The organism is Williamsia sp. 1135 (assembly GCF_002095395.1).
In the GTDB taxonomy this organism is placed as follows: domain Bacteria; phylum Actinomycetota; class Actinomycetes; order Mycobacteriales; family Mycobacteriaceae; genus Williamsia.
In genome coordinates, this window is the sequence record NZ_MJEI01000104.1 from 56133 (window position 1) to 113803 (window position 57671).

General features: G+C 65.5%; 47 protein-coding genes, 1 tRNA gene and 2 pseudogenes (2 of these 50 cut by a window edge). 29 read left to right on the forward strand and 21 right to left on the reverse strand.

Going from position 1 to position 57671, the window contains the following annotated elements; all coding sequences use genetic code 11:
• Positions 1-802, forward strand: the 3' portion of a protein-coding gene (locus BFL43_RS22525) for a DNA polymerase III subunit delta' (protein WP_084894966.1). Its footprint begins 443 nt before the window's first position; 802 of the gene's 1245 nt are visible here — the last part of the coding sequence; the start codon falls outside the window, past its left edge; it ends in the stop codon at positions 800-802.
• A 71-nt stretch (positions 803-873) separates the two neighbouring features.
• On the opposite strand, the gene BFL43_RS22530 is transcribed toward BFL43_RS22525, so the two are convergent.
• Both BFL43_RS22530 and BFL43_RS22535 read right to left on the reverse strand, forming a co-directional pair.
• Entirely contained in the window at positions 874-1764 is an 891-nt protein-coding gene (locus BFL43_RS22530; protein ID WP_084894968.1) for a hypothetical protein, read from the reverse strand.
• Between the two features lie 20 nt (positions 1765-1784).
• Positions 1785-2213: a MarR family winged helix-turn-helix transcriptional regulator gene (locus BFL43_RS22535; protein ID WP_084894970.1), complete on the reverse strand. Its 429-nt coding sequence runs from the start codon at positions 2211-2213 to the stop codon at positions 1785-1787.
• 57 nt (positions 2214-2270) lie between these two features.
• On the opposite strand from BFL43_RS22535, the gene BFL43_RS22540 reads away from it, so the two are divergent.
• On the forward strand, positions 2271-3350 hold the full coding sequence (locus BFL43_RS22540; protein WP_084894972.1) for a phosphotransferase: 1080 nt from the start codon (positions 2271-2273) through the stop codon (positions 3348-3350).
• A gap of 60 nt (positions 3351-3410) precedes the next feature.
• Positions 3411-3486: transfer RNA gene (locus BFL43_RS22545), tRNA-Thr, on the forward strand.
• Positions 3487-3597: 111 nt separating this feature from the next.
• Here the strand turns inward: BFL43_RS22545 and BFL43_RS22550 are convergent.
• Positions 3598-4107 carry a helix-turn-helix domain-containing protein gene (locus tag BFL43_RS22550; RefSeq protein WP_084894974.1) on the reverse strand — a complete coding sequence of 170 codons (510 nt, stop codon included), beginning with the start codon at positions 4105-4107 and terminating at the stop codon, positions 3598-3600.
• 89 nt (positions 4108-4196) lie between these two features.
• Here BFL43_RS22550 and BFL43_RS22555 point away from each other — a divergent pair, with 89 nt between their 5' ends.
• Genes BFL43_RS22555 through BFL43_RS22565 form a run of 3 tightly spaced genes read left to right on the forward strand, consistent with a single transcriptional unit; the run spans position 4197 to position 7993 of the window.
• A complete protein-coding gene (locus BFL43_RS22555) occupies positions 4197-5627 on the forward strand; it encodes an MFS transporter (protein WP_084894976.1) in 1431 nt (476 codons plus the stop codon).
• 54 nt (positions 5628-5681) lie between these two features.
• Positions 5682-6455: a PIG-L family deacetylase gene (locus BFL43_RS22560; protein WP_084895236.1), complete on the forward strand. Its 774-nt coding sequence runs from the start codon at positions 5682-5684 to the stop codon at positions 6453-6455.
• Positions 6456-6514: 59 nt separating this feature from the next.
• Positions 6515-7993, forward strand: a complete 1479-nt coding sequence (locus BFL43_RS22565; RefSeq protein ID WP_084894978.1) for an MFS transporter — start codon at positions 6515-6517, stop codon at positions 7991-7993.
• 10 nt (positions 7994-8003) lie between these two features.
• Here BFL43_RS22565 and BFL43_RS22570 read toward each other — a convergent pair whose 3' ends face one another.
• Positions 8004-8549: a GNAT family N-acetyltransferase gene (locus BFL43_RS22570; protein ID WP_084894981.1), complete on the reverse strand. Its 546-nt coding sequence runs from the start codon at positions 8547-8549 to the stop codon at positions 8004-8006.
• Positions 8550-8621: 72 nt separating this feature from the next.
• Between BFL43_RS22570 and BFL43_RS22575 the strand changes: the two genes are divergently transcribed.
• Positions 8622-10649: a DUF6541 family protein gene (locus tag BFL43_RS22575; protein WP_084894982.1), complete on the forward strand. Its 2028-nt coding sequence runs from the start codon at positions 8622-8624 to the stop codon at positions 10647-10649.
• Entirely contained in the window at positions 10649-11581 is a 933-nt protein-coding gene (locus BFL43_RS22580) for an NAD-dependent epimerase/dehydratase family protein (RefSeq protein WP_084894983.1), read from the forward strand. Before BFL43_RS22575 ends, BFL43_RS22580 begins: the two co-directional genes overlap by 1 nt.
• A 163-nt stretch (positions 11582-11744) precedes the next feature.
• On the opposite strand, the gene rfbB is transcribed toward BFL43_RS22580, so the two are convergent.
• Positions 11745-12749: a dTDP-glucose 4,6-dehydratase gene (rfbB, locus tag BFL43_RS22585; protein ID WP_084895238.1), complete on the reverse strand. Its 1005-nt coding sequence runs from the start codon at positions 12747-12749 to the stop codon at positions 11745-11747.
• Between the two features lie 85 nt (positions 12750-12834).
• Here rfbB and rfbA point away from each other — a divergent pair, with 85 nt between their 5' ends.
• Together rfbA and rfbC are read left to right on the forward strand one after the other, a co-directional pair.
• Positions 12835-13710, forward strand: coding sequence for a glucose-1-phosphate thymidylyltransferase RfbA (gene rfbA, locus BFL43_RS22590; RefSeq protein ID WP_084894984.1), 876 nt, complete (start codon positions 12835-12837; stop codon positions 13708-13710).
• Between the two features lie 5 nt (positions 13711-13715).
• Positions 13716-14336, forward strand: a complete 621-nt coding sequence (rfbC, locus tag BFL43_RS22595) for a dTDP-4-dehydrorhamnose 3,5-epimerase (RefSeq protein ID WP_084894987.1) — start codon at positions 13716-13718, stop codon at positions 14334-14336.
• A gap of 11 nt (positions 14337-14347) precedes the next feature.
• Here the strand turns inward: rfbC and BFL43_RS22600 are convergent, their stop codons facing one another.
• From BFL43_RS22600 to BFL43_RS22620, 5 genes are read right to left on the reverse strand one after another with little or no spacing between them, the layout of a single operon-like run.
• A complete protein-coding gene (locus BFL43_RS22600) occupies positions 14348-14947 on the reverse strand; it encodes an ATP-binding cassette domain-containing protein (protein WP_084894988.1) in 600 nt (199 codons plus the stop codon).
• Positions 14944-15705 carry an ATP-binding cassette domain-containing protein gene (locus BFL43_RS22605; RefSeq protein ID WP_240498428.1) on the reverse strand — a complete coding sequence of 254 codons (762 nt, stop codon included), beginning with the start codon at positions 15703-15705 and terminating at the stop codon, positions 14944-14946. The genes BFL43_RS22600 and BFL43_RS22605 overlap by 4 nt, the downstream gene beginning before the upstream one ends.
• Positions 15702-16526 (reverse strand): ABC transporter permease, encoded by an 825-nt coding sequence (locus BFL43_RS22610; protein ID WP_084894992.1) that lies wholly within the window; start codon positions 16524-16526, stop codon positions 15702-15704. The genes BFL43_RS22605 and BFL43_RS22610 overlap by 4 nt, the downstream gene beginning before the upstream one ends.
• Positions 16523-17527, reverse strand: a complete 1005-nt coding sequence (locus BFL43_RS22615) for an ABC transporter permease (protein WP_240498429.1) — start codon at positions 17525-17527, stop codon at positions 16523-16525. Before BFL43_RS22615 ends, BFL43_RS22610 begins: the two co-directional genes overlap by 4 nt.
• Complete coding sequence (locus BFL43_RS22620; RefSeq protein ID WP_084895242.1) at positions 17500-19050, reverse strand: ABC transporter substrate-binding protein; 1551 nt, start codon at positions 19048-19050, stop codon at positions 17500-17502. Before BFL43_RS22620 ends, BFL43_RS22615 begins: the two co-directional genes overlap by 28 nt.
• Before the next feature lie 141 nt (positions 19051-19191).
• On the opposite strand from BFL43_RS22620, the gene BFL43_RS22625 reads away from it, so the two are divergent.
• On the forward strand, positions 19192-19509 hold the full coding sequence (locus tag BFL43_RS22625) for a metalloregulator ArsR/SmtB family transcription factor (protein ID WP_084839266.1): 318 nt from the start codon (positions 19192-19194) through the stop codon (positions 19507-19509).
• Positions 19510-19598: 89 nt separating this feature from the next.
• On the opposite strand, the gene BFL43_RS22630 is transcribed toward BFL43_RS22625, so the two are convergent.
• Together BFL43_RS22630 and BFL43_RS22635 are read right to left on the reverse strand one after the other, a co-directional pair.
• Positions 19599-19949, reverse strand: a complete 351-nt coding sequence (locus tag BFL43_RS22630; RefSeq protein WP_084894994.1) for a DUF2304 domain-containing protein — start codon at positions 19947-19949, stop codon at positions 19599-19601.
• A gap of 4 nt (positions 19950-19953) precedes the next feature.
• Positions 19954-20760 (reverse strand): glycosyltransferase family 2 protein, encoded by an 807-nt coding sequence (locus BFL43_RS22635; RefSeq protein WP_084894996.1) that lies wholly within the window; start codon positions 20758-20760, stop codon positions 19954-19956.
• On the opposite strand from BFL43_RS22635, the gene BFL43_RS22640 reads away from it, so the two are divergent.
• Complete coding sequence (locus tag BFL43_RS22640) at positions 20744-21619, forward strand: glycosyltransferase (protein WP_084894998.1); 876 nt, start codon at positions 20744-20746, stop codon at positions 21617-21619. The genes BFL43_RS22635 and BFL43_RS22640 overlap by 17 nt on opposite strands.
• Here BFL43_RS22640 and BFL43_RS22645 read toward each other — a convergent pair.
• Positions 21563-22810 carry a polysaccharide biosynthesis protein gene (locus BFL43_RS22645; protein ID WP_084895000.1) on the reverse strand — a complete coding sequence of 416 codons (1248 nt, stop codon included), beginning with the start codon at positions 22808-22810 and terminating at the stop codon, positions 21563-21565. The genes BFL43_RS22640 and BFL43_RS22645 overlap by 57 nt on opposite strands.
• 34 nt (positions 22811-22844) lie before the next feature.
• Positions 22845-24209, reverse strand: coding sequence for a M1 family metallopeptidase (locus BFL43_RS22650; protein WP_168176703.1), 1365 nt, complete (start codon positions 24207-24209; stop codon positions 22845-22847).
• A gap of 134 nt (positions 24210-24343) precedes the next feature.
• Between BFL43_RS22650 and BFL43_RS22655 the strand changes: the two genes are divergently transcribed.
• Entirely contained in the window at positions 24344-24760 is a 417-nt protein-coding gene (locus BFL43_RS22655) for a DoxX family protein (protein WP_084895004.1), read from the forward strand.
• A gap of 10 nt (positions 24761-24770) precedes the next feature.
• Here BFL43_RS22655 and BFL43_RS22660 read toward each other — a convergent pair whose 3' ends face one another.
• Complete coding sequence (locus BFL43_RS22660) at positions 24771-28571, reverse strand: Pls/PosA family non-ribosomal peptide synthetase (protein WP_143695487.1); 3801 nt, start codon at positions 28569-28571, stop codon at positions 24771-24773.
• Positions 28572-28869: 298 nt separating this feature from the next.
• Here BFL43_RS22660 and BFL43_RS22665 point away from each other — a divergent pair, with 298 nt between their 5' ends.
• From BFL43_RS22665 to BFL43_RS28700, 5 genes and pseudogenes are all read left to right on the forward strand, one after another.
• Positions 28870-29847, forward strand: coding sequence for an alpha/beta hydrolase (locus BFL43_RS22665; protein WP_084895008.1), 978 nt, complete (start codon positions 28870-28872; stop codon positions 29845-29847).
• A gap of 5 nt (positions 29848-29852) precedes the next feature.
• Positions 29853-31040: an acyl-CoA dehydrogenase family protein gene (locus tag BFL43_RS22670; protein WP_084895010.1), complete on the forward strand. Its 1188-nt coding sequence runs from the start codon at positions 29853-29855 to the stop codon at positions 31038-31040.
• Positions 31041-31190: 150 nt separating this feature from the next.
• Positions 31191-32119 (forward strand): annotated as a pseudogene (locus BFL43_RS22675) (TauD/TfdA family dioxygenase).
• A gap of 202 nt (positions 32120-32321) precedes the next feature.
• Positions 32322-33212 carry an oxygenase MpaB family protein gene (locus BFL43_RS22680; protein WP_084895244.1) on the forward strand — a complete coding sequence of 297 codons (891 nt, stop codon included), beginning with the start codon at positions 32322-32324 and terminating at the stop codon, positions 33210-33212.
• 24 nt (positions 33213-33236) lie between these two features.
• Positions 33237-33581 (forward strand): hypothetical protein, encoded by a 345-nt coding sequence (locus tag BFL43_RS28700; protein ID WP_143695476.1) that lies wholly within the window; start codon positions 33237-33239, stop codon positions 33579-33581.
• Here BFL43_RS28700 and BFL43_RS22690 read toward each other — a convergent pair.
• Complete coding sequence (locus BFL43_RS22690) at positions 33551-35473, reverse strand: ABC transporter ATP-binding protein (protein ID WP_084895012.1); 1923 nt, start codon at positions 35471-35473, stop codon at positions 33551-33553. The genes BFL43_RS28700 and BFL43_RS22690 overlap by 31 nt on opposite strands.
• Before the next feature lie 133 nt (positions 35474-35606).
• On the opposite strand from BFL43_RS22690, the gene fgd reads away from it, so the two are divergent.
• The gene (gene fgd, locus BFL43_RS22695) at positions 35607-36617 is read left to right on the forward strand and encodes a glucose-6-phosphate dehydrogenase (coenzyme-F420) (protein WP_084895246.1); all 1011 of its coding nucleotides are present in this window, start codon (positions 35607-35609) and stop codon (positions 36615-36617) included.
• Positions 36618-36686: 69 nt separating this feature from the next.
• Here the strand turns inward: fgd and BFL43_RS22700 are convergent, their stop codons facing one another.
• Together BFL43_RS22700 and BFL43_RS22705 are read right to left on the reverse strand one after the other, a co-directional pair.
• A complete protein-coding gene (locus tag BFL43_RS22700) occupies positions 36687-37505 on the reverse strand; it encodes a DUF1206 domain-containing protein (protein WP_084895014.1) in 819 nt (272 codons plus the stop codon).
• Positions 37506-37838: 333 nt separating this feature from the next.
• The gene (locus BFL43_RS22705; RefSeq protein WP_084895016.1) at positions 37839-38735 is read right to left on the reverse strand and encodes a LysR family transcriptional regulator; all 897 of its coding nucleotides are present in this window, start codon (positions 38733-38735) and stop codon (positions 37839-37841) included.
• A gap of 82 nt (positions 38736-38817) precedes the next feature.
• On the opposite strand from BFL43_RS22705, the gene BFL43_RS22710 reads away from it, so the two are divergent.
• From BFL43_RS22710 to BFL43_RS22730, 5 genes are all read left to right on the forward strand, one after another.
• Positions 38818-39744 (forward strand): DMT family transporter, encoded by a 927-nt coding sequence (locus tag BFL43_RS22710; RefSeq protein WP_206186733.1) that lies wholly within the window; start codon positions 38818-38820, stop codon positions 39742-39744.
• 9 nt (positions 39745-39753) lie between these two features.
• Complete coding sequence (locus BFL43_RS22715) at positions 39754-40314, forward strand: TetR/AcrR family transcriptional regulator (RefSeq protein WP_084895020.1); 561 nt, start codon at positions 39754-39756, stop codon at positions 40312-40314.
• Between the two features lie 141 nt (positions 40315-40455).
• The gene (locus tag BFL43_RS22720; protein ID WP_084895022.1) at positions 40456-42444 is read left to right on the forward strand and encodes a glycosyltransferase family 39 protein; all 1989 of its coding nucleotides are present in this window, start codon (positions 40456-40458) and stop codon (positions 42442-42444) included.
• A 44-nt stretch (positions 42445-42488) separates the two neighbouring features.
• Complete coding sequence (gene pta / locus BFL43_RS22725) at positions 42489-44576, forward strand: phosphate acetyltransferase (protein WP_084895024.1); 2088 nt, start codon at positions 42489-42491, stop codon at positions 44574-44576.
• Entirely contained in the window at positions 44569-45783 is a 1215-nt protein-coding gene (locus tag BFL43_RS22730) for an acetate kinase (protein WP_084895026.1), read from the forward strand. Before pta ends, BFL43_RS22730 begins: the two co-directional genes overlap by 8 nt.
• Positions 45784-45851: 68 nt before the next feature.
• Here BFL43_RS22730 and BFL43_RS22735 read toward each other — a convergent pair whose 3' ends face one another.
• Genes BFL43_RS22735 through BFL43_RS22745 form a run of 3 tightly spaced genes read right to left on the reverse strand, consistent with a single transcriptional unit; the run spans position 45852 to position 50570 of the window.
• Positions 45852-48149 carry a serine/threonine-protein kinase gene (locus tag BFL43_RS22735; protein ID WP_084895028.1) on the reverse strand — a complete coding sequence of 766 codons (2298 nt, stop codon included), beginning with the start codon at positions 48147-48149 and terminating at the stop codon, positions 45852-45854.
• A 10-nt stretch (positions 48150-48159) separates the two neighbouring features.
• Positions 48160-49152 (reverse strand): glutamate ABC transporter substrate-binding protein, encoded by a 993-nt coding sequence (locus tag BFL43_RS22740; protein WP_084895030.1) that lies wholly within the window; start codon positions 49150-49152, stop codon positions 48160-48162.
• Positions 49149-50570 carry a hypothetical protein gene (locus BFL43_RS22745; RefSeq protein WP_240498430.1) on the reverse strand — a complete coding sequence of 474 codons (1422 nt, stop codon included), beginning with the start codon at positions 50568-50570 and terminating at the stop codon, positions 49149-49151. Before BFL43_RS22745 ends, BFL43_RS22740 begins: the two co-directional genes overlap by 4 nt.
• 179 nt (positions 50571-50749) lie before the next feature.
• Here BFL43_RS22745 and BFL43_RS22750 point away from each other — a divergent pair, with 179 nt between their 5' ends.
• The 5 genes and pseudogenes from BFL43_RS22750 to BFL43_RS22770 all read left to right on the forward strand — a co-directional run.
• Positions 50750-51229: an NUDIX hydrolase gene (locus BFL43_RS22750; RefSeq protein WP_084895032.1), complete on the forward strand. Its 480-nt coding sequence runs from the start codon at positions 50750-50752 to the stop codon at positions 51227-51229.
• Positions 51230-51532: 303 nt separating this feature from the next.
• Complete coding sequence (locus BFL43_RS22755) at positions 51533-53239, forward strand: class I SAM-dependent DNA methyltransferase (protein ID WP_206186739.1); 1707 nt, start codon at positions 51533-51535, stop codon at positions 53237-53239.
• On the forward strand, positions 53236-54417 hold the full coding sequence (locus BFL43_RS22760) for a restriction endonuclease subunit S (protein WP_084895034.1): 1182 nt from the start codon (positions 53236-53238) through the stop codon (positions 54415-54417). The genes BFL43_RS22755 and BFL43_RS22760 overlap by 4 nt, the downstream gene beginning before the upstream one ends.
• Complete coding sequence (locus BFL43_RS22765) at positions 54417-55133, forward strand: DUF3800 domain-containing protein (RefSeq protein WP_084895036.1); 717 nt, start codon at positions 54417-54419, stop codon at positions 55131-55133. The genes BFL43_RS22760 and BFL43_RS22765 overlap by 1 nt, the downstream gene beginning before the upstream one ends.
• Positions 55134-55248: 115 nt before the next feature.
• Positions 55249-57671 (forward strand): annotated as a pseudogene (locus tag BFL43_RS22770) (type I restriction endonuclease) (it continues 688 nt past the right edge of the window).

A 57671-nucleotide genomic window follows, 5' to 3' on the forward strand; every position in this document is an offset into this window, starting at 1 on the left:
AGGCGCGGCCAACGCGTTGCTCAAGGCGGTCGAGGAGCCACCGCCGCGCACTGTGTTTCTCTTGTGTGCGCCCAGCGTCGATCCTGAGGACATCGCGGTGACCCTGCGATCGCGGTGCCGGCATGTGCCGTTGACGATGCCCTCGGTCTCGGCGATCGCCGAGGTCCTCATCGGAAACGACGGCATCGACCCGGAGATGGCCCGCTGGGCCGCGTCGGTCTGCGGCGGCCACGTAGGGCGGGCCCGACGGCTGGCGACAGATGAGGAGTCGCGGGAGCAACGCAAGCAGGCCTTGGGGGTCGCGAGGGCCGCCACCAGGGATGCCACCGCGTACGCGGCTGCCGAGGCGCTGGTGAAGACCGCCACCGACGCGGCGAAGGCGATCAGTGCGCGCCTCGATGAGGCCGAGACCGAGGAGATGCGGACCTCCCTGGGCGCCGGAGGTACCGGTAAGGGCGCGGCCGGTGCGTTGCGCGGTTCGGCCGGAATCCTCAAGGATCTCGAGAGGCGCCAGAAGTCCCGGGAGACGCGTACCGGGCGCGACCTACTCGATCGGGCCCTGGTCGACCTCGCCGCGCTGTTCCGCGACGCGCTGGCGTCGTCCTTCGGGTCGCCGGTGGCCGCGATGCACCCGGATATGTCCGAACAGACCGTCGCGATGGCCGGCTATGCGCGTCCGGAGGAACTGCTGTCGTGCGTGGAGGCCGTTCTGCAATGTCGAGAAGCGCTGGGCTTCAACGTCAAGCCGAAGTTCGCCGTCGACGCGATGGTGGCCGAGATCGGTCTGGCGTTGCGCCACTAAAAGCTCCGGAATTGGTGGCTTCTGGCGATGCCGACCTGGGGAAATGCTCGCCAGAACCCACCAAGATCGGGTCAGCTGAACAGGGCGAGAGCGTCGCCGAACATTCCTTGGCTCTCGATGACCATGGAGTTCTCGTCGGGGTCGATGCGGGTGATCTGCTGTACCTGGTCGCCGTACCAGAAGTAGGTGTGCGGGCTGATGTTGCCGCCCGGAGCCTCGGCGACCTGGCCGAGCGTGTAGCCCACCATCTCTTTCACCGCGAGGGTGGATTTGAGGTTGCTGACCGGGTGGACCATCAACAGGTGCCGGTGGGGGACACTGAACACCACGCCGTGCTCGGCTTCGCCGAGCTCGGTGCCGATGATCCGCCGCATGTTCAATGCCTTGGTGGCGATGAAGAACGAGTCGCTTACCAGGGCAGTGATGCCTCGGGTGCCATCGACTGAGATTTCTTGCGTCGCATAGGGTTCGGCGTCGGTGTTGCGCTGGCCGGCCTGGTACAGCAGGTCGAGGTCGCGACCCTGCAGGCTGCTGTCGGTGAGGGTTTCGACGGTCGTCGGCAGATCGCGGCACAGGTGGGTGACCAGGTCGTCGCTGAATCGGCGGGCGTACGTCATCGACAGCTGTGGGTCGGCGCCGACCTCGACGGGCTGAAGCCGCGTACGGACTTCGGTCAGCAGGTCGGGCTCGGACAATTCCTCGGCGTCGGGGGCTGCGCGTCCTTCCAGATGCCTGGCGAAATGTGTTCCGATGTGCGCGGACCACTCGCTCTCGGGGAGCGTCCGACAGGCGGCGACGAGGTTCTGCAGGAAGTAACGCTCGTCATCGGGGCCGACCAGGAATACGTCCCCGTACTCGGGATCGTCGACGGCCTCGACCTCGATGCCGAGATCCCGGAGCGCCGCCGTCGCCAGAGCGATGACCGCGCGTTCGGTGTCCTCGGGTGCCGTGCGTTTCGTCATCGAACCTCCATGTGGCAACCCTACTGATCGGCAGCCGCCACCTCCTTCAGGCAGTTCGTGAACTCGAGGTAGCGGTCGCGGCCGAGCCGCTGCTGCCACTTCGCCTCGACCGCGGCCATCGCGGTAGCCGTCCGGGACTTCATCGCGGCACCCGCTGCGGTGGGGGTGACCAGTGTGGCGCGACGGTCCGCAGGATCTCGAATAGAGCTGACGAATCCGTGCGTCTCGAGGTGTGCAAGTAGCTGGGAAACGCCCTGCCGGGTGATCCGGCTCCGATCGGCGAGCGCGCTGGGCCGGGTTCCGTGGTCGTCGACCGAGTCGAGTAAGCGCAGATGGGACACCCGCAGAGGGGCGATGGATCCCATCTGCGACTGGAGGTCGATCCGAAATCGCTCGAAGGCGCCACTCATCAACTCGGCGAGGTGAGGTGGCCTGTGCTCTTGTGCCATGTAGTCAACATACTTTATTATCAACTTACTTTATCAATATCGTACTAGGGGCCCGCGATGATCGAGATGCCGACGCCGACCGATCACACGCTGCAGACTGTGGCTGCCCAACTCGGGATCGGTGACTGTTCGACCTATGAATGTCGGCCGCTCGATTTCGACGTGGAAGCGCCCGGGACCGCAGGATTGTGGCGGGCTCGCCTGACCGGTGACCGCGGAGAGGGAACCGCCGTCGTCAAGTTGCTCCGACACCCCCGGGACTGGCCGATCCTGGCCCAACTCCCGCCGGACGCCCAGGCCATGTTTATCCACCAATTCCCGTGGTCGGACGACCCTGAGGTTGTGTGCGAGGTCGCCGACCTCTGCCCCGCGGGCCTGAGGACGGTGGGCCTGCTCGCCACGCAGTGGCACGGTGAGAGCCTGCGATCGATGTGGCTGGAAGATCTCGGCGAGGTCCAGACTTTCACCGCTGCAACCGAATTCGTCACCGCAGCTCGGTTGCTGGGCGCGTTGGCGGCGCGCAGGGACACTGCGGGCTCACCGTTGTCGGAGCGGTTCGACGACTCCTTCGCTCTGACGATGATCGCCCGCAACCGGGTTCAGGGCGGTGACCTGCCGCTTCTCGCGGGGCCACTGCGCGATGTTGGCGAGGATGTGATGCCGACTGACCTGGGCGATGACCTGCGCTGGGTCGGAGAGCACTTGGACGAGGTGCTCGATCGCGTTCTCCAGGTGCGTCAAACCCCGGTGCACGGGGACGCCGCTCCGGACAACGTCGTCATCGACCCCGTCGACCAGGAAGCGGTGGTGCTCATCGATCTCGCGCTGACCCCGCGACATGCGCTTGGTTATGACCTGGGCCAGTTGATCTTCGGGCGCCACAGCCCCGTTGTCGGGATGGGCGCCGGCGTCATCGACTCGATCGTGGCGGCCTACCTTGGGGGCCTTCATGACGAAGGGATGGCAGTCGACCTCGAGGAGGTCTGGTTGGGCTTCGTCGGTTCGGCCCTCATCCGCAACGCGTTCGAGGTCACCACCGCGACGGCGGATCGACCCACCAAGATCGCCGCCGCCCGGTATCTCGTTCGTAGGGCCACTGACCTGGGCTTGATACCGGTGCGGACCCCTGTCGGTTGAGCCGGTTTGGTGCTCGCCGATCGTGCTCGATAGACTGGCGGGCGCTGCCTCGCGCAGCACGCCGCCTTAGCTCAGTCGGTAGAGCGCTTCACTCGTAATGAAAAGGTCGCGAGTTCGATTCTCGCAGGCGGCTCCAACGAAGGCCCTCCACAGTGGGGGCCTTTCTGGCACTCACACAAAAGCACACCGCTGCGTCATTTGCACACGTTGCAACGTGTGCAAATGACCGAAGCGTGTGCATCTGTGTTCAGAACGGGGTGAGCAACGCGCGCTCGTCGCGCAGCGCCATGGAGATGGGGTCGGTTCTGGTCGGCGCCCCGAGCCCTGGGCCGGGACGGACGAGCAGCTCGGCTGCGCCGGGCACCGTGGAGCATCGCGGGCAGCGGCCGAATTCGTCGATGTCCGTGCCGCAGGAGTTGTGGATGAAGATCCGGCGGCGTCGTACGGGATCGGACCGGCTGTCGCCCCAGCGGATCAGTGCGTGCAGAGATGGCCACAGTTCCAGGCCGGCCTCGGTCAGGACGTAGTCGGTGCGGCCCCCGCGTGGCTGCCGTTCGAGCACTCCGGCAGCGATCAGTGCGGAGAGGCGCTGCGTGAGAACCGCTTTGGAGATGTCGAGGCGCTGCTGAAAGTCGGTGAATCGGCGGACCCCGAAGAAGCACTCGCGCAGGATCAGCATCGTCCAGCGTTCCCCGACGATTTCGAGCGCACGCGCGAGGGAACAGTCCTGCGCTTCGTAGTCCGTGCCGAGTGCCATGCCCGTGAACTGTACACCGATGGTCTGTTCACCAGACCTTGTGCTAGGTTCCGCAGAATAGTTCGTTGACCAGACCAAGAAGGGTGAGAATGGCTACTTCAGACGTGAGCGACACCGCAGTGCAGGATCGACGCTCGTTGGTCGTGTCGGCCCTGGGCACACTGCTGGTCCTGGTCGCGTTCACCGCACCGTTGTCGACGATCAACGCCACCGCGGCGTCCCTGGACACAGGGGTGTCGGGCACCACCTGGATCCTGAGTTCGATGAGCATCGGCCTGGCTGCGGCGCTGCTGTCGACGGGGACGATCGCAGACGATTTCGGCCGCCGAAGAACGCTGGTGATCGGATTGCTCGTCGTCGCGGCCGGGTCGATCGTGGGAGTACTTGTCCCCGACGTCGTCGCGTTCGTGCTGACGCGGGTCGTCGTCGGGATCGGCGGCGCGGCGGTGATCGCCTCCAGCCTCGGGATCATTGCGCACACCTTCGCGCCCGGACCCGCACGTGCGGCCGCGAGCGGCATCTGGGGAGCGAGTGTCGGCGCGGGTATCGCGATCGGCCCGTTGCTGTCTGCCCTGCTCGAACGCGCCCACAGTTGGCACGACGCCTACTGGGTGCTCGCGGTCGCCGCGGTTGCCCTCGCGGCGACGGCGGAGAAGCTGGTGCCCGAGTCGCGGTCGGAGCACCGTCGTGGTCTGGATCTACCGGGCGCGGTGTTGTTCGCGGGCGGGATCAGCGCGCTGCTCGCCGCGCTGGTCGAGGGTAGGCAGGGCTGGTCCGAGCCGACGGTTCTGGTGTTGTTCGTGGTCGCGGGCGTCGTGCTCGTGATGTTCTGGTTTGTCGAATATCGAAGCAAGACTTCGATGTTGGACCTCGCGCTGCTGCGATCGCCCGCGTTTGTCGCGGCGACGGCGGCGGCATTCGTCACCGGCGCGGGTGTCATCGCGGTGATGTCGTTCATGTCCGGCTTTCTGGGGTCGGCGCTCGGGATCACGGCGATCGGCGCCGCGCTGCTGCTGTTCTCGTGGTCGGCGACCAGCGTGGTGACCGCACTGCTGGCGCGACGCATCTCGCCGCGGGTGCCGGGCCGGGTGCAGTTGGGACTAGGTCTCATAGGGATCGCGGCGGGGCTGCTGGGTCTGGCCGGAATCGACGAGGGTTCGGGCTGGGCCCGCTTCCTGCCGGGCTTGATCGTCGCCGGCGTCGCCTCCGGTGTGGTCAACGCCGCGCTCGGACGCGAGGCGGTTGCGAGTGTTCCTCCGGGGCGAGGTGGCATGGGCAGCGGCGCCAACAACACCGCGCGGTATGTGGGTTCGGCCATCGGGGTCACCGTCGTCGCTGTGATCGCAACCCATCCCCGGGGCGGTTCGACGGTCGGTGACCTGGTCGCCGGGTGGAATGTCGCGGCGGTGGTGGCGGCGCTGATATCTCTGCTCGGCGGCGTGGTGGTCCTGGGCCTGCACGTACTGGCGGCGCGCGAGCGGGCCGCGGCGGTGGAGAAGAGCACGACGGCCGCTGGGTAGACTTTCCTTTCGTCTGTGGCCGCGTACGCGAACATCAAACCTGGGAGTTCGTTCATGAGCGTTTTGGTGAGTTTTCATGCGCATCCGGACGATGAGGTGTTCAGCACCGGTGGCGTGATGCGCGCCGCGGCCGACGCCGGCCACCGGGTGGTGTTGGTGACAGCGACCGATGGCGCGGTGGGGGAGTTTCCCGAGGGGATACTCGACGAGGGTGAGGCGCTGGCGGATCGCCGTCGAAACGAACTCGAGGAGTCGGCGAAAATCCTTGGGGTACATCGCCTGGTGATGTTCGGATACGCAGATTCGGGGATGGCCGGCACCGCGGAGAACGCGAACCCGCTCGCCTTCATGAACATCGGGGTCGAAGAGGCCGCGCAGCGATTGGCCGACGTGCTCGTCGAAGAGCAGGCCGATGTCGTGACAATCTACGACAGCAACGGCGGCTACGGACATCCCGACCACATCCAAGTCCATCACGTGGGGCGTCGCGCAGCCGAGATCGCCGGTACCGCATACGTTTACGAGAGCGTGGTGAACCGTGACCACATGCAGAAGCTGATCCGGTCGAACCCGAAGTGGACGGAGGAGGACGCGTCGATCGATCTGTCGACCATCGGGTTACCGGACGCCGACATCACCACCGAGGTCGACGTCAGCGAGTACATGACCGCCAAGCGCGCGGCCATGGTGGCTCACGCGACCCAGATCGGTGACTTCGGGCCCTTTCTGGGCATGACCGAGGACGAATTGCGCGCAGCCTTCGGGCTCGAATGGTTTCGTCGCGTGCGCGGTGTCGACGGACCTCGGGAGCGCTCGCTGCCCCTGTGATCATTGGCTAGGATTCTCCGCAGTTACTTGATCCCTCTTCGTACAAAGGTGATCGCTCCATGACCGCTCCGCAGGCCCCGGCTGCCCCGACTCGTAACAGCTGGCTGACGCTGGTCGCGATGACCGGCAGCCTGTCGATGATCATGCTCGACCAGACCGTCGTCACGGTCGCATTGCCGACGATGACCCGGGATCTGCCACTGTCGCCGACCGGTCAGCAGTGGGTGGTCAACGCCTACGTGCTCGCGATGGCCGCGACCGTGGCCCTCGGCGGAAAGCTGGGAGCCAAATACGGTCCCGTCACCACCTTCCGCGCAGGCGTCGCCATCTTCTTCCTGGCTTCGGCCATGTGCGGGCTCGCCCCGTCCGGCTCGTTCGGTGAGGAGTGGATCATCATCGCCCGCTCGACCCAGGGGCTGGGAGCGGCGCTGATGATGCCGGTGAGCGCGACCATCGTGATGGGCGCATTCCCGTTGTCCATGCGCGGGAAGGCAATGGCCGTCTACGTGGGTATCAGCCAGATCTTCCTGGCCGTTGGTCCGTTGCTCGGTGGCGCACTCACCGAATGGGTCAGCTGGCGTGCGGTGTTCTGGCTGAACGTGCCGGTCGGGATCATTGCGTTGCTGCTGGTGGCCAGGGCTCGTCCCGATAACGCGAAGCAGCCGTCGTCGGTGATCAAGCCGATCCCGGTGGCGCTGATGATCATCGGTCTCGGCGTGAGTGTGTACGCCATCCAGCAGGCGGGCACCTGGGGATGGGGATCGACCAAGACGCTCGGACTCCTGACCGCAGGCATCGTCGTCACGGTGATCTTCGTCTGGTCGCAGCTCAAGACGTCCGACCCACTCGTGCAGGTCCAGTTGCTCGCGCGCCGGGCATTCCTCGGCAACGTGACGGTGCTGTTCGCGACCCAGTTCAGTCTGCTCGCGATTGTTCTCTACTCGACTCTCTACGTACAGGATCTGCTGGATTACAGCCCGATGATGGCCGGCGTCGCGGCACTGCCGCTGATCTTTCCCCTGGCGGTGGGCGCTCAGCTGGCCGGTCGCTGGTACGACAAGCAGGGGGTGCGGCCACCGGTGATCGTCGGCATGGCGGTGGCCACGGTGGGTGTGGTCGTGTGGGCGGCCACGTTCTCGCAACTCGAGTACGTCGTGCAGATACCGGGCATGGTGATCACCGGGTTCGGCCTGGGACTGGTCTTCTCACCGGTCAACACCGACGCCCTGGGTCGGGTCGGGGCCGCCGAACGAGCGCAGGCCTCGGGCATCGTGCAGACCGTTCGTCAACTCGGCGGCACGCTTGGTGTCGCGGTGATCGGCGCGATCGTGTTGGCCCAGCAACGCGAGGGCACCCAGGCGGCCCACTCGAGCCAGAATCCGAAGCAGGAGATCATCGACAACTCGGCGGACGCCATCGCGATCGGATTCTACGCTGCAGCAGCGGTATTCGCGGTCGGCCTCGTCGCGTCGTACTTCCTGCTCTCCAAGGAGCGAGTGGTCGAAGATCCCGACAGTGTTCCGGCCGAGAGCTTTTGACCGATCGGTGTCAGATCGCCCCCCGGTCGGTCCGCAGGAGTCCATGAACCACCAGGTCGTGCCTTTGGCCGTTCCGGCCGAGGACGGCCGAACGCAACACCCCCTCCTCGACGAAGCCGCATCGGTGGGCAACGATGCGCGAGGCCGTATTCGAAGCGTATGCGTCGAGACCGACTCGGACGGCCCCGATCTGCCACGAATACCCGATGAGCAGCCGGGTCGCACGGGTGGCCACACCCCGGCCCCGGGCGTGCGGCGCCACCGAATATCCGATCTTGGTGACAGCATCCTCGTCCTCGGCGCGTAGCCCGCACAGCCCGAGGAAATCGTCGCCAGGATCAACGATGGCGAGGTCGAAACCCGGCCACACCCTGGTCGATCTGCTCTCGACGAAATCGCGGGCGTCCGCCTCGGTGTAGGGCTGCGGTACAACGGTGAACTCCGCGGTGACCGGATCCTGGCTGGCTGCGAGCACCGACGGGATATCGCCCGCCTCGAGCGGTCGCAGCGTGATCACGTCATCGGCGATCGTCGGAATACGGCGCGGCCAGTCCATGTGCCCACGGTAATGCCGAGACGGCCTCGTTTAAGGTTCAACGTGAACCTGTAGACGACGAATGGGAATTGCATGCTCTTGGCCGCTTGGGTCACGGTGGTCACCGCGGTGATCTTGATCGTGCCCGGTGCCCTCGTCGGTCGGCGGATGGCTTTACCCTGGCCGGTCGCGGTGGCGGCCGCAGCGCCGCTGACCTTCGGCATGGTGGGTGTGTTCACCGTTCTGTACGGCGTGGTCGGTATCCCGTGGAACCTGCTGACCGCGCTGTTGATGGTCCTGGTGTGCTGGTTCATCGCCTGGGGCTGGGACATCGCCGGTCGCAGGATCGGGTTGCTCGCGCCCACCCCTGTCGACGCCGACGCTCCGCAACTCGGCAGGCCGGCGCTCCTCGGGATGATCGCCGGGGTCCTGCTCGGCGCGGTCATCGTCGTGCTCACCTCGATCCGCAGGCTGATGGGCACCACGTTCCTCGGTCTGAACAACATCTCGCAGGTGTGGGACGCGCTCTGGCACGCGGACGCCCTGCAGTGGATCCATCAGACAGGCGATGCATCCGCACTGCACATGGGTGACCTGATGAATTACGACACCCACGGCTTCAACTACTACCCCAACACCTGGCATGCGCTCGGGTCGCTGCTGTACCCGCTGACCGGCGCGGACACGGTCGAGCTCTTCAACATGTACTCGCCGGCGGTCCTGGCGTTCACCCTGCCGATCAGCGTCGGCGCCACGGCGTACTGGCTGGGTCGCACCAGGCTGGCCCCGGACCGGGCGGCCGTCTTCGCCGCTGTGGGCGCCGCGATCACCGCGGTGTTCCCGTCCCTGCCCTACGTCGAACTCGCTTTCACCTCGGTCCCCAATGCCGTCGGCGTCTCGCTCGCGCCGGTGACGGCAGTGCTCTTGGCCACGGCGATCAGTGATCGCCGCCGGATCCTGCCCGCGGCGCTGGCCATCGCGGGTACCGCGGCCACCCACCCATCCGGTCTGGTGGTCGTGGCTGTCATCGTCGGGCTGTGGTGGTTGCTGCAGAGGCTCCCGAATCCGGTCCGGGGACGACTGGCCGACGTCGCGACGCTGGCGGTCACCGGGGTCGTCGCCCTGGTCCTGATCAGTCCGGTCATCATCGGCACGTTGAAGATCTCCGAGAACAACGAACTGGCCGGATTCGAGTTCCGCGACGACCAGGCGAATCTGGCGACCGCGCTGACCCGGGCGACGTTCCAGGGCACAGAACTGCTGGGAAGCCAGTACCCGCTGCTCTATCTGCTGATCCCGGCTGCCATCGGCTTCGGCTGGCTGATCTGGTCGCGGAATTGGGGCATCGCCGCAGCGTGGCTGGTGTTCATCGCGACGACCACCAACGCCATCTACGAGATCGGCGGTCCGGTGTCGCGGGTCCTCGGCACCCTCGGCGGGTACTTCTACAACTCCCCGCACCGGTTGACCTTCGTGGTGTCGATCTTCACCGCGATCGCTGCAGGTATCGGTGTCGGGGTGCTGGTGCTCGGGGCGGTCCGGCTGGTCGGCCGCACCGATCGGGTGCGCAGTCCGCTCCTGCTCCCGACCGCGACTGTGGTGGCGTTGCTGTTGGTCATGGGAGCGGGCGCCGTGCGATACGCGGGAAACAGCGAGATCGCGGCGCAATACCGTAGCGAGGCACGAATCGGACTCGAGGACGTCGCCGCCTACAAGTGGCTCGCCGAGCAGCCGGGCGCACGGGACACGGTGATCTTGAACAACCTCGATCAGGGCAGCGGCTGGATGTATCCGGTGGCCGATCTGACCCCGCTCTTCCCGTTCTACCGGGCCAACGACTTCAGCCAACGCCAGGCCGACCTCTACTGGAACGTGGGAGACATCGGACGCGACCCCGCCATCGACCAAACCGTGCGGGACCTGAACATCCGCTACGTCTTCGACAGCCCGCCGAGCTACTGGTGGTTCCAGAACGGTCCGCAGAATCTGGCCGAGGGCGTATTCGGGGATCCCTTCCTGACGTTGCGCGACGCGGGTGCCCCTGGTCTCCGGGAGATCTATCGGCAAGGAGACGTGACCATCTTCGAGGTCACCGAGGACGTACGGAACGGAAGCAACTGATGCGCACCATGGTCACCGGCGGTGCCGGATTCATCGGATCGACATTGACCGACCGCCTGCTCGCCGACGGAAACGACGTTGTCGTGCTCGACGACTTCTCGCGGGGAAGCAGACAGAACCTCGCCGCCGCCATCGCCGCGGGTGCTGAGGTGATCGAGGGCGACCTGACCGCACTCGACCTCGATTCGATGGTGGCGCAGGCGAAGCCCGAGGTCATCTTCCATCTGGCCGCACAGATCGATGTCCGGGCGTCGGTGGTCGATCCGGTCTTCGATGCCCAGGTCAACGTCCTCGGTACGGTACGTCTGGCCGAGGCGGCGCGACAGGCGGGAGTCCGCAAGGTCGTGTTCACCTCCTCGGGTGGCTCGATTTACGGTTCGCCGGAACACCTTCCGGTCACCGAGTCGGTTCCTGTCGCGCCGATGAGTCCCTACGCTGCGGCGAAGGTCAGTGGCGAGGTCTACCTCAACATGTACCGGTCGCTCTACGGACTCGACTGCTCCCACATCGCTCCGGCGAATGTCTATGGGCCGCGCCAGGATCCGCACGGAGAGGCGGGCGTGGTCGCGATCTTCGCCCGCAACCTGCTGACCGGTGCGCCGACCAAGTTGTTCGGGGACGGCGGCAACACCCGTGACTACGTCTTCGTCGACGACGTCGTCGCTGCATTCGTGTTGGCGGCGGGCGAAGTCGGCGGCGGTACGCGGTTCAACGTCGGAACCGGTGTCCAGACCTCCGATCGCGCACTGCACACTCTGGTCGCCGAATCAGCGGGGGCAGCAGACGATCCCACATTCGAACCGGCACGTCTCGGCGACGTACGGGAATCGGCGATCGACGGATCGCTGGCAGGCGAGGTCCTCGGCTGGCGGCCTGAGGTCGCCCTCGCAGAGGGTGTTCGACGTACGGTTGATTACTTCCGCACCGCCTGACTTGCGCCGACCCGTGCCGATATCACCGCCGGCCGTGCCCTTGAATCATTCGACCGTGCCCTTATTCGGGTCGACCGTGCCGAAAAGTGTTGCGCAGCAGTAGTAAAGGCCCGCTCGGGGGTGTTTTCGGCACGGTCGGGGGTGGTAAGGGCCCGCTCGGTGGCTAGGTGATCGCCTTCTCGGTGGCGGCGTATTTGTTTTCGACCTGGTCTTTGAGCGGTTGCCACCAGTCGGGGTTGTTGCGGTACCAGGCGATGGTGTCGGTGAGGCCGCTGCGGAAGTCGGTGAATTGGGGTTGCCAGCCGAGTTCGGTGCGTAGGCGGTGTGAGTCGATGGCGTAGCGCAGGTCGTGGCCGGGGCGGTCGGTGACGAAGTCGAAGGCGTCTTTTGGTTGGCCGGTGAGTTCGAGGATGGTTTCGATGACGGTGCGGTTGTCGACTTCGCCGTCGGCGCCGATGAGGTAGGTCTCGCCGATGGTGCCTTTGTCGATGATGGTCCAGACGGCGTCGTTGTGGTCGTGGACGTGGATCCAGTCGCGGACGTTGGTGCCGTGGCCGTAGAGCTTGGGGCGGATGCCGGCCAGGACGTTGGTGATCTGGCGGGGGATGAATTTTTCGATGTGTTGGTAGGGGCCGTAGTTGTTGGAGCAGTTGGAGATGGTGGCCCCGATGCCGAAGGAGCGGACCCAGGCGCGTACGAGGAGGTCGCTGCCGGCTTTGGTGGCCGAGTAGGGGCTCGAGGGGTTGTAGGCGGTGGCTTCGGTGAAGCGGGCGGGGTCGTCGAGGGCGAGGTCGCCGTAGACCTCGTCGGTGCTGATGTGGTGGTAGCGGACGTCGTGGGCGCGGACGGCTTCGAGGAGGGAGAAGGTGCCGACGAGGTTGGTGTGGACGAATGCCGAGGGGTCGGCGAGGGAGTTGTCGTTGTGGGATTCGGCGGCGAAGTGGACGACGAGGTCGGTGTCGGCGACGAGTCGGTCGACGAGGGTGGTGTCGGCTATGTCACCTTCGATGAGTTCGATCTGGTCGGCGACCGGGGCCAGGGATGCGGCGTTGGCGGCGTAGGTCATCGCGTCGAGGACGCGGACCTGCACGTCCGGCCGGGTGGCGAGTGTTCGGTGCACAAAGTTCGCGCCGATGAAGCCCGCTCCACCGGTGATCAATACCCGCATGACAATCCTTCGTTCGGTTGCCGCAACCTTACCCAGCACGATCGTCACCGGTCATGTGGCGGGCTCCGGCCTTAAGGTGTGACGTATGCGTGGAATCATCCTGGCCGGGGGAACCGGAACTCGGCTGCATCCCATAACTCAAGGTGTCAGCAAACAATTGGTCCCGGTCTATGACAAACCGATGATCTACTATCCGTTGACGACGCTGATGCTCGCGGGTATTCGGGAAATCTTGATAATCACCACTCCGCATGACGAACAGGCATTTCGATCACTGCTCGGCGACGGCAGCCAATTCGGGCTGACTCTGACCTACCGGGTTCAGGAGAGCCCTGACGGCCTGGCGCAGGCCTTTGTCCTCGGTGCCGACCACATCGGCTCCGACTCGGTGGCGCTGGTCCTCGGCGACAATATTTTTTACGGCCCGGGTTTGGGTTCGCAACTGGGACGATTCCATGACATCGAAGGCGGCGCAGTCTTCGCTTATTGGGTGCGTAATCCCCAGGCTTATGGCGTGGTCGATTTCAACAGCGACGGCACAGCGATCGATCTGCAAGAAAAGCCGGAGAAACCCAAGTCCAATTTTGCGGTTCCGGGTTTGTATTTCTATGACAACAACGTTGTCGAGATTGCGGCGAACCTCGAGCCCAGTGCGCGCGGCGAGTACGAGATCACCGACGTCAACCGCGCCTACCTCGACAAAGGCCTACTCCAGGTCGAGGTGCTGCCACGCGGCACAGCGTGGCTCGACACCGGCACCTTCGACTCGCTGCTCGATGCCGGCAACTTCGTCCGCACCGTCGAAGAACGTCAAGGACTCAAGATCGCCGTCCCCGAAGAAGTCGCGTGGCGCCGCGGTTTCATCGACGACGACCAGCTCCGCGCGCGGGCGCAGGGCCTGACCAAATCGGGATACGGCACCTACCTTCTCGATCTCCTCGAACGCGGTAAGGAACACTGACACTCATGCTGATCGAACCGCTGGCCATCGATGGCGCCTGGAAGATCACCCCGAAGAAGTTCGGTGATCCGCGCGGCCTGTTCATGGAAGCCTTTCGCGCTGACGTGCTCTCCGAGGCCATCGGGCACCCGTTCGACCTGCAGCAGCAGAACCTGTCGGTGTCGGCAGCAGGTGTGCTGCGCGGTGTCCATTTCGCTGATGTCCCACCGGGACAAGCGAAGTACGTGAGCTGTCCGCGCGGGGCGATCTTCGACGTCGTCGTCGACATCCGGGTCGGGTCGCCGACCTTCGGTGCCTGGGACGGAGTGCTCCTCGATGACGTCGACCGTCGTGCGGTGTACGTGGGTGAGGGACTCGGCCACGCCTTCGTCTCGCTCGAAGACGATTCGGTGGTCACCTATCTGTGCTCGACCGGTTACAACCCGACCGGCGAACACGGTATCCACCCCCTCGATCCCGAGGTCGGCATCGAGTTCCCGACCACCGCCCGCGACGGCTCCCCGCTGCAGTTCACGTTGTCGGACAAAGACACCGACGCCCCGAGTCTCTCCGAAGCCCGCTCGATGGGACTGCTGCCCGGCCACGATGACGTCGCTGCCTTCCTCCGCGGACTCGCCGAAAGCTGATCTCCGCACTCTCAGAGCAGTTCGGTTGTGGTCGAACACAACTCGTCGATGATGTCGGGATCGTGGCTGACCAGCACGATGCCGGTGCCACCGGCGGCGATCGACCGCAGCATCGTCACGACATCGGCGGATGCGATGGGGTCGAGCATCGCGGTGGGCTCGTCGCACATCAGATAGCGCGGCTGCTGCACCAGCGCGCGGGCCAGGCAGGCGCGTTGCAATTGACCGTCGCTGACCTGGGAGGGGAACCGGGAGAGCAGCTCCCGGTCCAGCCCGGTCCGTCGGGCGAACAACACGGGATCGACGCGGCGGCGGGTGATGTCACCCGGTTCGGTGATGATGCGCGCCAGCGTCCATCTCGGGTTGCAGACGAGCCTGGGGTGCTGGTCGAGCATCGCGATGGATCCCACCGGGGCGAGCGGGTCACCGTCGAAGAGAACAGTGCCGGAGTCCGGGCGGCGCAACCCGGCGAGCAACCGCAGCAGCGTGGTCTTGCCGGTGCCGGAGCGCCCGTAGATACCGCTGATCGCGGCGGTCGGGACCGCGAAGTCCTTGCCGTCCAGCACGATGTGATCGCCGAAGCGGACGGTCACGTTCTCGGCCGAGATCATGCCTGCACTCCTGCGAACAATCGGCCGATGTAGCCGTCGGCACTGGACAGCACCCGCGTCGGAGCGTCCTGCAGGACGACCTCGCCGACGCGCATGACGGCGACGGAATCGCAGATCTGCGAGCGAAGCAAGGACTTGAGTTCGTGCGTGACCACCAGCACCGCGCATCCGTCGTCGGCGATCGCGCGCAGCAGTTTCCACACCAGGTCTGCGAGGTCTGGGTCGAGTGCGGAGGTGGGTTCGTCGGCGATGACGAGTGCAGGCCGGCCGGCGATGGCCGCGGCGATGGCGGCGCGCTGGGCCATCCCCCCGGACAGTTCATGCGGGTACAACGTCAAAGCGTCCTTCGGAAGCCCGACCAGGGCGGCCAATTCTGCGGCGTCGCGGTCACTCTCGAGAATCCGGACAACCTCGGCGAGTTGTGATCCCAGGGTCCGGACGGGCGTGAACGACGTCGCGGGCGACTGTGGGACCAGGCCGACCGTCCGTCCGCGCAGGGCACGCCACCGACGTTCGTCCTCGAATGCGATGGTGTCGTCGCCGATCACCAGTTCGCCGGTTGCCGACGAACCCGGCGGTAGCAATCCGCACAACGCCAGAGCCACCAGGGATTTGCCGCAGCCCGATTCGCCGACGAGCGCGGTGACCTGACCACCCTCGACGTCGAGGTCGACGCCCCGCAGGCCGGCCACGAGATCGCGGTGTCGACCTCGGGTCGCGATTTTCACGCCGAAGCGGCGCAGGTGCGCTGCGCTCACCAGACCTGCCCTCCCGGGGGTTGCATCTGCTTACGCAGGATCGAGCCACCGGCGGCGAATGCGAGTGCGGTGACGATCAACGCCATCGCGGGGACGACGAGGGTCCACCACGCTCCCAGCATCACATCGCCTCGCGCCTGTCCGAGCAGGGTGCCGAGACTCGCGCGGTCGGGGGACAGTCCGACGCCGAGGAACGACAACGTCGACTCATGCCAGACAGCATGGGGGAGCAGCATCATCATCGCGACCAGGGCCTGTCCACCTACCGCCGGCAGAAGGTGGTTGCGGGCGACGAACCAGCGACCCGCACCGGCGAGCCGCGCGGACTTGACCCATCCCGCTTCGGCGTTCGACAGCAGTTCGGCCCGCACGACCCGCGCGACCGACGGCCAGTGGGTCAGAGAGATCGACAGGATGATCGCCAGTGGATCACCGCGCCAGAGTGCAGCGATGACGATCCCGACGACGAGGTGGGGAAGCGCGTTGACCCCGTCGACAATGCGCATCACCACCGCGTCGACCCAGCCGCCGGCCGCGATCGATCCGACCCCGACGACCACTCCGAGCAGCGTCGCCGCCACCGCGCAGATCGCGGCGATCACCAGGGAGATACGCAGTCCCTGCGCGGTTCTCACCAGTAGGTCATAGCCGGAATGGTCGGTGCCGAATGGGTGCCCCGACCCCGGGGCCTGCAGGGCCGTAGCGAAATCGGCGACCTGATCACCCGCTGCCATCGGTATGACGATGGCGAGCAGTGCGATCGCTGCGACCAGCAACCACGGCCAGCCGAGCCGCAGTCGCGTGGCGATCATGGTGGTCATGCGCGCATCCCGATCCTGGGGTCCAGTGCGGTGGCCGCGGCGTCGGACAGGGCGGAGCCGAGCAGTACGGCCAGGGCTGCGCCGACGGTCAGGGTGGCCAACAGTGAGAAGTCCAGAGCCGACGCGGATTCGACGAGCACCGCTGCGACGCCGGGCCAGCCGAAAACCGTCTCCACGATGGCGGCGCCGGCGATCACCTCGGGAAGTCGGGTGCCGAGCAGGGCCAGGGTCGGCGCGATCGAGGAGGGCACGATGTGGCCCTTGAGCAAGGTCCAGCCGTGGATGCCGCGGGCCCGTGCAGCGCGGATGGCATCCGTACCGGCGGTGTCGACGACGGCAGCTCTCGTGGTCAGCAACAGCCAGGGCACCTGCGAGATGGTCAGTGCGACAAAGGGAAGTACCGCGTGAGCGACGATCCCGCCGACCGTGTACGGATCGCCTGGTGAGCGGGCTCCCGACGTCGGGAACAGGCCGAGGCCGACAGCCAGCACCGCGACCAGCACCAGCGACACCACGAATGGCGGGACTGCGGCGAAGGTGGCCGACAACGCCGAGCAGATCTTGTCGAGCACTCCGCCGCGACGCATCCCGGCCAACGCGCCCAGGGTGACCGCGATGAGGGTCGCGGCGACCAGGGCGGCGACCGACAGGCCCAGGGTGAACGGCATCCGCTGGGCGAGAACCGCCTCGACGGATTGCGACTGCGTCGACGACCAGCCGAGGTCGCCGGTGAACAGGTCACCGAGCCAGTGCCACCAGGCGGTGTACCAGGAGACGTCGGTGTCGTAGGCGGCCTGCACCGCCTGCCGCTGTGACAGGGTCGCCGACTGGTAGTTGTCCCCGAGATAGACCGCCAGTGGATCGAAGGGCGAGAGCGAGGCGATCGCGAACATCGCCGCCGACACCGCCAGCGTCACCGGAACCGCGATCACCGTGCGGATACCCAGCAGGCGCGCGGCAGGCGCGAGGCGGCTCACCGCGTCCAGGCGGCGGTATGCCACCACGGGCCCCAGGCGACCCCGTGGGAGTGCGGCTCGAGGATCGGGGGGCTCTGCTGCCAGCGCAGATCCCGGTAGGCGTACGTGTGGTCGAGGAACGCGAGGAACACATACGACGGCTCGGCCATGTACAGCGACTGGATCTGCCGATATCTCGCGTCGTTCTCCGGCGAGGGCGCCGACTCGCGGGCCTGCTCCAGTACGGTGTCCATCCCAGGCGGGGCGAAGTCACCCGGATTCGAGTACGGCGACGAATCCGGCACGCGGGTGTGCAGGGTGTCGAACACCTGCGAGTCGATGCTGTACGGCGTTGCTCCGCCGCCGAGCACGACCGCTGAGGTACCCAGCAACGTCTCGATGTCGTCCCAACTGCTGCCCCGCGGAGTGACCTTGATACCAAGCGGCTGCATGGCGGCTGCGAAGGCGACTGCCAGGTTGCGACGCAGGGTGTCCTGAGCGTTGTAGAGCAGTTCGAATGAGGCTTCTCGACCGTCCTTCTCACGGATGCCGCCCGGCCCCGCGACCCATCCTGCGGCATCGAGTACGGATTCGGCGCCGGTGGCGTCGAACGCGAACTCGGCGTCGGGGTTGAAGGCGTCACCGTAGACCGCCGCGACGGGCGTGCTGGCGGCGCGGCCGTGGCCATCGAGGACATCGGTGATCACGGCCTCGCGGTCGATGCCGAGGTTCATCGCCAGCCGGGCCCGCGGGTCGGCGGTGAACGGGTTCTCTGCGGGAAATGACACCCCGCGCCAGTCGGCGGATTGGACGCCCACGGTTTCTACACCATCGCGATTGCTGACCGCTGCAAGCATTTTCGGGGGGAGGCTCACGCCGTCGACCTCGCCGGCCGCGATCCGCTGAGCTCGGGTGTTGTCATCGGGTGTGTAGGTGAACACCAGCGACGTCACCTCGGGGGCCGCACCCCAGTAGTCCTCGCGTGCAGTCATCACCGCCTGGTCGGGCCGCAGACTCTCCAGCGCGTACGGACCGGTGCCCACCGGCGCGGTGTTCAGGGCCCAGTCGGCGGCGGGGGCGTCTTCGATCTTCTCCGAGGGGGCGATACCGAGCAGTAGGTAGGGCGAGGGGTCTGCGTCGGTGTCCATGGTGACCACGACAGCGCCTGATCCATCGGCCCTGATGCCGACGATGGGGGTGAAGTTGGTGGAGATCTCCGACGCCACAACAGGATTGCGCACCGCGGCGTAGGTCGCGACCACATCCGCCGAGTCGAGGGCGGACCCGTCCGAGAATCTCACCCCGGCCCGCAACGGTAGTCGCCACTCTCGTGGGGCGATCAGTTCGGGCTCTGAGGTTGCCAGCGACGGAACAAGATCCGGCAAGCGGTCGTCGGTGTCGGCTTGCGGTCGGAGCAGGCCTTCGTAGATCGGCGAGACGCCGAGTTCGCCGTAGCCGGCGACCGGGTTGTAGCCGCCGAGTTCCTGGCTGTCGGCGAGAACGATGCGATCCGGTCGCTCGTCCCGCGTTCCCGAGCAGGCGCCGATGGCGAGTGCGGCAGCGCTCATCACGACCACCGCCCGCAGGCCACTTCGACGCACCGTCAGATCCCTTCGACACCGATATGTGTCTGTGCAGACACATTAACGCGTGTCGTACCCTAACACCGGACGCAGCGGACGGCAGTACGAGCGGCGAAGGGACTGGCGATGGCCGGGCACCAGCACACCGAGATCGATGGGTGGGCCAATCGCTTTGCGCTGCTTTCGGATTCCACCCGGCTGAGTCTGCTGACCCACATGCACGAGCATCCGGGGGCCACCGTCAGCGAGCTGGCCGACGCTGCATCGATCACGGAGAACGCGGCGTCACAATCGTTGCGCGCCCTGCGCGCCCAGGGCTGGGTCACCACCACCAAATCCGGGCGGACCGTTCATTACCGGATCGTTCCCGACGCCATCGTCCACCGGATCCTGCACGACATCATGGGCGCCGAACACGCGGAGCATTCAGCGCACGAGCACTGAACGGACTGGGGATTCTCGGCCCCGTCAGGGATGTCGGAGGGGAATGTGCCCTCGGTGGCTACTCAGGGGGACGAAATTCGCGGCCGACCTCAATCTTCGTCTGGCTGGTTCTCCAATTTCGCGTTCTGCAGCGCGATCGCGCGGGCCAGGCGGGCGTACTTGATCTCCAGGTCGCGGAACCGCAGGTAGGTGCTGATCGTGGTGAACGCGAACGCGACGACGAGGCAGTACAGCACCAGGTCGGTGCCGCGCCCGACGCCGACCCAGCCGGCGAGAGTGGTCAGGTCGTCGGGCCGCAGCAAGGCGTAGACACCGAACGCCAGGAAGCCGAGGAACGCGAGTTTGACCCAGGCCGAGGCGCGGGCGTTGCCGCGCTGGGTGATGAAGTAGCCGACCAGTGCGATGACGAACAGGATGAGGATGATCTGGATTGCCAGCATGGTGTTATCGCCTCATCCGGCCGTGGAGCAGACCGTCGGCCAAGATGTTGACCCCGTTGAGCAACGACTGGCCCTTGGCCATCGAGTACTCGGTGTAGAGGATCGTCACGGGCTGCTCGGAGACCCGCCACTTGCGGCTGTCGATCAGCGCGACGAACTCCGACGCATGGCTCATCCCGTTCATGATCAGATCCAGTTCGTTCGCGACCTTCCTGTTGAACACCCGCAGGCCGTTGTGGGCGTCGGTCAGTCCGAGTCGCCGGGTGCGAGGGCTCAGGAACACGATGGTGCGCAATGCCATTCGTTTGATGATCGGAACGCTCTTGCTGCGATCGTCCGCGAATCGGGTGCCGATGACCATGTCCAGCGGCTCGGTGCGCAGACGCTCCAGCATGGCGACGACGTCGTCGACCTGGTGCTGGCCGTCGGCGTCGAAGGTGACGAAGTATTCCGCTCCCGGCTGCGATCTGGCGTACTCGACCCCGGTCTGAATGGCCGCCCCCTGCCCGAGATTCACCGGATGGCGTACCAATCGCACTCCGGCGGCCAGGATCTCGTCCGCGGACCCGTCTTTGCTGCCGTCGTCGACGCAGACGATGTTGGGGAACGTGAGTTTCGCGGCGGAGACGACCGAGCGGATGACCGGAGCTTCGTTGTACACCGGGACGATCAGCCAGACATCGCCGTTGCCGTCGACGGCAGGTGAGTCAGTGATCTCACACACCTCCGCGCGCTCGTCGAGAAGAAACAGGCCGATAGGGAGTCTAACGGCACCGGCGGCGTATTCTTCCACCGTGCTGGTCGACGTCATGCTGCCGTTCTACGGCGACATGTCCCTCTTCCAGGCCGCCGTCCGCAGCGTGCTCGCGCAGACCCATACCGACTTCCGGCTGGTCATGGTGGACGATCAATACCCCGACCCCGAGCCCGCGCGCTGGTTCCAGGACTTCGACGACCCCCGGTTGCAGTATCTGCGCAACAGCCAGAACCTCGGGGTCAACGGCAATTTCCGGCGCTGCATCGACCTCGCGGAGGCACCCGCGTTCACGATCATGGGGTGCGACGACCTGATGGGTCCAGACCATCTGGCCCGAGCCGTCGCCGCGCTGGCGGGGAACCCCGACGCCGCGATCGTGGCGAGCGGGGTCGAGGTCATCGACGCCTCCGGGACCGTCGTGCGGCCCCTGGGGGACCGGGTGAAGTCGATGCTGGCGCCGAGCGCGGCGACCACCCTGCGCGGCGAAGAACTGGCTGCCGGCCTGTATCGCGGCAACTGGACCTATTTCCCGTCGCTGCTCTGGCGCCGCGACATCGCCCGGCCGATCGGTTTCCGGGAGGGTCTGGAAGTGGTGCTGGATCTGGCGCTTCTCGTGGACATCGCCCGATCGGGTGGATCGCTGGTCTTCGATCCCGAGGTGACGTTCTCGTACCGGCGACACGTGGCGTCTGTCAGTTCGGTCCGTGCGGTCGACGGCAGGCGCTTCGCCGAGGAGCGGGAGTTCTTCGCGGCCGAGGCGAGGACGTGCCAGACGCTGGGCTGGACCACCGCCGCGAAGGCCGCCCGTCGCCATCCCACCTCCCGGCTGAACGCCGCGACACTGCTGCCGGGTGCGTTACTCGGTAGGCAGTGGCCGGTCGCCGGTGAGCTGGCCCGGCACCTCGTGCGCTGAACCCGCACGCGCCGCCGCGACGAAGTGTACGGCCATGCCGACCAGCGGGCCGACGATCAACGCGAGCGGAACCCGCACCTCGAGATCGGCCGGGATGAACAGCAGTCCGACGCTGGCCGCGGTGCCCACCCACCACCCCGTCGCGTAGAGGCGATGCCGGCCGGCTGCCAGCGCCATCGCACCGGTCAGCGTCAGCGCCGCCATCGCCACGGCCCCTGCGGTCAGGGCGGCCACCGTGGTCCCCGACAGCCGGTAGTCGCCACCGAAGATGTTCTCCAGCAACCACGGGCCGAGCAGCCAGGCGGCGACCGAGCCCACCGCGCCGACCCCGATGACGATGCCCAACGGCACCGCGAGGGCAGCGAGCAACCGGTCGCGATTCTCGACGAAGCGGCTGATGAGAGCACCCTGAAAGCTGTTCAGCGGCACCAGCAGTGGAGCCCTGGTCAAGGTCACCGCCAGGATCACCGCACCGGCTGCGGAGTCGAGGTCGCCGCTGGTGGATAGCTTGATGAGCACCGGGAAGCCCATGACCAGGATGGCGCTGGCCAGGGCCGCGGCCATGGCGGTGAACGTGTTGCGGGCGAGTTCGCGGGCCGCGACATCACCCCGGACGCCGAGGGCGTCGCGCGCGGGACGCAGGAACAGCAGCACGATGGCCGAGGACACCGTGCCCGCCACCGTGATGATCAGGAATGCGCCAAGGCCCCAGCCGGTGGCGACGGCGATGACGGTCAGGGCGAGGCGGATGAGGGCGTCGACGATGAGCAACGTCCCGAACGGGCCCCAGCGACCGAGTCCGGAGAGCGCGCCACCGAGGCCCGCGTAGATCCCGAACGCAGCGACCCCGACCGACAGCAGCGCCACCGATTCCAGCCGATGCGATTCGAACACAGTTGTTGCCCAACCGATCGCGGTGACGGCGACGACTGCGCCGAGGCCGAGGCCGACCATCGCGTTGAGCGGCATCGGACGCGCACCGGGCGCAGGTCCGTCCTTCATCCGCGCTCCCCGGACCGCGCGGGTCGTTTCTTGGAGTTGCCCGTTCTGGGTGCCCGTGACCAGGCCGAATGCCGACCAGAACACGGCGAACGCGGCATATCCGTCGGCCCCGAGCCCGCGGGCCGCGAGCAGCAACACCAGATATCCCGAGATCGCGGCGACCACTGTCGCCAGTGCCACCCGGCTCACGGGCCCACCTGGCTCATCGGGCCACCCCGTCCCACTAGAGCCCTGGGTACATCGGCAGCGACCGCTGCCCCAGCCACTTGTCCCAGAGATCGTTCAGCGGGTGCGGGCTGAACCGCGCGGCGAGCCCGGTGAAGTCCTCGGTGGTGACCGAGCTGTACCGGTATTGACGTGTCCACTCCCGCAGCAGATCGAAGAACTTGTCATCGCCTACCTGCTTACGCAGGGCGTGCAGGGTCAGCGCGCCGCGTTTGTACACCCGGTCGTCGAACATCCTGTCCGGCCCGGGGTCGCCGATGATCAAGTCGACCGGCGAGGCGGCGAGGCGGTCGTAGTACTTGCGTGCGTGCGCCTCGGCGGTCAACCCGCCCGAGTACTCCGACCACAACCATTCGCTGTAACAGGCGAAACCCTCGTGGAGCCAGATGTGTTTCCACCGGTTCAGCGTCAGAGAATTGCCGAACCACTGGTGCGCCAACTCGTGCGCGACCAGGCGTTCGTACGATCCGGAGCCGTCGCAGTGATTGGCGCCGAAGATCGACATGCCCTGGGCCTCGATGGGGATCTCCAACTCGTCGTCGGTGATCACCACGGAATACTCGGGAAATGGGTAGGGGCCGAACATGTCCACGAACGCATCCATCATCTGCCGCTGCTTGGCGAAGTCGTGTTCGACGTTGCGTCGCAGGGCGGGCGGGAAGACCGCGTGGATGGGAACGGGCCTGGTGGTCAGCGTCTTTCGGGTGTACTGGCCGACCTGGATGGTGGCCAGGTACGACGCCATCGGCTCGACCTGCTCGTACACCCACGTCGTCTGGGCGGCCTTGATCCGCTTGCGGATCAGCACCCCGTTGGCGACGGCCATGAACGGGGTGTCGGTGGTGATCGAGATGCCGTAGGCGGCCTTGGACGTCGGATGGTCGTCGCACGGATACCAGGACGCGGCCCCGTTGGGCTGACTCGCCACCAGCGAACCCTCCGTGAGCTCCTCCCAGCCGACGTCGCCCCACCGACCGCGGATCGGCCGCGGGTTACCCGCGTACTTCACCAGGATCGTCATGACGCCGCCCGCGGGCAGGTCTGTGGCCATCGTGATCGTCAGCTTGCGGTTGCGATGGGAGAATCGGCGCACCTTCTCGCCGTTGACGGTGACACGATCCACCTTCAGCGAGTTCGACAGGTCGAGGGAGAGCCGGCCCAGGGTGCTGACCGTGGTCGCGGTGATCACCGCGGTGCCCGCGAGACGGTTCGTGGACACCTTGTATTCGAGGTCGAGGTCATAACGGGATACGTGATACCCGAGATTCCCGTTTCCGGGCAGGTAGGGATCGATGCCGTCGGAAGGGTCGCCGAGGAGCGGCTGTCCGGTCCCACCTGACCGCCTGCCTGGTTTACCCGGCACAAATCCTCCAGTTCCAGCTGATTTTTGGTTCTTCATGACGTTACATGGAGTGTGCGGCGACGGCGCTCGAAGACCCGTGGTGCCGGCGGCCGGGTTTCCTCCACGCGTGTACATCGAGCTGAAGGACGACAGTCATGGGTACTTCTCGCAATTTCGCTTCTCTGGTGGCCAGGGTCATCCTCGGCGTCATCTTCATCTTCCACGGCTGGCAGAAGTTGCACACCAACGGAATCGGCGCCACCGAGGCCTACTTCAAGATGCTCGACATCCCGCTTCCGAAGGCCGCGGCCTGGTACTCCGCGCTGGTGGAGTTCGGCGGCGGGATCCTGCTGATCCTCGGGGTGCTGATGCCCCTGGTGTCGCTGTTGCTGATCGCCGACATGATCGGTGCGATCTTCTACGCCCACATCGACAACGGGTTCTGGAACGCTGACGGTGGCTTCGAGTTGCCGCTCGCGCTGATCGCCGGTCTCGTGGCCGTGGGGCTCGCCGAGACCGGCCGGACCGGTGCCGACGGATATCTCACGAACCGACGGCGAAACCGGGTCTAGCGCCACCACGTCAGTTCCACGGCGCAATCGGATTACCTTGCCAGCGGGTCGAATCCGGCACGACGTCACCGCGCATGACCAGAGACGCCGGGCCGACGGTGGCGCCGGCACCGAGCCCTGCGGCCGGCAGCGCCACACAGTGCGGCCCGAGGGTGGCGCCAGGTCCCAGGACCACCTCGTCGATCGCCATCACGCGGTCGTGGAACAGGTGGGTCTGTACCACGCAGCCGCGTTGCACGGTCGCACCGTCGCCGAGGGTGACGAGGTCGGCCTCAGGGAGCCAGTAGGTTTCACACCAGACGCCCTTGCCGATGTGGGCCCCGAGCATCCGCAGCCACAGGTTCAGGATGGGGGTGCCGGTCGCGGCGTTGGCGAACCACGGTGCCGCGACCGTCTCGACGAACGCGTCCGACAGCTCGTTGCGCCAGACGAACGAGCTCCACAGCGGATGTTCGGTGGCTTCGATCTTCCCGACCACGGCCCATTTGGCGGCGGCGGCGATACAGCAGGCCGCGGCCCCGGCCACCAGTAGGACCAGTCCGCTGACCGCAGCGGCGACGAAGAAGTTCGAGGACTGGGCGATGTACTGCAGGCCGATCAACACGAACAGTCCCAGCCCGTAGGTGATCATCACCGGGATCAGTCGCAATGTCTCCACGAACGCGCGGGCCGCCTTCAGCTTCAGCGGCGGATCGAAGGTCCGCGACGTGTCGGACTGCGCGGCGGCGCGGCGCAGGCGCACCGGTGGACTACCGAGCCAACTCGACCCCGACTTCGCCTTGCTGGGGGTGGCTGACAGCACGGCCACCAGGGAGTTCTTCGGGACCTTGCGACCCGGGCCGGTCATCCCCGAGTTGCCGAGGAAGGCGCGCTTGCCGACCTTGGCCTCGTCGATGTGCATCCAGCCACCGCCGAGTTCGTACGACGCGACCATGGTGTCGTCGGCCAGGAATGCGCCGTCGCCGACGGTGGTGAACTTCGGGATGACCAGCGCGGTGGAGATCTCGGTGCCCTTGCCGATGTCGGCGCCGAGGAGCCGGAACCACCAAGGCGTGAGCAGCGACGCGTACAGGGGGAACAGGAAGGTCCGCGCGGCGTCCATCAAGCGTTCGGTGACCCAGACCTGCCAGCCGACCCGAGACCGCACCGGGTGGTAGCCCTTCTGCATCCCGATCGACAACAGCCGCACCAGCACCGCGGTGATGACCGCGAAGACGAGCAGACTCACCAGGGTTGCGACCGGCAGCAGCGCGAGTGAGCGCAACGCGACCGACCGCAATCGGTCGGCTCCCGCGGCCCAACTGCCGATCACCGCGAGGCCGGCACCGAGGGAGAGCAGAGGGACCCCTGCGAGCAGGATGGACGAGACGCCGAAGATCGGCACCCAGTAGCTGCGCTTCTCCGGCCGGTGATCGGGCCAGGGCCGCTGCGCCTTACCGGTCTTCACCGCGGGTGACCCGGCCCAGAGCTGACCGCCCTTGATCTTGCCCATCACCGCACTGCCGGGGGCGATCTCGGCGTTCGTGCCGATGCGCGTACCGGGCATCAGCGTCGACCGCGAACCGACACTCGCCCCGGCCCCGATCTCGATGTCACCGATGTGGACGACGTCGCCGTCGATCCACCAGCCGGCCAGATCGACCTCGGGCTCCACCGAACAGCCGTCGCCGAGCGTGATCATGCCGGTCACCGGTGGCAGGGTGTGCATGTCGACGCCGTGACCGATCTGCGCACCCAACGAGCGGGCGAAGTAGATCATCCAGGGGGCTCCGGACAGATTCGCGGCGCCGCTCGCCTCGGTCAGGCGTTCGGCGATCCACAGCCGCAGATGCACCGAGCCGCCGCGCGGATAGTCACCGGGTTCGACCCCGGCCAGCAACATCCGGATCCCGGCCGCCGCCGTGACCATCCGCCCCAACGGGGTGATGAACACGATGAAGGCGACGACGACGATCCACCAGCTGATCGGGGTGATCCAGGCGGCGTCGTAGAAGTGCAACAGCAGGTTGTTGGCGATGGCCAGCCAGGTCACCCACTGCAGACCAGTGAGTGTGGTCAGCGGGACCGACAGCGCCACCTGCGCGATCCCGGCCCGGCGTGGGGTCGGTTCGACTATCCGTGGCTCGGTGACGGCTCCCGGGTTGATGTCGTCGAGCATCTGCGCCAGCGAACCGAGGCGGGGATGGGCGTAGAGGTCGGCGACGGTCACGGTCGGGAAGCGCTGGCGCAGGATCGTCACCAGTTGGGCTGCGGCCAACGAGCCGCCACCCTCGGAGAAGAAGTCGGCCTTGGTGTCGGTGAGCGTCACCCCGAGCACCGACGTCCAGTGCTGGGCGACCCAGGCCTCGGTGGCGCCGAGATGGCTGGTGTCGTCGTCCCCGCCTGCGGAGGGCAGCGGCCAGGGCAGGGCGTTGCGGTCGACCTTTCCGGAGGTGCGCGTGGGTAGTTCGTCGACCAGGACGAGCCGGGGGATCAGGGCTGCGGGCAGCTGGTCGGACAGGTGGTCGCGGGCCGCGGCGAGGTCGAAGTCGGGATCGGTGGAGACCAGGTATCCCACGAGCACGGAGTTGCCTGCGGCCGACTTTCGGACCGCGGCTGCCGCGCCGCCGACGCCGGGCAGATGCTGCAGGGCGTTGTCGACCTCGCCGAGTTCGATGCGGCGTCCACCGACCTTCACCTGATCGTCGGCGCGGCCCATGAACACCAGGCCCTCGACCTCGAACCGGACCAGGTCGCCGCTGCGGTAGGCGCGATCCCAGCCCAGGGTGGCCATGGGCGAGTACTTCTCGGCGTCTTTGGCCGGGTCGAGGTAGCGGGCCAGTCCGACGCCGCCGATGACGAGTTCGCCGACCTCCCCGGGCGCGACCTGCACGCCTTCGGCGTCGACGACGGCCAGATCCCAGCCGGCCAGCGGCAGCCCGATGCGCACGGGCTTGCTGCCATCGAGCAGTGCGGCGCAGGCGACGACGGTCGCCTCGGTCGGACCGTAGGTGTTCCAGACCTCTCGGCCGTCCACGGCGAGACGTTCGCCGAGCTCGGGCGGGCACGCCTCACCGCCGAAGATCAGCAGCCGGACGGCTTCGAGGGCCTCCGGCGGCCAGAGCGAGGCGAGGGTCGGGACCGTCGAGACCACGGTGATGTCTCGCTGGACGAGCCACGGCCCGAGGTCCATCCCGGACCGCACCAGCGACCTCGGGGCGGGGACGAGGCAGGCGCCGTGACGCCAGGCCAGCCACATTTCTTCGCAGGACGCGTCGAAGGCGACGGACAGGCCGGCCAGCACCCGGTCACCCGGGCCCAGCGGCTCGCCCTGCAGGAACATCTCCGCCTCCGCATCGACGAACGCGGCGGCGTTGCGATGGGTGACCGCGACGCCCTTCGGGGTGCCCGTCGAACCGGAGGTGAAGATGATCCAGGCGTCGTTGTCGACGTCGGGGCGCACCGCGTCACCATCGGTGTCAGTGCGCGCGAGCCCCAGGTCGGAGGGCCACGTCAGTCCATCGGCGCCGAGGATCGCTGCCACCTTCGCCTCACCGAAAACCAGGGTGGCGCGCTCCGGCGGATCGTCGGCGTCGACCGGGACGTAGGCGGCTCCGGCGGCGAGGGTCGACAGAATCGCGAGATAGAGCTCACGGGAGCCCGACGGCATCCTGATACCGACCCGGTCACCTCGACCGATGCCCCTGCTCCCCAACCACAGGGCGCCCTCGTCGACGAGTTCCATCACCTCGGAATAGGTGAGGACAACGTCGCCGTCGTCGATGGCGGGCGCATCGGGATGGGCTGACGAGGTCTCCGTCAGGATGTCCATCAGGGTGCGTGCGGTCGGCGCCTGCGCAGATCTGTTGAACTGCGCGAGGGTCGGAGCGGTCACCGAGGTCCTTCCTTCGTCGTACTTGGTCCGGTCATTGTCTCAGCTGGGCGCGCACCGCGATGCCCACGAGAGGACGGGTCGAGCATTTTCCCGCTATCAAGCTGGCCCAACAGCGCAGGTGAGCGCCGTAACTTCACCGACGGTTGGCCTCCCGTTCACAAATGCAGAACCGGCGGGCCTTGTCCATGCAGGCGGCGCGCAGCAGGATGGAAGTAACCGTGGAAGGGAGTAACAGATGGTTGTGACCAGACACCGCCACCCGAGCCTTCGCTCGTACCCGGTCTGGCTGGCGTCGCGACTGCTGATCAAACCGGCCCTGACGCTGTGGCCGATCGGCGCACTGGGGCTGCGGCCGCTGTTCCTGATCGACGAGATCTTCGCCCTGGGACCCAAGGCCAAGGGGATAGTCAGGGAGCAGATGGAACTGGCTGGTCGGCCGGTGGAACTGTCACTGCCCGCAGGCCCGAGCAACCGCGACGAGGCCACCGCGATCCTGTACCTGCACGGCGGCGCGATGGTCGTGTGCGGTCTTGCCACGCACCGGGCGGTCGCGTCTCGGTTGTGCCGCGACACCGGACTGCCCGTGTACTCCGTCGCCTACCGGCAGCTGCCCGAGGCAGGGGTCGGCACCTCTGCCACGGACGCCTATCAGGCCTACCGGGAGCTCATCACCGAGCGAGGCTTCTCTCACGTGGTGGTGGCCGGGGACTCGGCCGGTGGCTTCCTGTCGGGCAAGGTCATCGAGTTCGCGCACCGGGACGGAATGCCTGCTCCCGCGGCATTCATCGGTTACTCGCCGCTGCTGGATCTCGATCTCGCGGCCAACCCGGACCGGACCAGCAGGTCCGACGCGTATCTGCCGATCGCCAAACTGGGGAAACTCCGGCCGCGTTTCGATCAGGGCCCGATCGCGCTGCGCGGCGCCCGCCGCATTGCCGACGTCCCGTCGGAGGCGTTCCCACCGACGATCCTCGTCACGGCCGAAGACGAGATGCTCGAACCCGACGCGCTGGAATTGATCGAGAAACTGGCGGCCGACGGGGTACAGGCCGAATTGCACAGCTATTCGTGGCAGGTCCACGCGTTCCCGGTGCTCGCGGGCAGGCTGCCCGACGCACTGCGGGCCATTGCGCGCACGGCCGCATTTGCCAAGGAGGCCGCCGCTGCGGCGCGGGCCAGGCGCGGAAACAGTGAACTAGAAGGAGTGGGTTGATCTCGATGTCCGACAAGCAGACCTTGGCCGAGTTGTTCGCCACCGATCCACTCATCACCGACGACGAGCGCGAGATCCGGGACACCGTTGCGGCGTTCGCCTCCTCGAAACTGCGGCCGCACGTGGCCGAGTGGTTCGAGGATGGCTCGCTTCCGGTCCGGGAACTCGCCGCCGGACTCGGTGAGCTCGGGGTGCTGGGGATGCACCTCGACGGTTACGGCTGCGCCGGGATGTCGGCCACCACCTATGGTCTGGTCTGTACCGAACTCGAGGCCGTGGACAGCGGATTGCGGAGCTTCGTCTCGGTGCAGGGTTCGCTGGCCATGTTCGCGATCCACGAGTTCGGCTCGGAGGAGCAGAAACAGCAATGGCTCCCCGACATGGCTGCCGGGAAGGCGATCGGGTGCTTCGGGCTGACCGAGCCCGACTTCGGGTCCAACCCGGCGGGGATGCGGACGAACGCGAAGCGCGATGGAGACGACTGGGTGCTCAGCGGCACCAAGATGTGGATTACCAACGGCTCGGTCGCAGATGTCGCGGTCGTGTGGGCGCGCACCGATCTCGGCGAAGGCTCCAAGGGTGTTCGCGGGTTCGTGGTGCCCACCGACACCCCTGGGTTCAGCGCGCCGGAAATCAAACACAAACTCTCCCTGCGTGCCTCGGTGACCTCGGAACTCGTCCTCGAGGAGGTGCGGCTGCCCGGATCGGCGATGCTGCCCGGTGTCGAGGGGTTGCGCGGACCGCTGAGTTGTCTGAACGAGGCCCGTTTCGGCATCGTTTTCGGCTCGGTGGGGGCCGCGCGCGATTGCCTGGAGACGGCGATCGACTACGCCGGGGAGCGGGACGTCTTCGACAAGGCCCTGTCCGGCTACCAGCTCACCCAGGCGAAATTGGCGGACATGGCGCTCGAATGGGGCAAGGGGATGTTGCTCGCCCTGCACCTCGGCCGGCTCAAAGACGCGGGCTCACTGCGGCCGGAGCAGGTCAGCCTCGGCAAACTGAACAACGTCCGGGAAGCGATCAAGATAGCCCGGGAATGCCGAACGATACTGGGCGCCAACGGCATCACCCTCGAGTACCCCATCATCCGACACGCCAACAACCTGGAGTCGGTGCTGACGTACGAGGGCACCTCGGAGATGCATCAGCTGATGATCGGCAAGGCGCTGACGGGCCACGACGCCTTCCGCTGATCACCTTCCCGCAAACCCACTCGGAGTAGCTGGGTGTGTGGGGCGCTGGCGCCCTTCGGCTCACGCTGCGTCATAACGTTCTCAAGAAGAGGCGCGGCAACTACGTTCGCGGAGAACATATTCGCAGTCCAGTTCTTCGGGAGGTAGGCCATGTCTGCACAGATCGACGTCGTGAAAATCGGGGGCAACATCGGCGCACGGGTGGACGGGGTCACGCTCTCGGGTGATCTCGACTCCGCGACGCTGACATCGATCAACGACGCCTTGCTCGCCCACAAGGTGATCTTCTTCCGCGGGCAGGATCACCTCGACGACGACGGTCAGCTCGCGTTCGCGCGGTCCCTCGGCATCCCGACCATCGCCCACCCGACGGTCACCTCCCGTGGCGACACCATCTTGCCGATCGATTCCGACTACGGCCGGGCGAACAGTTGGCACACCGACGTCACCTTCGTCGATCGGATTCCCAAGGCGTCGATCCTGCGTGCGGTGACCCTGCCTACCTACGGTGGGTCCACGACCTGGGCGAACACGGTCACCGCGTATGAGAATCTTCCGGCATCCCTGAAAGCGCTGGCCGACAATCTATGGGCGGTGCACACCAACGTGACCGACTACGCCGGGACGGCAGCCGAACTCGTGAACGCTAGAAATGCGCAGGAATATCGCGGGAGTTCCAGTCGTCGTATTACGAGACCGAGCACCCCGTCGTGCGAGTGCATCCCGAAACCGGTGAGCGGGCGTTGCTCCTCGGCAACTTCGTCAAGCGCTTCGTCGACCTCGGTAGCGTCGAATCGGCGGAGCTCTTCAATGTCCTGCAGGCCCGGATCATCAGGCTGGAGAACACGGTTCGCTGGAACTGGGAGGCCGGCGACCTGGCGATCTGGGACAACCGTGCCACTCAGCACTACGCGGTTGCCGACTACGACGACCAGTACCGCCGACTGAACCGGATCACTCTGGCCGGTGACGTCCCCGTCGGTGTCGACGGTGCGCAGAGCCGAGTCGTGACCGGTGACGCCTCACATTTCTCGGACATCGTCGACCCACTGGCATCTGACCGGGCCGTGGCGGTCTGACGACCGTTGGAGGCGGAGCGCGCTGCTCCTGAAACCGGAGGATCTCTCAGGTCCTCCGGTTTCGGCTATGTCCTCCGGTTGGAGTCGGAGGAACTCGCGAGAGTCGGAGGGTCTGCCAGATCCTCCGACTTCGGGGAGGGCCGCGCTGCGGCAGCAATGGAACACTATGGAGATACTGTTCCATTGCTGCTACGGTTTCACCATGACCGACGCAATAGACACGCCGTCTGCAGACCTGGTGGACGATGCGGCTCGTCCGGAGCTCGTCGGAGCTCCACTCGGGCCAGGGTCGCTGACCTGGAAGTACTTCGGCGACAGCCGCCTGGGTCTGCTCGGGCCGCGTCCTGCCGTTCTCGAGAACATGCTGCCCGCACTGGGGCAGGCCGTCATGGAGCACTCGGTGTTCTTCGACGATCCGTTTGCCCGGATCAAGCGGTCTCTGCCGGGGATCTACGGCACGGTCTACTCTTCCGAAGGCGATCCGGTGGGTGCGATGGTTCGTGATTTCCACACCGACATCAAAGGCACCATGCCTGATGGGGATCGGTATCACGCGCTGAACCCGGAGACCTACTACTGGGCGCACGCGACGTTCGTCGACGCGTTGCTCACCGGTACCGATCGGATGATCAAGAGGCTGACCGACGCGGAGAAAGAACAGATCTACGCGGAATCGATCACCTGGTATCGCCGCTACGGCGTCAGTGATCGTCCGATGCCCGCCACCTACGCGGACTTCGTCGAGTACTGGGATCGCACCGTCGACGAAGTTCTCATCCCGCACAAAACTGCCAGATACGGAGTCGGATACGTCACGAAGGGTTATCCGCTGCCACCCGGCATGCACCCGCTGGTGTGGAAGGTGCTCTCCCGCCTGGTGAATCCGTTCGCGGCCTTCATCACCACCGGCGGTATGCCGGAACGCTCGCGGGAGCAGCTCGACCTGCCCTGGAGCGAGCGCAAGGAGCGCAACTACCGGCGGTTCTGTGCCGGCGTCCGCGCGATCGATCCGCTCTACCGGCGGCTGCCGGCGAAGGTCCGATACAACAAGTACGCCCTGAAGGGATTCGCGCAGGCCGGAGTGCGGCCCTGAGGGGTGGCCGTGTTCACTTGAGGCATGCACGTTCTGAAGAGGCTCGGTTCCAGCCTGACCGTGATCGGCTCGCTGGTGCTGATGATTTGTGTCGCATTGTTGTCGGTGAGCTGGGCAAATGACGGCAGATGGGGCTGGTTCGCGCTCGGGATGGTGATCATCGCCGTCAACATCGCATTGGTGGCGACCGAACTCCGGCCCAAGCCCAAGCCTTTGCCCTGGACGATGTCCGAGGTCCGAGAGGTCACCGATGGCATCGACAACGAGGTCAACGCCATCCGCAAGTTACGTCGCGCAGACCGGGGTCTGAGCCTGGAGAAGGCCGCGAGCCTGGTGCGTCAGGCGCGGTCCGAGGGCACCGACGGCTGAGCAGACTCACCGGGTACCGAGCCGTCCGCGAACTGCGTCCGGTACAGCTCCGCGTAGCGACCACTGCGGGCCAGCAATTCGAGGTGGGTTCCGCGTTCGACGACCCGCCCGGCCTCCAGCACCAGGATCTCGTCGGCGGCCCTGATGGTCGACAACCGGTGCGCGATCACCACCGATGTCCGCCCTTCCAATGCCTCGGCCAGAGCTTCCTGCACCGCGGCCTCCGAGGTCGAGTCCAAGTGTGCGGTCGCCTCGTCCAGGATCACGACCGCGGGATGGGCCAGCAGGAGTCGCGCGATGGTCAGACGCTGACGCTCGCCGCCTGACAACCGGTAGCCCCGCTCGCCGACGACGGTGTCCAGACCGTCTGCCAGGCCGGCAACCAGCCCGTCCAGACGCGATCGACGCAGTGAGTCCCAGATGTCCTGTTCGGTGGCGTCAGGATTGGCGAGCAGCAGGTTCGCTCGTACCGTGTCGTGGAACAGGTGACCGTCTTGGGTGACCAAGCCGATCGCGCGATGCAACGATCCGCTCTCCAGGTCACGAATGTCATTGCCGCCGAGTCGAACAGCGCCGGAATCGACGTCGTAGAGTCGGGTGGCCAGCTGTGCGATCGTCGACTTGCCTGCGCCCGAGCTGCCCACCAGCGCCACCATCTTGCCTTCCGGCACAGTGAAGGACACGTCGTGGATGACTTCTTCTCCACCTCGTTTGTCCAGGGTCGCAACTTCTTCCAGTGATGCCAGCGAGACCTTGTCGGCCGAGGGATAGCCGAAGTGGACATTCTCGAAGCTCAGTGACTGCTGGCCGGTGGGCGCGGCGATGGCGTCGGGCCTGTCGGTGATCAACGGTGCCAGGTCGAGGACCTCGAAGACGCGCTCGAAGCTGACCAAGGCGCTCATGATCTCGACGCGTGCGTTCGCCAGCGCGGTCAGTGGTGCGTACATGCGGGTGAGCAGCAGTGCGAGGGAAACCACGGCGCCGGCATCGAGATGTCCCTGCAGTGCCAGGTATCCGCCGAGTCCGTAGATCAGGGCCAGCGCGAGTGCGGACACCAGGGTGAGTGAGGTGACGAAGATGCTCTGCGCCAAAGACCGTCGGACGCCGATGTCCCGGACCTTGTCCGCGCGCCACGAGAACTCCGCGGACTCCTGGCTGGGTCGGCCGAACAGCTTGACCAGCGTCGCGCCGGGAGCCGAGAACCGCTCGGTCATCTGCGTCGACATCAGCGAGTTGTATTCGGCGGCCTCGCGGGACAGCGCGGCCATGCGCCTACCCATCCGTCGTGCGGGAAGCACGAACAGTGGCAGCAAGACCAGCGCCAGCATCGTGATCTGCCAGCTGATGGAGATCATCACGGCCAAGGTCAGGGTGAGGGTCACGATGTTCGACACGACGCCCGACAGGGTGTCGGAGAACGCGCGCTGAGCGCCGATGACGTCGTTGTTCAGTCGGCTCACCAGCGCGCCGGTGCGGGTTCGGGTGAAGAACGCGATGGGCATCTTCTGGACGTGATCGAAGACCGAGCGGCGCAGGTCGTAGATCAGACCCTCGCCGATGTTCGATGACAGCCAGCTGACGACGAGCCCGGTCGCGGCTTCGGCCACCGCAATGACCGCGATCAGGACCGCGAGCCACACCACGGTCGACGTGGCGCCGTCGCCGACGATGTTGTTGACCACCTGTCCGGCGAGAACAGGCGTGACCACGGTGAGGATGGCGACGACGATGCTCAGGATCATGAACACCGTGAGTTTGCCGCGATGTGGCTTCGCGAACGCGGCGATACGGCGCACCGTGACCCCGCGGTTCTCGCGGCGACGTTCCTTGCTCAGGTCGGGCCCGTTCATCGACCGATACATCGTGTTCCAGGCAACTGACTCCATACTCATGATCTCTACAGTAGAAGTTCAAGTTCACTTGAAGTCAATGGCTTCCGCCGAGGGCTGAATCGACCGCTCGCCGAAGTGCCCTTCGGTGATTGTGGTGAACTGGAATGACTACACGGCGGATGAGGGAGATGGTCTGGTGGCATTGCGACTCGGATACAAGGCTTCGGCAGAGCAGTTCAACCCGCGTGAGCTGGTCGAGATCGCGGTGGCGGCCGAGGAACACGGTATGGATTCGGTGGCGGTGTCCGATCATTTCCAGCCGTGGCGGCATGAGGGTGGGCATGCCCCGTTCTCGTTGGCGTGGATGGCCGCGGTCGGTGAGCGCACCAACCGGGTGCAGATCGGCACGTCGGTCATGACGCCGACCTTCCGCTACAACCCCGCGGTGATCGCGCAGGCGTTCGCGTCGATGGCCTGCATGTACCCGGGCCGGATCATGCTCGGTGTCGGCACCGGCGAAGCCCTCAACGAGTACGCGACCGGATTCCAGGGTGAGTGGCCCGAGTTCAAAGAACGCTTCGCGCGGTTGCGGGAGGCGGTCCGGTTGATGCGCGAGCTGTGGACCGGCGACGAAGTGAACTTCGACGGTGAGTACTACAAGACCCAGGGCGCCTACATGTACGACATCCCCGAGCAGCCGGTGCCGGTGTACATCGCCGCCGGTGGCCCGGTCGTCGCCCGCTACGCGGGCCGGTCGGGTGACGGTTTCATCTGTACCTCGGGCAAGGGGATGGAGCTCTACACCGAGAAGCTGATCCCGTCGGTGAAAGAGGGCGCGGATAAGGCCGAGCGGAACTTCGACGACATCGACCGGATGATCGAGATCAAGATCTCCTACGATCCCGACCCCGAGCTGGCGTTGGAGAACTGCCGGTTCTGGGCGCCGCTGTCGCTGACGCCCGAGCAGAAGCATTCGGTCAACTCGTCGACGGAGATGGAACGCCTCGCCGACGAGCTACCGATCGAGCAGGTCGCCAAGCGCTGGATCGTCGCCTCTGATCCCGACGAGGCCGTCGAGAAGGTCAAGGCGTACACCGACGCCGGCCTCAACCACCTGGTCTTCCACGCACCGGGCCACGACCAGCAACGGTTCCTGACCAACTTCCAGAAAGACCTCGAACCCCGCCTGCGCAAGCTCGGCTAGTCCGGTTTTGGTGGGTTCTGGCGAGCGTTTCCCCAGGTCGGGCTCGCCAGAACCCACCACTTTCGGGTCTTACATGCGGGAGTAACGGGCCATCGCGAAGCTGTAGAGACCGTAGGCGGCGATACCGATCCCGGCGAGGATCAGCAGGAACTTGCCGAACGGCGCTTCGCCCAGGGTCTTGACAGCCCCGTCGATACCGGTGGCCTTGGACGGGTCCGAGTTGATGGACGCGACGATCACCAGGATTCCTGCGCCGATCAGGACCAACCCCTTTGCGGCGTAGCCGACGACGCCGAGCGGGGTGATGATCGTCCCGTCGGAGGTCTTCAGGTCGTCCAGGAAGTTCTTCGTGACGCCTTTGTAGACGTGATAGCCGCCGACGGCGATGATGATCAGTCCGACGACCACCAGCAGGGTCTTTCCCGCGGTGTTCTCCATCAGGCGTGCGGACAGGCCCGAGTTCTGCTTCCCGCTCGACTCGCCGCTGCCCCGCGCGAATTGCACCGCCGAGAACGCGAAGGCGAAGTAGACGACGGCCAAGCTGGCCGCCTTGGCTCGGTCGAACAGCCCGGACGCACCAGAGTCCCCGCTGCCCGGTTCGGTCGCGTGGGGACCGACGATGGTCTCCGCGACTCGCCACAGCGCCATGGCCACGAACGCGACCGCTGCGATCCACAACACCAGCGCGCCACCGGGTTTGCCGGTCAGCGTGCCCAGCGCGCCTGATTGATCGGCGCTGCCGCCGTCCCCGAAGGCGATCCGGAAGATGATGTATGCGATGAGCAGGTGGAGCAATCCGCTGACGATGTGCCCGGCGCGCGCAGCGCGTTCGAACGCCGTGCTGTCGGTGGCTCTGTCCACCGCGCCACTCACTCTGTTTTCAGCCATGGGCACCTCTGACGTGTAGTGATGAGACGGGGCGCGGTCTGGACCTCGTGGACTCCTCAACATTAGTGCGCCTATGGTCGGCTTCGTCACAGGAGGCCGTTCCTGGCTCGACTCAGGTGCGCACCGCGCCTATGTTGGGGAACGCGATCAACGAGTGCACGTCAGTCAAGAAGTGAGTCAGTGCCGACTCCGGCGGCATCTATCTTTCTCACTCCAGGAGTCTTCAGTGCAGTTCTTTCCCCTTCTCGTCGTCCTTCAGGGCATCCTTCTGTCGACGTGGATGATCTACGGCATGGCCGCGATCATCGTCCGCCGCGCCGACCAGACGCCTCCTCAGGCTGCTTGACGCACGTCGACCCGCTCTCGGAGCAGGTCGATGATTCGCCGCACCGCAGGGTTGTCGCGTACCGCCTCCCGGGTTCGGACGGCGATCGTCCGCATCGGGGTCGGATTGATCAATGGCCTCGCCACCAAGCCTGTCGGCAAGATCCCGATACCGAGTCGGGGCAGCACGGTGATGCCGACGCCTGCAGCGACGAAGCTGATCGCGGTCGGATAATCGTGCGTCTCGATGTGGAATCCGGGACTGAAGCCCACCACCGAACAGGCATCGAGAATCGATTGCCGGCATGGGCCCCGCGACACATCGTTGTCGACCCACCGCTCGTCGCGCAGAGCGGCGAGTTCCACGTGTTCGCGGCCGGCGAGCGGATGGTCCTCGGGCAAGACCACCACGTAGGGCTCGCTCAGCAGTTCCTCGACGTCGTATCCGCGCAGCGATGTCGACGCGGCACCTTCGACGTAGATTTCCACGTCGGGGTCACCCGAAGAATCGTGGGCGAGTTCGATGAGCCGCAAATCGACACGGAGCCTTGGGAACTCGTGCGTGATCGCGGCGATCACCGGAGGTATCCAGGCTGCGCCGGCCGATGCGAAGTAACTCACGGACAAACTGCCGACTCGCCCCGAGCGCAGATCTGAGACGAGTGATTCGAGTTCTGCCAGCCGTTCGAGGACCTGGGCGGCTTCCTCGGCGAGTGTCCGGCCCGCGGCGGTCGTCTCTATGCCGCGACCATGTTTCTCGACAAGGGTGAGGCCGGTTTCCCGTTGCAGGGCGGTGAGGTGCTGGCTGATCGCCGATGGCGTGTATCCGAGCGCGGCCGCGGCGCCGTTGATGGAGCCGGCCGCGACGACGGCCCGAAAGATACGTAAGCGGTGCACATCGAGCATCTGCTAACCGTACAGCCGGACTGAAGTGTCATCAAGAAGTAATCGCTTGTGCTTACGTATGCGCGTCGGCGACAGTGGACATATGAAAGCCAAGCTCTCGGGCAACCTGGCCGTTGTCGCTGCAGTGATCACCGTGCTGCTGTGGGCGTCGTCGTTTGTCGTCATCCGTTTTGTCGGGGAATCGTTGTCGCCCGGGGCGATGGCCTTCTCCCGCCTCTCGGTCGGGGCGGCGGTCCTGGCGGTGATCGCGGTGCGATACCGCAGGCCCATCCCGCGCGGTCGCGCCCTGGCGCTGGTCATCGGCTACGGACTGCTGTGGTTTGCGGCGTACACGGTATTGCTGAACTGGGCCGAACAGCACCTGGACGCCGGCACCGCCGCCCTGCTCGTCAACTTCGCCCCGATACTCGTGGCGATCTTCGCCGGTCTGTTCATGGGCGAAGGGTTTCCGCGACCACTGGTCGTCGGGATCGTCATCGCGTTCGCCGGGGTGCTGCTGATCGCTCTCGGAGGCTCCGGCGGCAGCCACAACGACCGACTCGGCATCATCCTCGGCCTGATCACCGCCGTTCTCTATGCGGCCGGTGTACTCATGCAGAAGGTTGCTCTTCGCACGGTGGACGCGGTGACCGCTACGTGGGTGGGCTGTTTCGCGGGCCTGCTCGCAACCACTCCGTTCGCGCCGCAGGCGGTGGGCGAACTGGCCGACGCATCCGCCGGGGCGATCGCCGGCGTGGTGTTCCTGGGTGTCGGACCGACCGCGATCGCGTTCCTGACCTGGGCGTACGCGTTGTCGCGTACCGACGCAGGCAAGATGGCCGCGACAACTCTCGCGGTTCCCGCGATCGCCATCGGGCTGTCGTGGGTGTTCCTCGGTGAGGTTCCGACCGCGCTCGGGCTGGTTGGCGGCGCCATGGCGTTGACCGGCGTCGCGATCAGCAGGCGCAGGCCCCGGCAACAGACGCCCGCTGTCGATGCCCAGGTACCCGAAGCGAGCCCGACCTCCTAACCTTCATGTATGGATCGTGAGCGGATGGTCGACGTCGCCATCGCAGTGGTGGAGAGATTCGGTGCGCGGGCGCTGAGTCTGACGTCGGTCGCCCGGCATGCCGGTGTCGGCCGAGCGACTGCGTACCGGATGTTCGGAGGTCGCGACGAACTCGTCCAGGCGATCGTCGAGCGTGAGGTGAAGACTCTCGGCGATCTGATCAAGGAATGGACGGCCTCCCAGTCCGAACCGGCTGACAAGGTCCGGATCCTCGTCATCAACGTGATGGCGTATATCCGCAAACATGAGGCGCTGCAGTACATTCTGCAGAACGAACCGGAAGAGATCATCACGACCCTGGTCGCCCGCGGGCCTGACCGGGGGACCGATGTCACCATTGTCGACCTGATCGTGGCCAACAGCGTCGGCAACTTCGAGGGAGAGCCCGAACTCGAGGCCGCGCTGGTGCCCGATTCGCGTCGGGCCACCGAGCTGATGGTCCGAGTCGTGTACTCGTACATGCTGATTCCGCGCAGCGCGATGTCTGACGAGGACATCGCCGACATGGTGGTGCGCTCGGTGATCCGCTAGTCCGATCTTGGTGGGTTCGGGCGAGCATTTGCCCAGGTCGCGCCAACCAGAACCCACCAAGATCGGACGCGCGCGGGCGCTCCCAGGAACCTCCCAGGGTTCGCGCAGCCGTAGCGCAACCGGCGATCGCACTGTGGTCGCATGACAACTCTGCTGAGCCGGCCCGCGGCCGAACCCGACGAAGGGCGACACCGCGCGCCTGATCCGAAACCACGAGAGAGGGTGGCCTGGTCGCGGCCGGCGGTGGCGATCCTGCTCGTGGCCACCGCGATCCTCTACATCTGGGATCTGTCCGCGAGCGGGTACGCGAACACCTTCTACGCCGCAGCCGCGCAGGCCGGTGGCGAGAGCTGGAAGGCGTGGTTCTTCGGATCTCTCGACGCCCAGAACTTCATCACCGTCGACAAACCGCCCGCCAGTCTGTGGGTGACCGGTCTGTCGGTTCGATTGTTCGGGATGAGCTCGTGGGCCGTTCTTGTGCCTCAGGCGCTCATGGGTGTCGGATCGGTGGGACTGTTGTATCTGACGGTGAGGCGGGCCATCACTGATCAGCGACTGGCCACAGCCGCTGGGCTGATCGCCGGCGGAGTGCTCGCATTCACACCTGCTGCGGCTCTGATGTTCCGGTTCAACAACCCCGACGCGCTGTTGGTGCTGTTGATGGTGGCGGGTGCCTATTGCGTGATGCGGGCGACGGCCGCAGGTTCCGGGCGCTGGCTCGCAATGGCCGGTGTCGCCCTCGGGTTCGCCTTCCTGACCAAGATGCTGCAGGGCTTGCTGGTCCTGCCTGCCTTCGGTCTCGTCTACCTTCTGCTGGCGAACACCGGCTGGGTGCGACGGGTGCTGCATCTGCTGGGTGCCGCCCTCGCGCTCGTCGCGGCGGCCGGCTGGTGGGTACTCGCCGTAGCACTGTGGCCGGCGAGCGCGCGCCCGTACATCGGCGGCTCGACGGACAACACCGTGATGGACCTTGTGCTCGGCTACAACGGGCTGGGCCGGATCTTCGGCGCCTCCGGGGGTGGCGGTGGCCAGGGTGGCGCAGGATCGAGCTTCGGTGGTGCCACCGGCCTGAGCCGATTGTTCTCATCGGAGATGGGTTACGAGATCTCCTGGCTGCTGCCCGTGGCCCTGCTGGTGATCGCCTTCGGGGTGTACCTCGCAGTACGTCGCGGGCCGAATACGTTGACGCACAACACCAAAGCCGCGCTGGTGCTGTGGTCAGGCTGGCTCGTGGTGACCGCCCTGGTATTCAGCTACATGAGCGGCACCATCCACCCGTACTACACCGTCGCGCTTGCTCCCGCGATTGCGGCGCTCGTCGGTGTCGGAGGTGTCCTGGCGTGGGAGCGCCGCGGCACGGCGATCGGCCGGCTGATGCTGGCGGCGATGATCGTCGCTGCGTCCGCCTGGTCCCTCGTGCTGCTCGACCGTGCCGACTTCGGCCCGGTCTGGATCCGATGGGTGATGATCTCGGTCGCTGCGGTGTCGGCGGTGGCGATCGTCGTCGGCGGCCGGTGGCGCAAGACGTTCGCGACCGCGGTGCTGATCGGCTCACTCGCCGGATTCGGCGGAGTGGGTACGTTCGCGATCGCGACCGCCGCGACGGCGCACAGTGGTTCGATTCCGACCGCGGTCAGCTCGGTCGGTGACTCTGGCATGGGTGGCGGCGGCATGGGCGGCCCCGGTGGTCAGGGCGGGACACGCGGTACCCCACCGGCCGGAGGACAGGCACCCACCGGCCAGGCGGGGACCGAACAGCCGACGGGGGCGGATGGCGGCATGGGCGGGGGCGGTGATGTCAGCGCGAACACCGAGCTGACCGCACTGCTCGAAGCCTCGGACGCCACGTGGGCAGCGGCGACCGGTGGGTCCCAGTCTGCGGCACAACTCGAGATCGCCAGCGGCACATCGGTGATGGCCATCGGCGGCTGGAGTGGAGACCCTACCCCGACGCTCGAGGAGTTCATCGCCTACGTGCAGGACGGCAAGATCGGGTACTACATCTCCGGCGGCCAAGGAGGCGGCGGAATGGGCGGCTCGGAGTCGAGTGCACAGCAGATCTCCGAATGGGTGGCGGCCAACTACACCGCGACCACGGTCGGGAGCAGCACCGTCTACAAGCTCACATAGCCGGTGGGCACGAAGAGCCGATGTGGCCCACTATGGTGGGCCACATGGGCTCTTCCTCGTCGAGCAGCATCTATCTGGCCTCACCCGAAGGCGACACCGGCAAGTCGACGGTGGCGCTGGGGATGTTGCACCTACTGGCTGCCTCCGGAGGGCGGGTGGGGGTGTTCCGGCCGATCTCGCGTACCAACTCCGGCCAGCGTGATTACATCCTGGAACTCCTGATCGAGCACGACTCCACCGATCTGAGCTACGAGGACTGCATCGGCGTCACGTATGACCAGGTGCACGCCGACCCCGATGGCGCGTTGAGTGAGATCGTCACCCGCTTCCATGCGGTCGAGCAGCGGTGCGACGCCGTCCTCGTGATCGGTTCCGATTACACCGACATCGCCAGTCCATCCGAGCTCAGTTTCAATGCCCGGATCGCCGCCAATCTCCAGACGCCGATGCTGCTGGCCCTCAAAGCAGCAGAACGCAGCGAGGCCGAGGTCGTGGGTTTGGCGGAACTCTGCCTGGCCGAGCTGGCCGCCAACCACGCCCAGGCGGTCGCGTTGATCGCAAACCGTTGTGACCCGGCGCGGCTGGCCCAGGTGAAAGAAGCACTGGAGTCGGCGACCGGCCTGCCCGCCTGGGCGCTGCCGGAGGATCCGGTGCTGATCGCCCCCACCGTCGGAGAATTGATGGCCGAGTTGGGCGGTGCGATCTACAGTGGCGATCCCGAACTGCTGAGCAGGGAAGCGATGCACGTGATGGTCGGCGGGATGACTGTCGAACACATCTTGGAGCGCCTCACCGAAGGGCTGGCCGTGATCACCCCGGCCGATCGGTCCGACGTCCTGGTCTCGCTCGTCGCCGCAAATGCGGCCGAAGGGTTCCCCAAGCTCTCCGGCATCATCCTCAACGGCGGCCTCAAGCCGCACCCCAAGATCGCTGCGTTGATGGAGGGATTGCAGTCCTCGCTACCGATCATCACCTGTGAACAGGGAACGTACGAAACAGCGCGGGCGGCAGCACATGCCCGGGCCCGGATGAACATCGACTCGGTCCGCAAGATCGATGTCGCACTCAACCTGATGGAAGAGCACGTCGATTCGGTGGGGCTGCTCGAGAAGCTGCAGTTGCCGATTCCCGAGGTCGTCACCCCGCAGATGTTCGAGTACCAGCTGATCGAGCAGGCCCGCAAGAACAAGAAGCGAATCGTGTTGCCGGAGGGCGGTGATGACCGCATCCTGCGAGCAGCGGGGCGGTTGCTGCGGCGGCAAGTCGCCGATCTCACCATCCTCGGTGACGAATGCGCCGTCCGGGACCGGGCTGCCGAATTGGGCATCGACCTGTCCGATGCCACCGTCATCGACCCGGCCACCTCGGAGCTCCTCGACGAGTTCATCGACACCTACACCGAGTTGCGCAAGCACAAGGGCATGGACAAGCAGCGGGCCCGAACGATCGTGCAGGACGTCTCGTATTTCGGCACGCTGATGGTGCAACTCGGCTATGCCGACGGCATGGTTTCGGGGGCGGTGCACACCACCGCACACACCATCCGTCCGGCGTTCGAGATCATCAAGACCGTGCCGGGAGTCTCGACGGTGTCGAGTGTCTTCTTCATGTGTCTCGCCGATCATGTTCTGGCCTATGGGGATTGCGCTGTGGTTCCCGATCCGACAGCCGAGCAACTCGCCGACATTGCCATCTCGTCGGCTGCGACCTCGGCCCGCTTCGGTATCGAGCCACGGGTCGCGTTGCTCTCGTACTCGACCGGGGAATCCGGCAGCGGCGCCGACGTCGAGAAGGTGCGTGAGGCGGCCAAACTCGTGCGCGAGCGGGCCCCGGAACTGTTGATGGAAGGGCCCATCCAGTACGACGCCGCGGTCGACCCGTCGGTGGCGAGCACGAAGATGCCCAACTCACCCGTGGCCGGTCAGGCGACCGTACTGATCTTCCCGGACCTCAACACCGGAAACAACACCTATAAAGCCGTGCAACGCAGCGCTGACGCCGTGGCTGTCGGGCCTGTCCTGCAAGGTCTGCGTAAACCGATCAACGACCTGTCCCGCGGCGCACTCGTGTCCGACATCGTCAACACCGTCGCGATCACCGCGATCCAAGCCCAGGGGCAACCAGATGAGTGAAGCTGATTCGACCGACACCGTCTTCGTCTTGAACGCCGGCTCGTCGTCGCTGAAATACCAGTTGGTGCGCCCGGCATCGGGTGAGGTTGTCGCACACGGCCTGGTCGAGCGAATCGGGGAAAGCAGTGCCAAGGTCGTACTCATCCGCGGCGACGACACGAAAGAGTTCGTCGGTGAGATCGCCGATCACCGGGCCGGGCTGGCGAAAGCCCTGGAGCTGTCGAGGGTGCAGGATCGGGATCTGACGTCCGAAGGCATCACCGCCGTCGGCCACCGGGTTGTCCATGGCGGGCCGAAGTTCTACAAACCGACCGTCATCGACGACGACGTGATCGAGGCCATCAACGAACTCGAAGACCTGGCACCGCTGCACAACCCGGTCAACGTCCTCGGCATCGAGGCGATCCGGGAGCTGCTCCCGGATGTACCATCCGTGGCCGTCTTCGACACCGCGTTCTTCCATGATCTTCCCGACCACGCCGCCGCCTACGCGATCGACAAAGCGCTCGCAGATGCCCACCACATCCGGCGCTACGGATTCCACGGAACCTCCCACGAGTACGTGTCGCAGCAGACCGCCGAGTTCCTGGGCGCCGACCCGGAGAGCCTGAACCAGATTGTGCTCCACCTGGGTAACGGCGCGTCGGCGTCGGCCATCGAGGGCGGTAGGCCGATCGAGACCTCCATGGGTCTGACCCCGCTCGAGGGTCTGGTCATGGGAACCCGCAGCGGCGACATCGATCCCGGCGTCGTGATGTACCTCCGCCGCGCGGCGGGGATGGACGTCGACGAGATCGACGCCGTGCTGAACCGACAGTCGGGATTGAAGGGTCTGTGCGGGGAGAACGACTTTCGCGCGCTGACCGAACGGGTGGAGGCCGGTGACGCCGACGCGACGCTGGCGTACAACGTGTACATCCATCGCCTGCGCAAATACATCGGCGCCTACATGGTGTCTCTCGGTCGGACCGACGCCATCGTCTTCACGGCCGGCGTCGGCGAGAATGCAACGAAGGTGCGCGCCGACGCAATGGCCGGTCTCGAGAACTTCGGGATCCAGCTCGACGCCGAGCGCAACGCCGCGAGAAGCCATGAGGCCAGGATCATTTCGACGGACGACTCGGCGGTGACCGTGTTGGTCGTCCCGACCAACGAGGAACTGGCCATCGCCAGACAGTCGGTGCAGGCGCTCAAAGCCCGCCCCTGACCCCGATGATGTGTCCTTTTGGCGGTACCCACCTGGGCTTTTGATCGCCAAAAGGGCACATCACCGGGCTAGAAGAGCGTATGGGGCCGAACGAAGTTGGCCAGGTCGACGAGTAGGAAACGTTGGGTTCGGTTCATGGTGCCGCGTGCCAACTGTCGCAGGGATCGCTCGCACCCGACGCGCAATCCGTGGTCGTTGAACTTGTAGCCGAGGATGTCGCCGCGCGCGGAGGCGTCGGTGGGGGACTGGTCGGGGCGGCGATGGATCCAGCCGAGCGCGATGCCCAGCACGAGGATCACGAGTCGTTGCTTGCGGGGTTCGCTGTCGGGCATCGACTCCAAGCGGTGTGCGGCTTCGCGGAGCTGGTCCTCGTGGACCTCGGCGGGGTCGCGGCCATGGACCAAGGTGAGGATCGAGGTGCAACTGGCGGCGTTGAAGTGGCGGCTCGTCGGCGGGACATCGTCGAGAGCCTTCACGGCGCCCTCGACGTCACCGCCCGCGTACCGCATGCGGGCCAAGCCGAAAGCTGCGGTGACGATCGCCCGGTCGGTCTGCCAGAGCGATCGATAATGTTGCAGCGCAACGTCATGATTGCCCATCAACTCTGCCGTCGCTGCGACGGCGAGCTTGGGCGCGACCTCACCGGGCATGGCGGCGAGCACATCGTTGAAGCGGGCGTGCGCCCCGGCGACGTCGTCGATCAACAGTGCGCCGAGGCCGAGGAACCACTCGGTGCGCCATGATTTGCCGTGATGCTCGGTGGCCTCGTTCAGGAGGTTGAGTGCGGTCTGTGCCTCGCCCAGTTCGAGATACGCGCGCGCCTCGATCAGGTCGATCTCACGGGACGGGTGATCGTCGGACGGGTCGGTGCCGATCACCGACGACAGCCCACCTTCGCGAGCACTGCGGATCGAGTCGAGGGTCTGGGTCGGTTCGGACAGTGCTGTCGAGTTCAGTAGTCCGGCAGCGGGATCGGACTGATCCACGAGTGGCACCGGCAGCGCGGCGACGACGTCGGTGGTGTCGAGGGTGATCCGGGCGCGAATCGGTTCGAGGATCCCGTCCACCGGTGCGAGCATCATCTCGGTGCCGAAGGTTGTTCGCTGCGGACTGAACACGGTGGACAAGCCGGGCCGTGGGATCCCGGACTTCGCAGCCACGGTTTCTCGCAGCACGTTGAGGAGTTGGCCGGCCATCTCGTCTGCAGAGGTGAACCGTTTGGCAGGGTCGGGATGCGTGGCCCGCTGCAACAACCGGTAGAAGGACGGATTTTCCGCGAACAGCGGCACGTCGGCAGGGTCGGGGAGACCGTCGAGGTAGCGTCCCTTCTCCATCGGCATGTCCGCGGTGAGGACGGCGAGAGTGCGCCCGAGACTGTAGATGTCACTGGCGACCTGCGGTCCCGTCTGCACGATTTCGGGGGCTTGGAAGCCGGGTGTTCCATAGAGGTGCCCGTACCCGTTGATGGGAGAGACGGCACCGAGGTCGATCAGCTTGACGTCCTCGCTGCCGATCATGATGTTCTCGGGTTTGATGTCGTTGTAGACCAGGCCGACCGAATGCAGATAGGAGACCGCGGGCATCACCTCGAGCAGGTAGGCGATCGCCTGCTCGGGTGGGAGTTGTTTACGCGGGGCTCCCGAGTCGTCGTCTTGTGACGAGACGATGTCCTTGAGGGTGCTACCGCCGACGTACTCCATCACGATGTAGCCGAAGGAGTTGCCCTTCGGGTCGCGGTGCTCGACGAAGTTGTAGATCTTGACGATGCCAGGATGCGACACCGACGCGAGGAACTGGCGTTCGGCCAGCGCGACGGCCTGTGCCTGAGCATCTTTCGAGTTCAGTAGGCCCTTGAGGACGACGGGTCGGTCTGACACGTTTCGGTCGATGGCGAGATAGATCCAGCCCAGGCCGCCGTAGGCGATGGCCCCGGAGATCTCGTACTGGTCGGCAACCATCGTCCCTTTGACCAACCCGGGGACGAAAGAGTAACGAGCACCGCAGTTCTCGCAGTTCCCGCTGAGGGGACCCCGCCCCTCTCCGGACCGGCGAGCGACAGGTTTGCCGCATTTCCAACACAGCCGCTTGCCCTCGGAGATGACGGGGTCGGCCATGACTGCGTCGGCGGGCTCGATGTCGTGGACCCGCGGTACGTCGACCAGGCCTCCGCCCATGCGTCGCCGGCTCCGGGAGCTGCGACTGGTGGGGACCATGAACGTCGGCTGACTGTTCTGGGTGGTGACGGCAGTCGGTTCCGTGAACGCCATGTCCCAGCGCACGGCCTGGGTGCCCACGTCGAGGTCGGAGGGGGACGCTGCCTGCGTGCCGACCTCGGGCTCGTCCTCAGGTGTCTTGTCAGTGGTCACGATGCTCGCCTCAGTCCCGGTATTCCGGTTGCGGCGGATAGTATTTCGGCCCGAGGATGGACAGCCAGCGGTCGTAGATGTCGAACCAGGTGCCGTCCTGCCGCATCTTCTGCAGTACACCGTTCGTGAAACGCACCAGGTCCTCGTTGTCCTTGTTGATCCCGATCCCGTACGGCTCCTCGCCGAGGCTCTGCCCCACGACGTGGACGTAGGGATCCTGCGCGGCCATCCCGGCGAGGATGGCGTCGTCGGTGGAGACCGCGTCGACCTGCCCCTGCTGGAGCATGACAAGGCAATCGGCCCATGACGAGACCGTGTCGACGATCGCATCCGGCACCCGTTGCTGGATGCGGGAGATGGACGTGGTGCCGCGTGCGGCGCAGACCCGCTTGCCGGCCAGGTCGGCGACCCCGTTGATGTTGGAGCTGCGCATCGTCAGGATTCGTTGTGAAGCGTCGTAGTAGACCGTCGAGAAAGCGATGTCCTTGAGTCGCTCGCAGGTGACGCTCATGGTCTTGACCACCACGTCCACGGACTCGTCCTTGAGAGCGTTGATCCGGTCACCTGAGTTGAGGATCTTGAACTCGACGCGTTCTGGGTCACCGAAGATGGCCCGGGCCAGTTCCTTCGCGATGTCGACGTCGAAACCTTCGATGCTGCCGCTGATGGGGTCGCGGAACGAGAGCAGGTTCGAACCGATGTCGAGGCCGACCTTGACCCAGCCCCGCTGTTGGATGGTCTCCATCGTGCTGCCCGCGGGCATCTGCCCGACCGGGGGCAGGGGACCGGGAGTCAGGGACGCCGTCGCATCGCATTCGTCGGTGGCCGGGGTCGGCTCCACCGGGACGTCGCTGTTGACCCCGGCAGGCGCCGGCCAGTTCGCGGTGGCCGAGGGCGGGAGGCTGTCCGGTGCGGCGGCGTGGACGCAACCGGCGAGGGAGGTGGCGGTCAGCGCGATCGCAGCGGCCAGTGCGATGGCACGAGCGCGCATCCGAATACTCATCGGTACTCCCTGATTCGCGGGAACAGCCCGGCCAGCGCCGCGACCGCCGCCGCGATACCCAACAGCATGATGCCCAGCCCGGCGTACCCGATCACGACGCGGGCGGTGTTGATGTCATCACGGAACGTCTCCCGCGTGTTGGTGATGCCCTCGACCAAAGCCGTGTCGAGCCGGGTGTAGGCCGCTGCCGCACCGTCCGGATTGTCGCCGACGGCGATGGCGGTCGCTCCGTTGAAATCGCCGGCGTTGGTGCGCTCGAGCATTGCTGCGTGAGCGTCACGCCACATGGCGAGCGCCGCGGCAGCGTCATCCACCGAATCCTCGGCGACATCTCGGCGTTCGTCGTCGCGGTAGTCGTCGAGGAGTGCGCCGATCTGTGCGGTGGCGTCGGCGTAACCCGCTTCCAGGGATTCCTGATCGCCGCGACGCACCAGCGACAGTGTCTCGTCGGATCGGGCCTGCTGGATCAGGATGCGTGCGGAGGTCAGCTCGCGCAGGGGCGCGGCCCCTCGATTCTCGGCATTGCTGGTGGCGTTCACCGAGAGCAGACCGCCGACCAGTAGCCACAGCAATCCGATGACCAAGAACCCGACGCCGCTGAGCAGTCCGACGTTGAACCGGCGGCGACTGCGGCGGGCGACGTAGACGTGCGTGCCGATCATGACGGCGAGCACCAGGACGAGGGCGATGTAGACACCCCAGGGTGGACTCGTGAAGTTGGTCCGCGCGTCACCGATGGCGTCGGCCCGCTCGGTGTACAGCCGTTCGGCCGCGGGCAGGATCGTCGACTGCATCATGTTCGACGCCTCACCGAGATAGGCGGAGCCGACGGGGTTGCCGAGGCGGTTGTTGATGCGAGCAGATTCGATGAGTCCGGTGTAGACCGGGATCTGTGACGCGAGGATGGTGAGGTCCTCGCGGATCCTGGCGTTGTCGATCGACGCGCCGCTGACCGATTGGACGAGCGCCTGCCCGGACGTTGCGATCGCGTCGTTGTAGCGTTGCCGCAGCTCAGCGGGCTCCAGCCCGCCGGATATGAACGCGGTGTTGGCTGCGGCGTCGGCGATGGACAGCGAGCTGTAGAGAACCTGCGAGGCCTCCGCGAGAGGTTCGGTCTCGACGATCATCCCTTCGAGGGTGCTGGTGCGATCGTCGAGCGTGTCCGATGCGTACCAGCCGACCGTCACGCACGAGATCACCAACACGATCGCGAGCAGGAACAGTTTGCCGGGGCTGGTCCACGCCAGCTGCCGCATGTTCGTGAAGGGGTTCTGGGCGCGTTCGCGGGTCAGGACCATCAGTTCGCGCCGCGTCAGTGGAGCCGGCCGATCGGCACCGGCTCGCCGCAAGCGGTACCCCTCGGCCCTGTCGGCACGCATGAGCCGGGTACGCAAAGAGGTTGCGTTGCCGCCGGTCACACGATCCCTTCTTCCCGGAGTTCGCCGGTTGCTCAGGGTCTTACCTGAGAGGATGTTTTGTTGCTGAAACCGACATTACTGCGAATGCAGATACACCAGTGACAGTGCGGCACCGTGTCACCACGTCGGTCCAAGTAGCGTGAGGATCGAGAACGGTTGGCCTGGCGAGGAGGTGCCGCGTGCGTGGCGACGGCGACGGATGGGTTTTCGACGCGGATGGATCGCGGTATTGGGGCCGACACGGCGCTGCCGGCTTGCTCCTCTTCACATCTAGTGAAACGAGCGCAGCGCTCATTCTGTTACAGCACCGTGCGGTCTGGAGCCATCAGGGCGGCACCTGGGCGCTGCCCGGAGGGGCGCGCGACTCCCACGAGAGTGCCGTCGACACCGCCACCCGGGAAGCCGACGAGGAGGCCGGCATCGCGGACGCCGAGATCACCGTGCATGCAGAACTGGTGACTCACCGCGCGCCCAGCGGTTGGACCTATACGACGGTCATCGCCGAGGTGGCGGCGCCGCTGGCGACGACGGCCAACATGGAGTCGGTCGAGCTGCGCTGGGTGACGCCGGAGGAAGTGGACGGGCTCTCGCTGCACCCGGCGTTCGCGGCGAGCTGGCCCGAGCTGCGCACGCAACTCCTGGGGCTGGCCGGCGCCTGACGTCACCTGAGGGATACCGCACCATTTCGCTGCTATTCCAGCCGTGGTCGACTGCTCTTTGACTTGGCATCGAAATCCTGTAACCCAAGCTGCAATCCGACATCGACATTTCAAACGATCGAGCCGGTAATGTCACTGACCATGCCGAGATGACACCGTAGCCATCAATGGTCGTCGTCCACGAGGGCAACCGGCTCAGCCAACCGCGCCGCACTGAGCATTCAGTAGCTATCTGAGAGCGTCACCTCTGGAAAAAACCGAAGGAGATCGAGTTTGAGCAAGTTGGGCAACTTTGTGTAGGGCATCGCTGACCAACTGCGCGGGGTGTATAAACCCCATCAGTACGGAAGCGTGATCCTTCCCTTCACGATCCTGCGACGACTCGACTGCATCCTCGAGCCGACCCGCGACGAGGTCGCCGCCTTGGCCGGCAAATTCTCTGACGGCGCGCTGGACGTGCAGGTGAAGCGCAAGACCGGGCTGTCGTTCTACAACACGAGCCCGTTCACGTTCGCAAACCTGATGGAGGACCCCGAGGGCCTGCGGGCCAACCTGATGGACTACATCACCGGCTTCTCGGCAAACATAGACGTGTTCGAGCGGTTCAAGTTCGAGAACGAGCTCGCGACCCTCGACGAGAAGAACCGCCTGTATCTCGTGACCTCGCAGTTCGCCGGTGTCGATCTGCACCCCGATGCCGTGAGCAACGCCGAGATGGGCGACCTGTTCGAGCATCTGATCTTCAAGTTCGCTGAGGCCTCCAACGAGGAGGCCGGTGAGCACTACACACCGCGCGACGCCATCAGGCTAATGGTCGACCTGCTGTTCGCCGAGGACAACAAGGCGTTGCTGGAACCCGGAACCGTCCGCACCATCTATGACCCCACCGCAGGAACCGGCGGCATGCTGTCGGTGGCCGAAGAATGGCTCATCGAACGCAACCCGGACGCGCGCCTGCGCCTCTACGGCCAAGAGATCAACGACCAGTCGTACGCCATCTGCAAGTCCGACATGATCGCCAAGGGCCAGGACGTCGGCAACATCAAACTCGGCGACACCCTCGCCGACGACCTGTTTTTCGACCGCACCTTCGACTTCTGTATGTCCAACCCGCCCTACGGCGTGGACTGGAAAGCCTCGCAGGAGACAGTGAAGAAAGAAGCGCTCGGACAAAATTCGCGCTTCTCGCATGGGCTGCCGTCGATCGGCGACGGTCAGATGCTGTTCCTCTCTCACCTCGCCAGTAAGATGCGACCCGCACACGACGGTGGCGGTCGCGCGGGGATCGTCCTCAACGGTTCGCCGCTGTTCAACGGCGCCGCCGAATCCGGACCATCACAGATCCGTCAGTGGCTGCTCGAGTCCGACCTGGTCGAAGCGATCGTCGCGCTGCCGAGCAACATGTTCTTCAACACCGGCATCGCCACGTACATCTGGCTTCTCGACAACACGAAGCGCGCCGAACGCAAAGGCAAAGTTCAGCTGATCGACGCGACGACGTTCTGGACCAAGATGCGCAAAAGCCTCGGCGCGAAGAGCCGGGAAATCGACGCCGACGCCCGTGACCGGATCCTGGCCCTCTACGACAAGTTCGACGAGGCCGATCCCGACTTCTCAAAAGTGTTCACCGCCAACGATTTCGCTTACTGGACCATCACCGTCGAGCGCCCGCTGCTCACCGAGACCGGGAAGGTCTCGACGGATCGCTCCGGCAAGCCGAAACCCGACCCAAAGAAGCGTGACACCGAGAACATCCCGTTCACCTACGACGGCAACACCGACGGCGCGATGGCCAAGACCGCAACAATCAAGAGCTACTTCGAGACCGAGGTACTCCCGCACGTCCCCGACGCCTGGATCGACGAGAAGAAGACCAAGGTCGGCTACGAGATTCCCTTCACCCGACACTTCTACAAATATTTGCCGCCCCGGCCACTAGCCGAGATCGATGCCGATCTGGAAAAGCAGGTCGCAAAGATCATGGAGTTGTTGCACGAGGTGGAGGGATGACCACCGGGCTGCACAACTCGACGCCGCTGCGGCGGCTCGCTGATTGCTGGGACCATCTTCGAGTTCCGTTGAACGCTGAGGAACGCCACTACCGGCCCGGAGACGTGCCTTATTGGGGAGCCAACTCGATACAAGGGCACGTCGACACGCCACTAGTGTCGGAAGAAGTTGTACTGGTCGGTGAAGACGGAGCTCCGTTTTTCGACCGGGACCGTCCGGTCGCCTTCCGTGTGGCGGAGCCGATATGGCCTAACAATCACATCCATGTCCTGAAACCACGAAAGCGTGTCGATGCTCGCTGGCTGGCATATGCGCTCAACGATGTCGACTACAGCATGTACGTCATCGGCTCGACGCGGGACAAACTAACTCAGTCGGCCTTGATGCGCATCCTGCTACCGACTACGGGGGTCGATAAGCAGCGGGCCATTGCCGACTTCCTCGACCGGGAGACGGCCCGGATCGACACACTCATCGAGGAGCAGAAGCGGCTCATCGAACTTCTTCGCGAACGGCGGGCTGCGACCATCACTGCGGCAACCGAAAAGGGGGCCCTAGTCACGTTCGGCAGGGTCGTGACACGAATACGACAGGGCACGAGTCCGAACTGCGAGGCCTGGCCTGGTGACGGTGTGATCGATTGGGCTGTGCTGAAGGTCGGATGCTCAAACACGGGCCGTTTTCGGCCGTCGCAAAATAAGCGGCTCCCCGACGGTTCTGCCCCGATCGCCAAAGACGCTGTTCACCGCGGCGAGATCGTGATGTCACGCGCTAACACCAGGGAACTGGTGGGATGTGCTGCAGTCGTGCAAGGGAACTACCCACGGTTGCTCCTTAGTGACCTCACTTACGGAATCACCGTGGGCAGGGATGTGGATCCGCAGTACGTCGCGTATTCATTGGCCAGCTCCCGTGCGCGATGGGCTATTGCTGGAATGGCGAAGGGATCGAGCCCCTCTATGCAAAAGATTTCGCAACGCGACGTCCGCGACGTCCTGGTACACATTCCGCCGCTCCAGGAGCAACGGCGCGTCGTGGCCCTGTTGGATGACCAAACCGCCAAGATCGACTCGCTGATTGCCGAGACGGAGAAGTTCATCGAACTGTCTCGTGAACGGCGATCGGCCCTGATTGCCGCCGCGGTCACCGGTCAGATCGATGTGCGCGAGTCGGCCTGATGCTGCTCGCGTTCGTCGATGAGTCCGACCAGGGCGATTTTCACTGCTTCGGTGCAGTGCTCGCCGATGAGAACGCGACAAAGCAACTCACCGACCGGCTCAACGCGCTCATGATGCAGGCAAGTCGCGACTATGGCGTCGCGTCGACCACCGAGTTTCACGCTCACCCGATGTTTCACGGCAAAGAGGCATGGGCAGCAGTTGGTCAGCGCGCTCGCGCGAATCTCCACGAGAAGGTGATCGACGCAATCGTCGAGTCCGATGTCACGCTGCTTCTACGGCACGTCAGCAGACAGCGCTTGGCGGATCGGCAGAATCGCCGAGGCTACCCAGAGCGGTTTCCACCGGAACAGGTGTGTTTTCAGCACATCTTGCAGCGCGTGGATACCGTTGCGCGGGCGCGCGCGACCTACGCGCTCGTCATCGCCGACGAGCGTGGCGATCGGGAGCGCCATCGCGAACGGTTCGCCACTTACCAAACTGACGGCACACCTGGCGTGTACCGCCACACCACGCTTCCCTCACTCCTGGATACCGTCCATTTTGCCCCGAGCCATCATTCGCGGATGCTGCAGGCGGCGGACATGCTGGCGTTCACGTACCGAAGACACGAGACGGTCGTAGAACACGATCACCGCGCGCAGCGGGTGATGGACAGGTTGTGGTCAAAGCTTCAGAACTCGGGGAAACTACATGAACCGGGAGGTTGGCCATGATGCACAACAGCCCCGCTCTAGGCGGGGCTGAGGGCCATGCGGGCGGCATTTCTGCGGCCTGCGCTTACAACTTTAGCACGTCGCCGCGACGTGACCTCCTGCAGAACGGACGCACATGGCCCAACACAATGAGGTGGAGTTCGAGAAAGAGATTGCCGAGTACCTCCGCGCCCATGGTTGGGAGTACTCGCCCAATGCCGCCGGCTACGACAAGGAACGCGCCCTGTTCCGCGACGACGTTCTGGACTGGCTGACCGAGACCCAGCCCGAGCAGCTCGAAAAGGTGATAAAGCCCGGCTCGAAAGACGTTGCCAAACAGCAGGATCAGTTGCTCGATCGAATCGTGAAGGTCCTTGACACCCCGTTGGAGAACAGCGGCGGCACTTTGAATCTGCTGCGTAAGGGCTTCTCTCACCTCTCGGCGAAGTTCGCGATGTGCGTATTCCGGCCGGAGACCTGAACGAGAAGCGCAACTCCGACTACGCGGCCGTGCGGCTGCGAGTAATGCGGCAGGTCTACTTCTCCACCGCCGACACGCGGTCGGTCGATCTGGTGTTCTTCGTCAACGGGCTGCCGGTCGCGACCGCCGAACTCAAGACCGACTTCACCCAGACTATCGCTGACGCGATCGCCCAGTACCGGACCTCGCGGCTGCCGAAGGACCCGCAGACGGGAAAGGTTCAGCCGCTGTTCGTCTCCGGGGCCCGCGCGCTGGTGCACTTCGCGGTGTCCAACGACGAGGTGTGGATGACCACCCGCCTCGCTGGCGAGAAGACACACTTCCTGCCATTCAACAGGGGTGCCGAGGACGGCGGCGCCGGCAACCCGGTGAACCCCAACGGCTCACGATCGTCGTACCTGTGGGAGCGGGTGCTGCAGCGCGAGGCATGGCTCACCATCCTCGGCCGGCTGATGTACATCAAGCATGAATCCAGCACCGACCCCATTAGCGGCAAGACCACCAAGTCCTCGACGCTGCGGTTTCCTCGCTTCCACCAGTGGGAGGCGGTCACCGAACTCACGATGGCCGTGACGACCGAGGGCGTCGGTCACCGCTACCTCATCCAGCACTCGGCAGGTTCCGGCAAGACTGACTCCATCGCGTGGACCGCGCATCGTATGGCCCGGTTGCAGGTCGAGAACAAGAAGGTCTTCGACTCGGTCATTGTTGTCACCGACCGCAACGTTCTTGACGCCCAACTGCAGGACGCGATCAAGCAGATCGACAACGATCAGGGCATCGTCGTCGCGATTGACCGGGACGCGGCCGGCAAGTCGGGTGGATCGAAGTCGGGGCTGTTGGCCGAGGCGCTCACCGACGGCAAACTGATCATCGTCGTCACCATCCAGACGTTCCCCTACGCGATGAACGAGATCCGGAAGAACAAGGGCCTCAAAGGCAAGACATTCGCGGTCATCGCCGATGAGGCGCACTCGTCGCAGTCCGGTCAGGTCGCCGCCAAACTCAAGGCCGTCCTCACCGCCGACGAGCTGCGCGACATCGAAGAGGGTGGCGACCTCTCCGTCGAATCCGTCCTAGCGGCCGAGGCCACGGAACGGGCGGCATCGGCAAACATCTCCTACTTTGCGTTCACCGCCACACCGAAGGGCAAGACCCTCGAGCTGTTCGGCCGTAGGCCCAGCCCCGATGAGGCGCCCGCCCCGTTTCACGTCTACACGATGAAGCAGGCGATCGACGAGGGGTACATCCTTGACGTCCTCACCGGCTATCACTCCTTCACACTGGCGTTCCAGATCGGCCAGAACGCTGCCATCACCGGCGACGAGGTCGACCAGTCCGAGGCCACCAAAGCGGTGATGAAGTGGGTGAAGCTCAACCCGCAGACCATCGCGCAGAAGGCCGCGATCATCGTCGAACATTTTCACGCGAACGTCAGCAGCCTGCTCGACGGTCACGCGAAAGCGATGGTCGTCGCCGACTCCCGCAAGGCGGCCGTCCGGTACAAGCTGGCGATCGACGCCTTCATCGCGAGCAAGTGTTATGGCTACGGCACTCTGGCGGCATTCTCCGGGGTCGTGCAGGATCCCGAATCTGGTCCCGAGGACTTCACCGAGGCCACGATGAACCCGGGCGTACGCGATCTGCGCACCGCGTTCACCGGTGATCAGTACAAGGTCATGATTGTGGCCAACAAGTTCCAGACGGGCTTCGATCAGCCGCTGTTGTGCGCCATGTACGTCGACCGCAGACTGTCGGGAGTGACTGCAGTGCAGACGCTCTCGCGTCTCAATCGCACCTATCGCACCCCTTCGGGTACGCCGAAGACCGCGGCGATGACGCAGGTTGTCGACTTCGTCAACGACCCCGCCGCGATTCAGGAATCGTTCGAACCATATTTCACCGACGCATTCCTCGAAACCGAGACCGACCCGAACCTGGTCCACGACCTCGCAGCGAAGCTCGACACGGCCGCGATCTATACCCAGGCCGAGATCGACCAGTGCGCAGACGGCTTCGTGAAAGGCCAGGGCAACAACGCGTTGTACGCCGCTGTCGACCCCGGCAAGAAGCGCTTC

What these genes read in the sequence shown, in the direction of transcription:
- BFL43_RS22530 (WP_084894968.1), bottom strand. Translation starts at nt 1,764, where the DNA reads ATGACGAAACGCACGGCACCCGAGGACACCGAACGCGCGGTCATCGCT.
- BFL43_RS22535 (WP_084894970.1), bottom strand. Translation starts at nt 2,213, where the DNA reads ATGGCACAAGAGCACAGGCCACCTCACCTCGCCGAGTTGATGAGTGGC.
- BFL43_RS22540 (WP_084894972.1), top strand. Translation starts at nt 2,271, where the DNA reads ATGATCGAGATGCCGACGCCGACCGATCACACGCTGCAGACTGTGGCT.
- BFL43_RS22550 (WP_084894974.1), bottom strand. Translation starts at nt 4,107, where the DNA reads ATGGCACTCGGCACGGACTACGAAGCGCAGGACTGTTCCCTCGCGCGT.
- BFL43_RS22555 (WP_084894976.1), top strand. Translation starts at nt 4,197, where the DNA reads ATGGCTACTTCAGACGTGAGCGACACCGCAGTGCAGGATCGACGCTCG.
- BFL43_RS22560 (WP_084895236.1), top strand. Translation starts at nt 5,682, where the DNA reads ATGAGCGTTTTGGTGAGTTTTCATGCGCATCCGGACGATGAGGTGTTC.
- BFL43_RS22565 (WP_084894978.1), top strand. Translation starts at nt 6,515, where the DNA reads ATGACCGCTCCGCAGGCCCCGGCTGCCCCGACTCGTAACAGCTGGCTG.
- BFL43_RS22570 (WP_084894981.1), bottom strand. Translation starts at nt 8,549, where the DNA reads ATGGACTGGCCGCGCCGTATTCCGACGATCGCCGATGACGTGATCACG.
- BFL43_RS22575 (WP_084894982.1), top strand. Translation starts at nt 8,622, where the DNA reads ATGCTCTTGGCCGCTTGGGTCACGGTGGTCACCGCGGTGATCTTGATC.
- BFL43_RS22580 (WP_084894983.1), top strand. Translation starts at nt 10,649, where the DNA reads ATGCGCACCATGGTCACCGGCGGTGCCGGATTCATCGGATCGACATTG.
- rfbB (WP_084895238.1), bottom strand. Translation starts at nt 12,749, where the DNA reads ATGCGGGTATTGATCACCGGTGGAGCGGGCTTCATCGGCGCGAACTTT.
- rfbA (WP_084894984.1), top strand. Translation starts at nt 12,835, where the DNA reads ATGCGTGGAATCATCCTGGCCGGGGGAACCGGAACTCGGCTGCATCCC.
- rfbC (WP_084894987.1), top strand. Translation starts at nt 13,716, where the DNA reads ATGCTGATCGAACCGCTGGCCATCGATGGCGCCTGGAAGATCACCCCG.
- BFL43_RS22600 (WP_084894988.1), bottom strand. Translation starts at nt 14,947, where the DNA reads ATGATCTCGGCCGAGAACGTGACCGTCCGCTTCGGCGATCACATCGTG.
- BFL43_RS22610 (WP_084894992.1), bottom strand. Translation starts at nt 16,526, where the DNA reads ATGACCACCATGATCGCCACGCGACTGCGGCTCGGCTGGCCGTGGTTG.
- BFL43_RS22620 (WP_084895242.1), bottom strand. Translation starts at nt 19,050, where the DNA reads ATGAGCGCTGCCGCACTCGCCATCGGCGCCTGCTCGGGAACGCGGGAC.
- BFL43_RS22625 (WP_084839266.1), top strand. Translation starts at nt 19,192, where the DNA reads ATGGCCGGGCACCAGCACACCGAGATCGATGGGTGGGCCAATCGCTTT.
- BFL43_RS22630 (WP_084894994.1), bottom strand. Translation starts at nt 19,949, where the DNA reads ATGCTGGCAATCCAGATCATCCTCATCCTGTTCGTCATCGCACTGGTC.
- BFL43_RS22635 (WP_084894996.1), bottom strand. Translation starts at nt 20,760, where the DNA reads ATGACGTCGACCAGCACGGTGGAAGAATACGCCGCCGGTGCCGTTAGA.
- BFL43_RS22655 (WP_084895004.1), top strand. Translation starts at nt 24,344, where the DNA reads ATGGGTACTTCTCGCAATTTCGCTTCTCTGGTGGCCAGGGTCATCCTC.
- BFL43_RS22660 (WP_143695487.1), bottom strand. Translation starts at nt 28,571, where the DNA reads ATGGACATCCTGACGGAGACCTCGTCAGCCCATCCCGATGCGCCCGCC.
- BFL43_RS22665 (WP_084895008.1), top strand. Translation starts at nt 28,870, where the DNA reads ATGGTTGTGACCAGACACCGCCACCCGAGCCTTCGCTCGTACCCGGTC.
- BFL43_RS22670 (WP_084895010.1), top strand. Translation starts at nt 29,853, where the DNA reads ATGTCCGACAAGCAGACCTTGGCCGAGTTGTTCGCCACCGATCCACTC.
- BFL43_RS22680 (WP_084895244.1), top strand. Translation starts at nt 32,322, where the DNA reads ATGACCGACGCAATAGACACGCCGTCTGCAGACCTGGTGGACGATGCG.
- BFL43_RS28700 (WP_143695476.1), top strand. Translation starts at nt 33,237, where the DNA reads ATGCACGTTCTGAAGAGGCTCGGTTCCAGCCTGACCGTGATCGGCTCG.
- BFL43_RS22690 (WP_084895012.1), bottom strand. Translation starts at nt 35,473, where the DNA reads ATGAGTATGGAGTCAGTTGCCTGGAACACGATGTATCGGTCGATGAAC.
- BFL43_RS22700 (WP_084895014.1), bottom strand. Translation starts at nt 37,505, where the DNA reads ATGGCTGAAAACAGAGTGAGTGGCGCGGTGGACAGAGCCACCGACAGC.
- BFL43_RS22705 (WP_084895016.1), bottom strand. Translation starts at nt 38,735, where the DNA reads ATGCTCGATGTGCACCGCTTACGTATCTTTCGGGCCGTCGTCGCGGCC.
- BFL43_RS22710 (WP_206186733.1), top strand. Translation starts at nt 38,818, where the DNA reads ATGAAAGCCAAGCTCTCGGGCAACCTGGCCGTTGTCGCTGCAGTGATC.
- BFL43_RS22715 (WP_084895020.1), top strand. Translation starts at nt 39,754, where the DNA reads ATGGATCGTGAGCGGATGGTCGACGTCGCCATCGCAGTGGTGGAGAGA.
- BFL43_RS22720 (WP_084895022.1), top strand. Translation starts at nt 40,456, where the DNA reads ATGACAACTCTGCTGAGCCGGCCCGCGGCCGAACCCGACGAAGGGCGA.
- pta (WP_084895024.1), top strand. Translation starts at nt 42,489, where the DNA reads ATGGGCTCTTCCTCGTCGAGCAGCATCTATCTGGCCTCACCCGAAGGC.
- BFL43_RS22730 (WP_084895026.1), top strand. Translation starts at nt 44,569, where the DNA reads ATGAGTGAAGCTGATTCGACCGACACCGTCTTCGTCTTGAACGCCGGC.
- BFL43_RS22740 (WP_084895030.1), bottom strand. Translation starts at nt 49,152, where the DNA reads ATGAGTATTCGGATGCGCGCTCGTGCCATCGCACTGGCCGCTGCGATC.
- BFL43_RS22760 (WP_084895034.1), top strand. Translation starts at nt 53,236, where the DNA reads ATGACCACCGGGCTGCACAACTCGACGCCGCTGCGGCGGCTCGCTGAT.
- BFL43_RS22765 (WP_084895036.1), top strand. Translation starts at nt 54,417, where the DNA reads ATGCTGCTCGCGTTCGTCGATGAGTCCGACCAGGGCGATTTTCACTGC.